Source organism: Collinsella sp. AM17-1, from assembly GCF_003470665.1.
GTDB lineage: Bacteria > Actinomycetota > Coriobacteriia > Coriobacteriales > Coriobacteriaceae > Collinsella.
Genome location: NZ_QRJZ01000004.1, coordinates 1 through 57671 on the forward strand (window position 1 = coordinate 1; position 57671 = coordinate 57671).

Genomic DNA, 57671 nt, shown 5'->3' on the forward strand with positions numbered 1-57671 from the left:
CTTGCAGCGACGGACCTCGGGACGCTCTTACACCACGTCTGCGCGCGCCACCGTCGCGCGCTACCGCAGGGGCGCCATTTTGGGTGGTTTTGCCTGCTACTAAAATGGTAACAGTACTCATATTTGCCCCTTTTTGTCCACGACCTCTTGGAGCCGGCTCGAAAAGAGTGATTTTGGGTTGTTTGCTTCGGGTGTGGGCTTGGAAACAACGTTCGGGGTGGCGAGGCGCCCAGAATTCGGTCGCAAGGAGGGCGTTCCTCGGCTGTGCCAGGAGTGTCCCTAGGTGCCGGCACATAAGGAACGTCCCTAACCGCCGGAGGGGGTGCCTGCCGTGGCAGGCACCCCCTCCGGATGTGGGAAGTTTGCGCTGCAGGTTACTTGTCGGTGCCCAGCTTGTGCGGCTTGAGAGCGAGCGCATTGACGAGCGCGTCGGTGGCAGACTTGACGGCCGCCGGCTGCGGATCGTTGACGTGATCCTCGGGATGCACGGGCAGGTCCTTCTTGACTGCATCGCGGATCAAGTTGAGGTACTCAGTCACGCCAGTGGTCGACAGGTGCGTGCCATCGCCATCGAACAGGTCGTTGCGATTGGCACTGTATCCGTACCAGTCGATAACGCGCACGTTCTTGTAGCGCGTAGCGGCGTTGGCGATGGCCTGGTTGGTAGAGCCAACCCACGGCTGCGGGCTGCGCGTGTTCACAAACACCACAATACGCTTATCTCCTGCATCGGCCATGATGGCGTCAATCTGGTCGTCGGTTACCAAGCCATTGGTTCCCAGCGCAAAGACCACGATCTTGCCGGCAAGGTTCTGTTGGAGATAGCCCTCAAATGTCGCGCGGCCCGCATCAAACTGGCGGCCCTTTTCGGCATCGATGTGACTGTGGGGGAACACGCCGTCAAAGGAATCAACGGCGCGCAGCGACACGGAGTCACCGATCATCAGCAGGTCGTAGGATCCGTCGGGGAAGCCGTCGTTGTCCTTGTCGGTGTCGTCGGCTGCCTGTTGGTCCGTTGGCGCGGTGTTTTTGGCTTCCTTGTTGAGGACTTCGGCGCCCTCACCGCTCAGTGCGGAAGTTTCCGGCACAAAGATCAGGCCGCCCAGCGCGATAACAAGCACGATGCCGCAAGTGGCGCACGCGGGAATATGCGCGCGCACCCAGTTGGTGGGCGTGGTGGTGCCGTTGCGGAACTCGGATACGGTGCGCCCAAAGGCGCCCTTTCTAAACGGCGTCTCGATAAAGCGATATGAGCATTCGGCTACGGCGACCACCAACAACACCTGCAAAATGTACTGCCACCACGGCGTATCGTTGATGTTGGCGACCGGGTTCATGAGCAACAGTAGCGGATAGTGCCACAGGTAGATGCTGTACGAGCGCTTGCCAACCCACACGAGCGGCTCGGCGGACAGCGCGCGGGCAACCATTCCCTGGGGCTGCACGCAGGCCGCGATGACCATGAGCGTGAGGATGGAGCATGACAGCGTGCCGCCGCGATACTGGAACGCGGTGTAGCCGTTGGTGAGCGCGACCATGGCGGCAAGGCCAACCAGACCCACGACGCCCAACATATCGATGGATGCGGGCGAGGACCAAAAACGCACGAGGGCGCTCGGCTGTGCCGGGACGGTCTCGGCTGCGCCGTCGGTCGTAGCGTCATGCTTGCCCTCGGCGTTCTTGCCGTGCTTGGCGGCGCCAGCCAGGCGATTGAGCCCCAAACGACGAGCGAGACGCACCGGCGCCAGGTCGCGATCGGGGATAAAGGCCATCCAAGCGCCCAGCAGCAGCGAGAACACGCGGGTGTCGGTGCCGTAGTACACGCGGCTGGGGTCGGCGGCGGGGTTATAGAGCACCATCATGGCGATGGCGGAGACAGCAGCCAGGCCCAGAACCACGCGGCGTGTGTTGGGCTTGCTCATGTGCATGGATACCATAGCGAGCAGCAGCGGGGGCCAAACCAGGTAGAACTGTTCCTCGATGGCGAGCGACCAAAAGTGCGTAAGCGGCGAGGGGTCGCCCAGGGCGTTGAAGTACGAGACGTTTTGGGCAATTTGCCACCAGTTGTTGAAGAACAGCAGCGACGGCAGGATGTCGGGGCGCATCTTGGTGAGCATCACGTGGTTAAAGATGGTGCACAGCGCGCAGGTCACGAACACTACCGTTACCACGGCGGGGACCAGGCGACGGATGCGGCGAATCCAGAAGCTCTTAAGGTCGATGCGGCCGGTCTTAGCGACTTCGTTGAGCAGCAAGCGCGTGATCAGATAGCCCGAAAGCACAAAGAAGATCGTGACGCCAAGCAGGCCGCCCTGAGCCCACGTGAGGTTGAGGTGATAGAGCACCACCGCGACGACGGCAAGCGTGCGCAGACCGTCGAGCGCAGGGATGTAGCGGGACTTGGGGCGAGCAGGCGTCTGCTCCGCGGCGGGAGTGTTGGCGCGGCCCGCGTTGTTGGCAGAAGCGCGATGGGGGCTCGCGGTGCGTCGCGGCTCGTTGGCACGGCGCTCGCCCTTCACGCGTTCGTGCGGCGCCGGCTCGTTGCCCGTGCGGCGTCGACCGCGCGAGCCCGATTGCGAGAGTTGTTCCATAAAACATCATCCAATGACGAGAATAATCAGCACGTATTCATTGTAGCTGCCTGCCCCTGTGAATGCTTGCTGCTGGCGCAAGCTCAAGCGCGCGTCCACATCAAAGTGGACTAAAGTTATAGGGGGTGCGAGAGTGCACAATCGTTGGTCGACGGTGGGCGCAAAGCCTGAAGACGAGGAGGTTTCCATGGCGGATCACAGCATCGTTGCGGTGTTCGGCAGCATGAACATGGACCTTTCGGTGGCGTGCGAGCGCATGCCGCGCGCGGGCGAGACGGTCGATGGCAGCGGTTTTATCACCAACGCCGGCGGTAAGGGAGCCAATCAGGCCGTTGCCGCTGCGCGCATGGGTGCGCGCACGTGCATGATCGGCGCTGTTGGGCGCGATACCTTTGGCGATGCGCTCGTGGCAGGGCTCCAGGATGCCGGCGTGGGCGTTGAGTTTGTGGCGCGTCGCGATGACGTGGAGACCGGTACCGCGACTATCATTCGCTGCGAGAGCGACAACCGCATCGTGCTGTCGCCGGGCGCCAACCATGCGCTTGCGGGCGAGGACGTTGCCCGCGCACTGAGGCGCTTGGTGGCCGACGAGCTCGACGGCGATGCCAGCGAGATTGCCCCGGCTGCCGGAAGCGTCTTTATTGCCCAGGGCGAATGCGATCTGATGGCAACGGCCGCCGCGCTCTCTTGCGTTCACGAGCTGGGGTTCTATACGATCTTTAACCCGGCGCCCGCCTGCGACCTGCCGGCAGGAGCGTGGCCAGCGGTCGACCTGGTCTGCCCCAACGAGACCGAGTGCCAGGTGCTGACGGGCATTCTGCCTACGGATGATGCGAGTTGCGTCGCCGCGCTCAATGCGCTGCTCGACAAGGGCGCCGGGGCTGCGGTCATCACGTTGGGCGGCGCCGGCTCGGTTACGCTCGGCGATGGCGGTGAGCCGCTGCGCATGCCGGCGCTTTCGAGCGCGGTGGTCGATACGACGGCCGCGGGCGATACGTTTATCGGCGCGTTGGCGGCGGCTCGTCTGGAGGGCCTGCCGCTCTTTGAGTGCATGGCGGCGGGCGCTCGCGCCTCGGCGGTGACGGTGTCGCGCCTGGGCGCTCAGCAATCAATTCCCACGCGTGCGGAAGTCGAGCACAAGTTTGGTTTAGACGGTTTGGATGTAGACGGAGAAGCGGAGTAGAACAATGGCAACCAAGAAGCTGATCCTTGATCTGGATATGGGTGTGGATGATGCGATGGCGCTTGCCTATGCCATCGCGAGCCCCGAGGTGGAGCTCGTCGGCATCACCACGTGCTTTGGCAACGTGCGCGTCGAGCAGTCGGCGCACAACTGCTTGGCGGTGCTCGACCTGTTGGGTCGTCCCGAGGTGCCGGTGTACCTGGGCGCCGATTGTCCCATGAAGGCAACCGAACCCTACACGCCGCCGGCGTCCACCACGCTTATCCACGGCAAGAACGGCATCGGCGGCGCAAGCGTGCCAGCCTCGCCGTACGAGCCGGTGGGCGCGACGTCGGCCGATGGCAATGCGGCGGTCGATTACCTGATTGATGCCGCGCGTACCTATGGTCCCGATCTGGTCTACGTTGCGACCGGCCCGCTCACCAATCTGGCGCTTGCCCTGGAGCGCGATGCGGCGGCGATGATGTCCATCGGCCGCGTGGTCGTGATGGGCGGTGCGCTTACCGTGCCCGGCAACGTGAGCGCGGGCGCCGAGGCCAATATGGCAAGTGATCCCGAGGCGGCCGATGCCGTGCTGCGTTCGGGTCGCAAGCTCACTATGGTGGGGCTGGATGTGACGCATCGCGTGGTGCTCACGCGTCGCGACATTGCCGGCTGGACGGGCTCGGGCACTATGGCTGGCTGCGCGTTTGCGAGCATGGTCGAGCACTATATCGGTTCGTACGAAATGAACGCGCCCTACCTGGGCGGCTGCGCGCTGCACGATCCGCTGGCGGTTGCCGTGGCGATTGATCCCACGCTCGTGGGTGCGCTCGGCTGTAACCTGCGCGTTGACTTGCTGGGCGAGTATCGCGGCCGCACCATCTGCGACGAGCACCGTCTGTCCGATCCAGATAAGAGCGCGCTCGTGGCGCTCACCGTGGACGCCTCACGTTTTCTCGTGGAATTTAAGGCACGCATGGCTCGCATCCTTGGCTAAACGGCTTCTGTGCCCCGTTCCAGATTAGCTACCGAGTAAATACGCCCGTTGGGGGAATAGTCGCGTCGCTTCGCTTGACAACAGGCTAAACTAGCTATTAAACATTTACTATTCTGTTTAGATTGAATTTGCGGTCGTTTAGTTGTCGAGTCACGGGGCGGTCAGGCCACGATGCTCCGCCACGACCGTTGCTAGGGGGAACAATGGCCAAAGCAAGTGTTCGCGAGATCAGCCGCATCACCGGTTTTTCGCCTGCGACCGTGTCCAACGCGCTCAACCGCAAGCGCAGCGTGAGCGAGGAGACCGCCAAGGTCATCTTGGAGTGTGCGCAGTCGCTCGGCTATCAGCAGTCGACGCAGCTCGAGAGCATCCAGTTTGTGCTCGCGCGCAAGACGGGCGCCATCCTGGATGAGAGCACCTTCCACCCCGCGGTCATCGAGGGCGTGGAGCGCCAGGCGCGTCGCCACGGCATGAGCACGAGCTTTGTCTCGCTCGACTTTAGCGACCTGGACGCCGTGCGTCCGCAGGTCGAGGGCCTGATCACCGACCCGTCTGCCGCCATCGTGCTGATGGGCACCGAGCTGGGTGAGGAGGACTACGCCCTGTTCGCCAACGCTGCCGCCCACCTGATTGTGCTCGATGGCTGGAGCGATCGTCAGTACTTCGATGCCGTAGTTATTGCCAACACCGATTCGGTGCTGCGTGCCGTGGACTACCTTATCGAGAAAGGCCACAAGCAAATCGGCTATCTGGCAGGCGACCTTCGCATCCGCAACTTTAAGGATCGCGAGCGCGGCTATCGCCAGGCGCTTGAGGATGCGGACCTCGAGGCAAACCCGGCATGGCGCGTCACGCTGGGCACCACGCTCGAAGGTGCCTATCGCGATATGGGCGCGTGGCTCGACAATGCCTCGCACGACGACCTGCCGACGGCTTTCTTTGCCGAGAACGACGTGCTCGCCGTGGGTGCCATGCGCGCGTTCAACGAGCACGGCATTCGCGTGCCCGAGGATGTCTCGATCATCGGCTTTGACGACCTATCTCTGGGCGCTTTTTCCAACCCGCCGCTCACCACGGTGCATGTTCCCAAGCACGAGGTGGGTGAGATCGCGGTGCGCCGCCTGGTGGGCAACATCCGCAACCCCAAGAGCTACACCTGCAAGACCGCCGTGTCGACCTATTTTGTCGAGCGCCAAAGCGTGCGCGAGATCTAGGCGGAACGGCGTTTGATAAGCGATGCCCCCAGCTCGATTTTGAGCGGGTGGTGCTCGGCCTCGTCGATGACCTCGACGAGGCGTCGTGCGGCGATGATGCCCATATACTGCGAAGGAACGTTGAGCGTGGTCAGCTGCGGCTGAACGTAGGTGCCGCCGATGTTGTTGTCGAAGCCGACGATGCGTACGTCTTCGGGCACGCGATAGCCGCGCTCGATGAAGGCTTTCATGGCTCCAATAGCCATATCGTCAAAGACGGCGACGTAGCTTTGGGCAAGGGGCTCGCCCGAATCAATAATGTCGAGCATGCCCGAGTAGGCCTCGTCTAGATCGACGGCGAGCTCGTGGATGATGCCGCATTTTTCCGACCCGGCTAGCTGACCGATGGCGTGCTCGTAGGCGAAACGTCGTTCGGCGAAGTTGCCCAAGGTAATGGGCGTCGTTAACAGGCCGGGGACCGATCCATACTTCGAATACAGGTACTGTACGGCAAGTGTCATACTGGCAGCGTTGTCGATCTTGACCGTGTCGACCCCAACGCTCATGCATGAGTCCAGCAGCAGCAGAGGGCAGTCCAGCGATGCAAACGGCAAAAAATCCGACTCGTACATCTCGGTTGCGAGGATGATGACGCCGTCATATCGTGCCTCGGCGATGTCGGCGATGTCGGCGATGTCGGCGATGTCGGCGATGTCGGCGATGTCGGCGATCTGTTGGTGAATGTTTTCGAATGGCGAGTAGTTCACCAGCGAAAACGAGAATCCCGCATGCCTAAGGGCGCCCTCGACTCCGGCGAGCATGTCGGCGAAAAAGGGGCTCGCAAAGATGCGGCGCCGGTTAAAGGCAACCAAGGCAACGGTTCCGCTTCTTTGTCGCTCGAACTTAATCTTGCTAAAGTCGTAACCTAGGGCTTCAGCGGTGCTGAGCACCAGCTGCCGTGTTTTTTCGCTTACGCCGCGTCGATTGTTAAGTGCAAGGGAGACGGCCGCTGCCGAGATTCCCAGCTGATCAGCAATTTGTTTTGCAGTAACGGCCATGGTGGTTCCTAACGGTTGTTAACTTAAAACGAGCTTAACACTCGGCTGTTCATTAAGCTAAATATTTAGTAAGTCAACTTAAGAATCGATAGAAGTTAAGTTGCGTCCCCAGTAGAGTTTGTCTCAACAAACGCAACAACAAGGGGGGACGAGATGATCAGCGTTATTTCCGAAATGCCCGTTACGGATGAGAGCTATCCGTTTTCGAGTGCCGAGCGCTACTGTCATCTGAGCGCGAATGGCTACGTCGAACGCGAATATCGCGTTGACGGCACCGCCAACGTGTATCGCACTGCCGACGAAGATGGCGGCGTAGAGGTCATGACCGCCGATGCCCCCTATTCCAATCGCATTGTTGTCCGCGCGCCCAAAGATCCGGCGCAGGCGAGTGGCAACGTGGTGGTCGAGATTATCAACCCCACATCGTTCATGGAAATCGAGCGCATGTGGATTCTGGGCTACGGCGAGTTTGTGCGCTCTGGTGACATCTATGTGGGCATCACCAGCAAGCCCAATACCATCGCCAAGCTCAAGGAATTCAATCCCGATCGCTATGCCTTTATGAATTGGGCGAACCCGACTCCCGAGCGACCCTTCGACTATGATCCGGCCGAGCTCGAGCGCGGCGGCGCACTTCCCGACATGGACATCTCCTACGAGACGGGTCTGTTTTGGGATATGCTGACCGATCTTGCGTGGCTCCTGCGCGAGGACTCCGACCTCAACCCGATCCGCGATTATCCGCACCAGGCGATCTGCCTTACGGGATGGTCCCAGTCAGGCGCCTATCTGTTCCGCTACCTCAACAGCTTTGCCTATCGCGAGGAGGTGCGCCGCGACGGCCGCGTGTTTGACGGCTATCTGTCCGGCGGCGGCATCCATTCGCTGTGCACTCCCGTCAACCAGTATGAGTGCTGCCGGGGCTATGCGCATCACCTGATGCGCGTGGAGCACGTCGAGGAGCCGTTCATCGCCCTTCAGACCGAAAGCGAGAACGGTCGCTTTGAGAGTTGGCGCACGCTTATGCCCGATAGCGATGCCCCCGATTTTAAGTACCGACTGTACGAGGTGACGGGCGCCTCCCACGATACGCAGTGGAGCTATGTCGACTATTACCAGGACGACGAGGATCTTAAGCGTATCGACCACCTGCCGGTGTATGTCGGCAAGCATGCCGAGGCAAACGCCTATCCGTCGCAGTATCTCTTCCACGCTGCCTTCCGCAACCTGTTCCGTTGGGTCCGCACCGGCGCCGCGCCGGCAACGTGCCCGCGCATTGAGCTGGATGCAAACGGCGAGAACGTAAAGGATGCCCTGGGCAACACCAAGGGCGGTCTTCGCACCTGCCTGCTCGAGCATCCGTTTGCCCGTTACTCCAACACGAGCCTGGTCGAGCCGGGTCAGGGCACGGTCGATAAGACGAGCGACAAGGATGGGCTGTTTGGCCACATGGAGTCGTTCTCGGCATCGATGCTCAAGGAGCTGTACGGATCGCTCGAAAACTACCGCGCCCTGTGCGAGCGCGATACGGCGATTGAGGTGTCGCAAGGCTTTGTCTGTGCCGAAGACGCCCGGGCGATCGTTGACTTTGCCGTGAGGTCCGCGAGCGAGCGAGGACTGAACTAGTAGGTATTAAGACCGGAGAGGGGTCTGTAATGGATACGACGTTGAACCAAGACGCTGTCGCCGAGATCTGGCGTCCGGTCGTTCTGACGTTTGAGAGCGCCTGTTCGTTCGACAACCCGTTTTTGGATGTTGAGATTTGGGCGGAGTTTGTCGGTCCGAGCGGCAGGGTGATCCGCCGCGAGGCCTACTGGGACGGCGACCGCACCTACCGCGTCTCGTTTGCCCCGACCGAGCTCGGCGCTTGGAACTATGGTATCGAGGCTCCCGAGCAGACCGGTCTTAATGGCCGTGTGGGCAGCGTCGAGGCTGTACCGTACAAGGGCGACCTCGACCTGTATCGCCACGGCTTTATCCGCGTCGCGGACAACCCGCACTTATTTGCCTATTCGGATGGCACGCCGTTTTTTTGGCTCGGCGACACCCACTGGGAGTTTGCCTACCGCGAGAGCTGGGACAAGTCGAACCACCCTGGCATGACGAGTCAGTTCCGCGGCATGGTCGACCTGCGTGCCAAGCAGGGATTTACCGTCTACCAGACCAACTTGCGCTCTGACATGGGCGCAGATGGTCGCTACTGGATTGACGGCGGTATGCCCAAGGGCGCAGAGGATCTGCCCAATGTTGCTTTCTACCGGCAGGAGCTTGATCGCCGCATGGCCTATGTCGCCGATGCCGGTTTGGTCAACGCGCTTGGCCAGGCATGGGCGTTTTCTATTCGCGGCGATCATGGCGTGGAGCATCAAAAGCACCTTGCCCGCTATCTGGTGGCGCGCTATGGCGCATATCCGATGGTTTGGACGCTTGCCGGCGAGGTTGCCGGGTATGGCAAAGAAGATCGAGCCGCTTTGATCGACGGATGGCGTGAGGTCGCCTTGGAGATCGAGGCCCGCGACGGCTATGGCCACCTGGCTACGGCGCACTATACCAACGAGCGCCCCTTTGCCGATTACTACCAGGACGAGGCTTGGATGGACTTTACGCTCAACCAGGCCGGTCATGGCGATTACCTGATCAAGGCGAGCGACTACTTTGACTATCTGGCAGCTCATGACGACAAGCCCTTCGTCGAGGGCGAGGCGCTCTACGAGTTTTGCTCGACGCTCGAGGAAATGGGTACGCGCCTGTGCACCGCAGACATGTTGCGTCGCGTGGCGTATATCTGCATGCAGGCGGGCGGCGCTGGCTATACCTACGGAGCCCAGGGCATCTGGGACAACGTGTGGGAAAGTCCCGAGGAGCTCGATCCCTTTATGGCGATCTTCAACCGCTTTGGCATTACGTGGGCCCAGGCGGTAGACGGAGAGGGTGCAGTCCAGATGGGCTATATGCGCTCCTTCTACGAAGAAAATCACTTCTGGGAGCTCGCTCCCTACGAAACGACCGATGCGGGCAACCTGTTTGCCAACAAGGCTCCGCTGGCAACCGCCAACCGAGACCTTTCGCGCATCGTCGCGTACTTTGGCGATACCGTGCGCCGAAAGCTTGCTATCGAGGGCGTGCCGACGGGCGCTGCCTATGCAAGCCGATGGTTTAACCCCCGCACGGGCGCATACCGTGACGGCGAGAACGTCTCTGTCGTCACGGACAGCATCACACTGCCTGACAAACCCGAGGTTGGGGATTGGCTCCTCGTCCTCGAGCTCAAGGCATAACCATATTTCCCTTGGTCATAGGCGGGAAAGAGTCGGCCGCAATTTCCCGCTTGACAGCTAGATGAATCGTTTAGAGAGGATCAGTGAACACGAAATGAGCGTTCTCGATTCGATGCAGGGCTTCCTCGAGAAGCACGTGGGCCCCATTGCCCACAAAGTGAGCAGCTTTAAGGTCGTAAAGGGCCTTATGTCCGGCATGATGGCGACCATGCCCGTTACGCTGGGCGTGGCGCTGCTCTCCATCATCAACGGACTGCCGATCCCGCCGCTGCAGGCGTTCCTTACCGGCACTGGCATGTCGGCGACGATTGCCGATGTGTTGGTCGTCACCATGAACCTCGGTGCCATCTACATGTGCGCTTCGGTTTCGTACTCCTACGGCAAGGTGCTTGAGAACAAGGGCCTTACGACGACGGTTGCGTCCATTGGCGTTCTGCTCCTGCTGATCCCGCTGGGCCATGCCGAGGACGGCTCGACCTTCATCACCACCCGTTACCTGGGTAGCTCGGGTCTGTTCGTGGCCCTGCTCGTGGCGCTGATCGTGCCGAAGGCGCTCAACTTCCTTATGAAGCATATCGCCATTCCCATGCCCGATTCCGTTCCGCAGTTCGTCAACGACTCGCTGTCCCCGATGTTCTGCGCCATCGTCATCTTTACCTCGGCCGCGCTGCTTAAGTGGGGCATGGGCCTGACGAGCTACGGCGATGTCTTTAACCTCATCAACTCCACCATTGCGGTGCCCGTTATGTTCCTGGGCTCCAGCCCGTGGGCCGTCGTCGTCTACTTTATCCTGTGCAACCTGCTGTTCTTCTTTGGTGTACATCCCAGCGTCCTGATGAGCGTGTACATGCCGGTCGTTTCGACGTGCGCTCTGGCCAACGTCGAGGCATACCTTGCCGGCCAGCCGCTTCCGTATCTGCCGTTCATCGTTATGTTCTCCGTGGGTTCTGTTGACGCCCTGGGCATGGAGCTTGCACTGCTCACGGCCAAGTCCGAGCGCTACAAGACGCTTTCCAAGGTCGCTCTGGTGCCTGCCATCTTCAACATCTCCGAGCCCATCATCTTTGGTACGCCCGTCGCCATGAACCCCTATATGTTCATCCCCTACATCCTGCTCAAGCCGGTCGCATGCGCCGTTGCCGCCATTGGCCTGCTGCTGGGTCTTGGCAACGCGTATAACCCGACGGTCAACATGCCGTTCGTCGTGCCGCTGCCCATCACCGACTTCTTCATCGGCGGTCCTGGTCTGGTTGTCATTGTCTGCGCTGCGATTCTCGCCGTTGCCCTGCTGTTCATCCCGTTTGTCAAGATGGCCGACAAGGAGGCCCTCGAGGAGGAGGCCGCCGCAAAGGCTTCTGCCGAGTAGGTCATTGTCCGTAAGTTCGTAGGTTCGGCCGATCGCGTTGATTGCCGAAACATATAAGTCCCTGTGAGGGGTTACAGGAAAGGAACTGCAATGAAAAACATCGTTCTTATGTGCGCCGGTGGCATGTCCACGAGCATCATCATGAAGAACATCAAGAAGGCTGCCGACGCCGAGGGTCTGGAGTGCAAGGTCTCCGCCCACGCCGTCAGCGAGGCTGCCACCATCGGACGCAATGCCGACTGCATCCTGCTTGGGCCGCAGGTTGGCTATGCCAAGGACGAGGTTTCTGCCGCATGCCCCGAGGTACCGGTCGGCGTGATCCCCATGGCCATCTACGGCATGATGGACGGCGCCAAGGCTCTGGCCCAGGCCAAGGAACTGATGGGACTGTAGGTATGACGGCAGAAGAGATTCAGCTTCAGAGCTTTCAGATCATTGCAGGCGTCGGTTGCGCGCGCAGCTGCTACATCGATGCGATTCACCTAGCTCGTGATGGCAAGTTCGAAGAGGCCGAGGCGAAGATCGCCGAGGGCCAGCAGCACTATGCCGAGGGTCACGCGGCTCACGGTGGCCTTGTCCAGCAGACTGCAGCTGGCGAGAACCTGAGCATCGATCTTTTGCTTGTCCATGCCGAGGATCAGCTTATGAGTGCCGAGGGCTTTGGCATCCTTGCCAAGGAGTTCGTGGACGTCTATCGCAAGATGGGCGCGTAACCACGGGCCTTGCAGCCAGATTACCCCCGCGGGCGGTGTGCTCGCGGGAATAGGGCGGTATTGATTTCGCGTACATACATATGCGGATAGAGAGGGTCCTTCGGGGCCCTCTTTTTGTTGCCCTTGTATGTTCAGATTGTTTACATACCGTTTAGGCTGATTTCTCTACCGTTTACGGGACTTTCGCGCTAAACTACTAAACAAAAGAGTAAAACATTTAGTAAACAGAACAAAACGAAACATGCGTCTGTTTACTGAACATGTGATTAGGGGAGGACGTACATGGATAAGATCAAGCTCGGCTTTGTGCCCACGCGCCGCAGTATCTTTAGCGCGCCGGACGCGATCAAGTATCGCGGCCTGACGGCTGATCGCCTGCGCGAGATCGGCGTCGACATCGTGGATATCGACGACATCAACGACGAGGGCCTGCTATTCGACGACAGCCATATCGCGCCTATCGTCGAGAAGTTCCGCGCCGAGGGCGTCGACGGCATCATGCTGTGCCACGCCAACTTTGGTACCGAGTATGTCTGCGCCCGCCTTGCCCGCGAGCTCGGCCTGCCCGTGCTGCTGTGGGGTCCGCGCGACGAGCGCCCCGAGCCCGACGGCACCCGTCTGCGCGACAGCCAGTGCGGCCTGTTTGCGACCGGCAAGGTCCTGCGCCGCTTCCAGGTGCCCTTTACCTACATGACCAACTGCCGCCTGACCGACCCCGAGTTCGAGCGCGGCGTCTGGGACTTCCTGGCAGTGTGCAACGTGGTCAAGACCTTCAAGCACACCCGCATCCTGCAGATGGCCACCCGTCCGTTCGACTTCTGGTCGACCATGTGCAACGAGGGCGAGCTGCTCGAGAAGTTCAACATCCAGCTTTCGCCCATTCCCATGACTGAGCTTGTCCAGGCCGTGCGCGACGCCCAGACCGACGAGCAGGCCATGGCCGCCATGCTCGCCCACATTAGCGACAGCTTTGAGATCTGCATCCCCGAGGATAAGGTTCCCGCGGTCGCCGGTCTTGCCATCGCCATGAAGCGCTTGGTCGAGAAGTACGGCTGCAACGCCGGCGCCATCCAGTGCTGGAACGCCCTGCAGGACGAGCTGGGCATTATGCCCTGCGCCGCCAATGCCATCCTCAACGAGATGGGTATCCCCATCGTATGCGAGACCGATATTCACGGCGCCATCACCGCGCTGATGGTCGAGGCCGCCGACCTGGGCCGTCACCGCGGCATGTTCGCCGACTGGACCGTGCGTCATCCCGACAACGAGAACGGCGAGCTGCTGCAGCACTGCGGCCCCTGGCCCTGCAGCTGCGCGGCTGTCAAGCCCAAGCTCACTTACCCGCTGGCTTTCGATCACCCCGGCGCGCTGACGGCCGAGGCCAAGCACGGCGACCTCACCCTTGCCCGCTTTGACGGCGACAACGGCGAGTACTCGCTGCTGCTGGGCAACGCCCGCGGCATCGACGGCCCGGCCGGCATGGGCACCTACCTGTGGGTCGAGGTCGAAAACCTCAAGCGCCTCGAGGCCAAGATCGTCGAGGGTCCCTACATCCACCACTGTGTCGCCGTCCACGCCAACGTGGTGCCGGTGCTCTACGAGGCGTGCAAGTACATCGGCATTGTCCCCGACCTGTACGATCCCATCGAAGAAGACGTCAAAGCTTACCTGCGAGGAGAGTAGAAATGGCAACTATCGAAGAGCTTGAATCCCTGCGTTGGGACCTTCGCCGCGATTGCGTCGATATCATCATGGCTGGCGCCGGCGGGCACATCGGCGGCGACATGTCGGTCATCGATGCGCTGATGACCCTCTACGCCAACCACCTCAACATTTCTCCCGAGACCGTCGACGATCCCAACCGCGATCGCTTCGTGCTCTCCAAGGGCCACGCCATGGAGGCCTACTACGCGGTGCTCTGCCACGAGGGCTATCTTGACCTCGATGACGTCAAGGCCCGCTTCTCCAAGTTCGGCAGCCCCTACATCGGCCACCCCAACAACAAGCTCAAGGGCATCGAGATGAACTCGGGCTCGCTGGGTCACGGCCTGCCCGTGGCCGTCGGGATGGCGCTTGCCGGCAAGATGGATGGCCGCGACTACCGCGTCTACACCATCATGGGCGACGGCGAGCTTGCCGAGGGCTCGGTCTGGGAGGGCGCCATGAGCGGCGGCAACTACCAGCTCGATAACCTGTGCGCGCTCGTGGACCGCAACCGCCTGCAGATCAGCGGCAGCACCGAGGACGTCATGAAGCAGGACTCACAGGAGGAGCGCTGGGCCGCCTTCGGTTGGAACGTGCTCTCCATTCCGGGCAACGACATTCAGGCCATCGACGCCGCGCTGACGCTGGCCGCCGAGACCAAGGGTAAGCCCACGGTTATCATCCTCAACACGGTGAAGGGCTACGGCTCGCCGGTTATGGAGGACAAGGCCGCCTGGCATCATCACCTGCCCAACGATGAGGAATATGCCCAGATCATCGCCGATTTCGCTGCCCATAAGGAGGCTATCAATGGCTAACAAGATCGCCAACCGCAAGGTTATCTGCGACACGCTGCTCGAGGCCGCCGCAACCGATAAAGACATCGTCGTCCTGTGCTCCGACTCCCGCGGCTCCGCGTCGCTCACGCCGTTCTTCGATCAGTATCCCCAGCAGTCCATTGAGGTCGGCATTGCCGAGCAGGACCTGGTGAGCATCGCTGCCGGCATGGCCTCGTGCGGTAAGAAGGCCTGGGCCGCCTCGCCGGCGTCCTTTGTGACCACGCGTTCGTATGAGCAGTGCAAGGTCGACGTTTCGTACTCCAACACCAACGTCAAGCTCATCGGCATCTCGGGCGGCGTGTCCTATGGCGCCCTGGGTATGAGCCACCATTCTGCGCAGGATATCGCCGCTATGAGCGCGATTCCCAACATGCGCGTGTATCTGCCGAGCGACCGCTTCCAGACCGCCGAGCTTGTGCGCGCCCTGGTAGCCGACAACAAGCCGGCCTACATCCGCGTGGGGCGCAACCCGGTCGAGGACGTGTACACCGAGGACGAGTGTCCGTTCCAGATGGATCGCGCCACCTGGGTGCGTCGCGGCACCGATGTGACGCTCGTCGCCACCGGCGAGATGGTCCGCCACGCCGTGGACGCCGCCGATCTGCTGGCCGAGCAGGGAATCTCGGCAACGGTGCTCGACATGTACTGCGTCAAGCCGCTCGACGCCGAGGCCGTGATCGAGGCCGCCGGCGCCACGCGCGCCGTCGTGACCGTCGAGGAGCACAGCCCCTTCGGCGGCCTGGGTTCCATGGTCGCGCAGGTCGTGGGCGAGCATTGCCCGCGTCCGGTCAAGTGCCTCTCCCTGCCCGACGCGCCGGTCATCACCGGTACGAGCCCCGAGGTCTTTGCGCACTACGGCCTGACGGGTGCCGGAATCGCGCAGACCGTCGCCGAGTTCTTGCCCGCAGAGTAACTGGAATGTGACAAAGGGACCGCCCCTTTGTCACATTCGTTTTGAAAGGGGTGGCCATGGGCCGCTACATCATCGGAATCGATCAATCCACGCAGGGCACCAAGGCGCTGCTGGTGGACGAGGGCGGCCATTTGATTCATCGTGCCGATCGCTCGCATCGCCAGATTGTCAACGAGGCCGGCTGGGTGAGCCATGATCCAGCCGAGATCGCCGCCAACGTGCTGGCCGTGGCGCGCGCCGTGGTGGAGGAGACCGGGGTCGATCCGGCCGACGTCGCCGGCATCGGCATCTCCAACCAGCGCGAGACTACCGTTGCCTGGAACCGCACGACGGGCGAGCCGCTGTGCGACGCCGTGGTGTGGCAGTGCGCCCGCGCCCGCGAGCTGTGCGACGAGCTGGCCGCGCGCGAGGGCGTGGCCGAGCTGGTGCGCGACACGACGGGTCTAGTGCTCTCGCCCTACTACCCGGCGGGCAAGATGGCCTGGATCCTCGCGAACGTTCCCACGGCTGCCGAGGCCGCTGCAGCGGGCGAGCTGTGCCTGGGCACCATCGATGCCTGGGTGGTCTGGACGCTCACGGGCGGCGCGGAGTTCCGCTGCGACTGGTCCAACGCCAGCCGCACGCAACTCTTTGACCTGCGCCGTGGCTGCTGGAGCGAGCCGGTGTGCGAGGCCTTTGGCGTTGACGTGGCCTGCCTGCCGCAGGTGACCGATTCCGATGGCCTGTTCGGCATGACGGACCTGGGCGGCTTTTTGCCGGCACCCGTGCCCATTCACGGCGTGCTCGGCGACAGCCATGCCGCCTTGTTTGCGCAGGGCTGCCATAGCCGCGGCATGGCCAAGGCGACCTATGGCACCGGCAGCTCGGTCATGATGAACGTCGGCGACGAGTTCGTCGCCAGCTCGCACGGGCTTTCGAGCTCGCTCGCATGGCGCATGGACGGCGTGACCGAGTACGTGCTCGAGGGCAACGTGAGCTACGCCGGCGCCGTCAAGACGTGGCTGCGCGACGATCTGGAGCTCATCAATAACCCCGAGGAAGTTACCGACCTGTGCTACGCCGCCAATCCGGCGAGCCGCGTCTACTTTGTGCCGGCGTTTACCGGTCTGGGCGCGCCGCACTGGGCGAGTGACGCCGAGGGCTGCGTCTTTGGCATGACGCGCACCACGGGTCGCGCGGAGTTCGTGAAGGCCGCCGACGAGTCGATCGCCTATCAGATCTTTGACGTGATTGATGCGATGGTCGAGGATTCGGGCGCGGCGCTGGCCGAACTTCGTGTTGACGGCGGTCCCACGCGCGATGCGTACCTGATGCAGTTTGAGAGCGACCTGGTTGGCTCGCCCATCCGCATCGCGAGCAACGACGAGATGAGCGGCCTGGGTGCGGCCTGGGCCTGTGGCATTGCGCTGGACATGTACACGCGCGATGTCGTCGACGTCTACGGCGCCCGCGGCATCGTGGAGCCGTCGATGCCCGCCGACGAGCGAGCCAAAAAGATCGCCGGCTGGCGCCACGCCGTGAAATCAACGATTGCCTACACTGCCTAGCATGATTTTTCTGGGACGGGGATTAAAAACTCATTGACCCCCGTCCCGGGTAGCTCATTTGGGACGGGGCTTTTTTGACTGGTATGATTGGTGCGACCATTCCAACCAGCTAAAAGAGCCCCGTCCTAAATTGACTATCGAGAGGATCTGCCATGGAGCGTATCGCGAGTTTTTCCGTTGACCATCTGCTGCTTGAGCCCGGCGTGTACGTGAGCCGCATCGACCGCGATCCGGCGACCGGCGCCGCCGTCACCACGTTTGACCTGCGCCTGACCACGCCCAACAAGGAGCCGGTCATGAACACGGCCGAGTGCCACACCATCGAGCACCTGGGCGCGACGTTCCTTCGCAACCATGCCGAGTGGTCGAGCCGCATTGTCTACTTTGGCCCCATGGGCTGCCGCACGGGCTTTTACCTCGTCGTATTTGGCGAAGTGACGAGCGAGGAGATCCTGCCGCTCGTGCGCGAGCTGTTTGAGTTTGTCGCCGGCTTTGAGGGCGATGTCCCCGGTGCCGCTCCCGAGGAGTGCGGTAACTATCTGGACCAGAACCTTCCCATGGCTAACTGGCTCGCGCGTCGCTACCTCGACCGCGACCTGGCCGATATCGACGAGAAGCACCTGCACTATCAGCAGGCGTAAGGGCTTTATCGTTCAAAACGCGCGCATTGGGCGCCTTCGCTTATGCGGGGGCGCCTTTTTGTTGAGTGGTCGGGATGAGCGTTCAAAATCGCTTATGTTTGTTCTAGAATGTTCGTACTGTCACATAAACGAACAGGAGTGAACATGCATATCTACTCTGTCAACGATCCCGAGTTCAAATCCTATGGCAACGTTTGGGATAACGTTCCGTCCGAGCTCACGTCGCCCGTGCTCGAGGCGCTCTCTGCCACGCCCATCCCCGAGGGCAGCAAGTACGTAGCAAGCGCGCCGGAGCTCGAGGGCGTCAAGGATGCCGATAAACTGGGCTTTCTCATGTTTGGCGGCCGCCCCTTCCAGCTCGGCTGGTGCAACGGCCACAACACGCAGCTCAACTGCCTGGAGTATCACCGCGCCAGCGAGTTTAACCTGGGAGCCCGCGACTTTATCCTGCTCGTGGCACATCGCTGGGAGATCGAGGACGGCAAGCTCGACACCGCGTGCGTCAAGGCGTTCCGCGTGCCGGCGGGTACGGTCGTCGAAGTCTTCAACACCACGCTCCACTACACGCCCTGCATGGTCGACGACGGCGGCTTCCAGGTGATGGTGGCGCTGCCGGCGGGCACCAATGGCCTGCGCCCCGAGGCCGCAGCCGACATGACCGCGGCCGGTGACAGCTACTGCTACTGGAAGGCCGACAAGTGGGTTCTCTGCCACGCCGACAGCCCCAAGGCAGCCGAAGGTGGCTACGTAGGCCTCGTCGGCAAGAACCTCGACATCACCTGTGACTAGCATCTTCCGTCTCGATTTGTAACATCTAGCGGGCTAAATCGTCTCTACCTGTTACAGATTTAGACAAACTGCGGGGGGCTGCCCGAAAATCTCGATCTGTAACACCAAGCCCGGTTTTGGCTGCTTACCTGTTACAGATTGAGACAAACCTGCCCAAACCACCACAAAGGTGCCTGTCCCCTTTGTGGTGGTTGTCTAGAGCTGGCTGCGCAGATAATCGGCCATATATGGGACGGCGAAGCGCACGTAACCACGGCGCGCCTGCTCGATAACGCCGGCGTCAATGAGGCGCCGGCGATATTTCTGTGCATAGTCGGGCGTGACCGACATGCGCTCCGCCACATCAGAAATACGCGACACAGCGCCTTCGTCGTCAGTCATTGCGGTGAGAAACGCGACGTCTTGGTCCGATAGCGCGGCGAGCGTCGTTTCGCAAACATCGTTTTCGAAGTCGACCTTCGAAGCTTCGATGGCTCCGTCGATTTGCCCTTGCGCTGCGCGTTCTCCAGCCTTGCAGCGATTGGCGATGTTATAGCCGATCAGCTGCAGCATATAAGGGGAGCCTTGGGTTGCGCGAGCGGCACGGAGGCGAAGATCGCTTGGAATGTCAATGCTGAGCTCTTCGAAAGCCCGCTGGTAATAGGCGTCGACATCTCCGACCGAAAGCGGTTCGAGCGTGACCTTGCGAGCGCGGTTGAGAAATGTCAGCACGCGGTCATTGAGTGTTGCGCAGACGGCTCCCGGAAGGCCTGCCATGACGAGCGCGACGTTGAGTCGTTCGCCGACCAGTTCTTGATAGGCGGTGACGAGCTGTCTGATCTCGGGTGAATTCGCTTGGAGCTCGTCGATGAGGATGAGGATACCGTGTCCCTGCTTGGTCAGTTTGCGCGCGAGCTGTGTGAGTTTGAACTGAAAGCTTTTGGTCTCCTGCACGTCTCGTGTGAACTCGAGGCCTGCCGAGAACCCAAAAACACTTAGACTGCCGCTCGTGAGTTTGGGAAGGCGGCGTTTATTGACGTAAGGCTCGCCTGCTTCCTGGATCTTCTCAACAATGCGCTCGAGCATATCCTCGGAGGCTACGGTGGGCGTAGCGACAACAAAGCCGAGCTTGCGTGCGCGGTCGGCAAGTTCCCACAGAAGAACCGTCTTGCCGCTGCCTCGCTGTCCAAGCATGAGCATGGCTCGGTCGCGATTGCCCGCCTCTTGCTCAATGCCAGATACGAATGTCGAAATTACCGCTTCGCGCCCGACTAGATAAGAGGGGCGATTTCCAAATGAGGGGGAGAAGATGGTCTCAGTCATAAGTCTCCTTTCCTTTTTTTCCTATTTTTTCCTTTTTTTCCTATTCGGTCAAATGACCTGCTGCCGAGGGCGGCTACGTAGGCCTCACCGGCAAGAACCTCGACATCACTGTGGACTAGGGTCCTTGTCTCAAACCACCACAAAGGTGCCTGTCCCCTTTGTGGTGCGCCTTTGGTTGCCTTTGCCTTGGGGGGGGGTCAAGGGATGAACGGTGGAAAAACAGGGGCGAACGGTAACTTCTATAAAATCACTTTAATAACTCAGCAAAACCTCTATACTGGCAACTGCACCGCGTTACTCCTCGGGAGGCGCCACGAGCACATGTCATAGCAACCGCCGACTCGAGAGCCGGTGTGGTGAGATGTCCAAGTGGAGCCCAGGGGAGTTTTTTCATGCTGATAACCAAGGCAATAAACAACAACGTTGTCCTTGCGGAGGACGATGCCGGGCGCGAGCTCGTGTTGTTTGGCAAGGGCCTTGGCTTTCGCGGCGCCCCTTCCTATATTGAGGACGAAAGCTCCATCCAGCGGAGCTTCCGCGATATCAGCCCTGAGATGTACGATGCTGTCGCATCGCTTTCGGACGATGTCATCATTATCGCGTCGGGTATCGTGGATATCGCACGCAACGAGCCCAACTGCACGCTCAATCCCAATCTAGTCTTTACGCTCGCCGACCACCTTCAGTTTGCCATCGACCGCGCCCGCAAGGGAGCTTCGATCAAGAACCCGCTCTACGAGGAAGTCCGCCTCGTCTATCCGCGCGAGGCCGAGGTCGGTCGCCGCGGCGTCAAGCTCGTTATGGCTGTGGCCGAGGACGTTGATTTTCCTGAGACCGAGGCCGCTTCGATTGCGCTGCATATCGTCAACGCCGAGATGGTCGATGACGAGAACGCGGGCGCAAAGGGCAACATGGACTTGGTCGTAAAGAGTACCGAGGTCATCGATGCGGTTACCGGGATTATCGAGCGTACGCTTGGCGAGACCATCGACCGCTGCTCATATAGCTATGCGCGCTTTGTGACCCATATGCGCTTTCTTATCAGCCGCCTTATCAAGGGTGAGGACGAGGAGACGCGCAATAGCGATCTTTTCAAACGAGCGACCAGCGAGTTTTCAGACGCGTACGCCTGTGCACGCGCAATCGACGAATACATGAGGGCAACCTGCGGCTGGCACTGCACGGACGAAGAGCTGCTCTATCTGATGATGCATATCAACCGGCTCTGCCCGGGACATTGATACGGAGGCCGGGCACCCGTCTAACTGCCCAACTGGCCGGCTTTGCGTCGGCAGACATCGCGGCATCGCCGCGCAACCTGCTGTTAAGCTCCAAGGCGCCGGGGCTGCAGATATCTTTGTAACGAGTGAAACAAGGAGGTTTCACATGGCACGCGATTACGAGGCTCTCGCCCGTACCATCGTTGAACTCGTCGGTGGCGAGGACAACGTCAAGTCCGTCACCCACTGCATTACCCGTTTGCGCTTTACCCTCAACGACGAGAAGAAGGCCCAGACCGAGAAGCTCAACCAGACCGAGGGCGTTATCTCCGTTCTAGTGGCCGCCGGTCAGTACCAGATTGTTATCGGCAATCACGTTACCGACGTGTATGACGCCCTGCCCAAGGTTTCCAACATCCAGCTTGGCGGCGAGGTCGAGGACGAGGCCGGTGGCAGCATCGTCAACCGCGCCATCCAGCTCATCAGCGGCATCTTTATGCCGATGCTTCCCGCCATGTCCGCCGCCGGCCTTCTCAAGGCCTTTGTGATCATGGCCAACTCCTTTGGTTGGCTCGCGGCCGAGTCCACCACCTACCAGCTGCTTTACGCCATCGGCGACGGCGTGTTCTACTTCATGCCGGTCTTCCTTGCCCGCACTGCGGCCAAGAAGTTCAAGTGCAACGACTGGACGGCCATGGCCATCGCCGTTGCGCTGTGCTACCCCACGCTCTCCACGCTCTTTAGCGCCGGCGACCCGGTTGACCTCTTTGGCATCCCGGTAACGCTCATCAGCTACACGAGCTCGGTTATCCCCATCATCTTTGCCGTGTACGCGCAGTCCTGGATCGAGAAGGGCCTCAATAAGGTCGTCCCCGATATCCTCAAGGGCTTGATCGTTCCCGTCGTGACCCTCGTCGTGGCCACTGCGCTCACCCTCTACATCATCGGCCCCGTCACCGACTTCATCGGTGGTCTCATCGCTAACGGCCTGGTTTCCCTGCTTGAGGTTGCCCCGCTGCCCGCAGGCTTCCTCATCGGTCTGCTTTGGCCCTGCCTCATCATCTTTGGTATGCACTGGGCCTTTATCCCCATCATCCAGATGAACATCGGTATGCTCGGCTATGACGTCATCCTGCCCATTACCGTCGGCACCAACTTTGCCATGGGTTTCGCGGTCCTTGCCATCTTCCTCAAGACCAAGAACACCGAGCTCAAGGAGCTCGCCGGCGCTGCCGCCATCTCTGCGCTCCTCGCCGGCATCACCGAGCCCGCCATCTACGGCGCCGTCCTCAAGTACAAGCGCCCGTTTGTGATCGCAATCGTCTCTTGCGGCATCTGCGGTGCCATTGCTGCCACTTTTGGCCTGCACCAGCCCGCGCTCATGACCACCTCGCTCATCACCATCCCGGCCATCATCGGCTCGGTGGGTATGGAGGACGTCATCGCGCTCGCCGTCGCCTCCGTCCTCACCTTTGTGGGCACGCTGACCTTCGGCTTCAACGACGACATGATCCTCGAGAACAACTAGTTCTGGGAAACCGGCGTCTTTGGACGCCAGCACACGGGGCGCGGCGCCAGATGCGCCCCGTGTGCCCTTATGGGAGGGCGCTGACCCCTACACGAATCCGGCGTCCTCCCATAAGGGCACACAACAGAAACGAGGTAGCCATGAAGCAATCCGAGCTCGTTGACCTTTTGGGGCGTATGACCCTGCGCGAGAAGATCGGGCAGTTGGTGCAGCTTGACGGTGGGTGCTTTGGCACCGATGCCGTAGCGGTTGGTCCGCGTGCCAAGCTGGGCGTGACGCAAGAAGATGTTGACGTATGCGGCAGCGTGCTCAACGTGTTGGGCGCCGAGGAAGTGCATCGTATCCAAGATGCATATCTTGAGCGCAGCCGTCTTAAGATCCCGCTCGTCTTTATGGCCGATGTGATCTATGGCTATCAAACCTGCTATCCAATCCCCCTGGGCCTGGGAGCCACGTGGGACCCAGAGCTTATCCGCGAGGATTACAACCTTATTGCCGAAGAGGCCGTGGCCGATGGCTGCATGGTGACCTTTAGCCCGCCGGTGGACGTGGTGCGCGATGCCCGTTGGGGTCGCTGCCTGGAGATGCCGGGCGAGGATCCGTACCTAAGCAGCCGCTTCGCTCGCGCGATGGTCGAGGGCTTTAAGGGTGACGGTACGCCGCAGAAGAGCTTGGCCAGCTGCGTCAAACACTTTGCGGGCTATGGTGCGCCCGAGGCGGGTCGCGAGTACAACACAGTGGATATGAGCGAGTGGCGCCTGCGCAACGAGTACCTGCCTCCGTACCGTGCGGCGGTCGAGGCTGGTTGCGATTTGGTGATGACGAGCTTCAACACCATCGATGGCATCCCCGCCACGGCAAACCGCTGGCTCATGCACGACGTGTTGCGCGACGAGTGGGGCTTTGACGGTCCCATCATCACCGATTACGCGGCGATCGACGAGCTCAGGGCACACGGTGTGGCGGCAAACCGTCGCGAGGCGGCCAAGCTCGCCATGAATGCCACCGTGGACATCGACATGAAGACGCCCTGCTACGCACATGAGCTTGAGGCCCTCATCGAAACGGGTGAGGTTTCGCTCGAGCAGATCGATACCGCCTGCATGCGCGTGCTCGAGCTCAAGAACAGACTCGGTCTGTTTGAGGACCCGTATCGTACGTGCTCGCCCGAGCGCCGTACGGAGGTCACGTGCACGCCGGAGCGTCTTGAGAGCGCGCGTAAAACGTGCGACGAGGCCCTCGTGCTCCTTAAAAACGAAGGTGGGCTGCTACCGCTTACGACCGGGGGCAACGCTCCGTGCGTGGCGCTCATCGGCCCCTATGCCAACAGCCGAGACATCATCGGCATGTGGGCGATTCATGCCGATAAAACTCATTCCGTAACGCTTGCCGAGGCATTTGCCGAGGTATTGGGCGACGACGGCTTTGCGTGGGCCCAAGGCTGTCCCACGCTCGACGACTACAGCGAGCTTGGGGAGTTTGGCAAGATTCCCGCGTTCGGTGCGCCGACGGGCGAGGGCGCGGATCTAGAGACGATGGCTGCCGAGGCGCTCGAGCTGGCCGCATCGAGCGACGTGGTGGTCATGGCGCTCGGAGAACACATGCTGCAGAGCGGTGAGGGCGGAGCGCGTACGGACATTACCATACCGGCTCCGCAGAAGCGCCTGCTCAAGCGCGTGCGCGCGCTCGGCAAGCCTGTGGTGCTTGTGCTCTTTAACGGGCGTCCTCTTTCCCTCACTGACGTGATCGATGATTGCGATGCAATCGTAGAGGCGTGGTTCCCCGGTACGGCTGGTGGGCGTTCGGTAGCCGACGTGCTCTTTGGAACGGTCAATCCGAGCGGCAGGCTCACGGTGAGCTTCCCACATAACGTGGGCCAGGAGCCGCTCTACTATGCGCAGTTCTCCACCGGACGTCCCGCTAAGACATCAACGCATAGCGGTCGCTTTGTGAGCCGCTATATGGACTGCCCTAACGATGCGATGTTCCCCTTTGGCTACGGACTCTCGTATCATACGGCGCGCTACGATAACCTGCGCCTGAGTGCGGACGAGCTTACGGCGGACGGTGTCCTCGAGGTCTCAATCGACGTGACCAATGAGGGCGATATTGCTGGTACTGAGGTCGTGCAGCTCTATATCCACGACAAGGTGGCAACGCGCGTGCGCCCCATGCTCGAACTGCGTGACTTTGCGCGTGTTGAGCTTGCGCCGCGTGAGCGCCGCACGGTGACGTTTATCCTGCGCGAGGAGGCTCTGCGTTTTTGGACGCCCGAGCACGGCTGGGCAAGCGAGCCCGGCGCGTTTGAGGTCATGGCGGGGCCTAACAGCCGCGACCTGTTGGTGGGGGAGTTCGAGCTCGTCTAGCTGCATTTGCTTAACGAATGGTGCACGCGGTGCGCGGCAGGCGTTCGGTCTTGTCGCCGGCGTCCGTCCGGTACCGCGCCCGATATCGATAGGAGGGGTCTGACATGGCTCATATCGCAACCAATCCGTATCTGCCGGGATGGGAGTATATCCCCGATGGCGAACCGCATGTCTTTGGTGACCGAGTCTACGTGTATGGAAGCCATGACGCACCCGAGGGCACCGCATACTGCCCGGGTGACTACGTGTGCTGGTCAGCTCCGGTGGACGATCTGGGCTCCTGGACGTTTGAGGGGACCATCTGGCGCAAAGAGGATGACCCGGCCAATGTCGATCGAACCGGGTACGGCGCGCCCGATGTGTGCCGGGGTGCCGACGGGCGGTTCTATCTGTATTACTTCACGCTAAGCATGACGAGCGGTTGCATCATGTCGGTCGCCGTGTGCGATGAGCCGGCGGGACGCTACCGCTATCTGGGCCCTATTGCCAAGCCCGACGGCTCGCCGTTTGCGGGCGAGGAGGGCTGGGGTATGCCCTTTGACCCGGCAGTCCTTCCCTGCGGGGACGGGGGTTGCTGGCTCTACTATGGGTTTGGCGCCAAGAAGCCGAGCTCGCGCATGCCCGCATGTTCCATGGAGGGCGGCTACGTGGTGCGGCTCGGCGCCGATATGCGCACGATGGCTGCGGCACCCAAGCATCTGGCTCCGGCAGTGACGCAGGCGGCGGACACGGGTTTTGAAGGGCATGCCTTCTTTGAGGCCTCGAGCATCCGCGTGCTCGACGGGCGCTACTACTTTGTCTACTCGAGCGAAAACGGACATGAGCTCTGCTGGGCCACGATGCCAACGCCGGAAGGTCCGGTAACCTACGGCGGCGTGCTCGTTTCCAACGGCGATGTGGGCCTGCCCGGGCACGAGGCCGAGGGCGCCGCTGTGATGGACCTGGGCAACAACCATGGCGGCATGGCGCGCATTGCCGGGCGCGACTACATCTTCTATCACCGTCATACGCACGGTGCGCAGCACGCGCGCCAGGGGTGCGCTGAGCCCATCGAGATTGCTTCCGATGGACATATCGAACAAGTAGAGATAACGAGCTGTGGGCTCAATGGCGGAGCGCTTCCTTGCGGGCGCGCGTACCCGGCGAGTATTTGCTGCTACTTGGTGGGGCCGGCCGGCGCGGTTCACTATTCCGGCAATCTGGAAATCGCCGATAACCATCCGGTGATTACCCAGGAAGTCGATGCGGGCTGTGTGACTTCGGCACGTACCCATGTGGCCAACCTCTGCGATGGAGCGGGCGTGGGCTACAAATACCTGGCGTTTTCCGGTGCGGAGCGCACGGTGGAGCTCGAGGTGCGCGGGGATCTTGCCGGTGTGGTGAGTGTACGCTTGGACGCGCCGGATGGCGCTGAGTTGACGCGCGTCGAGCTCGTGCCAGGCGAGGGCTGGTGCACGGTGGTCGCATCCCTGACGAAGACCGTTGCCGGTGACCATGCACTCTACCTGGCTATCGAGGGCGTCGGTTCGGTCGATCTCGCCTCGTTTGCCGTCCTTTAACCCATCTCCCATCGGAGGGGCGGGCTCGCACGGACGACAGGTAGGCCCTGGTCGCGCGTCCGGTGCTCTCAACACGGCTCGGCCCTCAGGGGGTTGAAACAAAACGGAAGAATGGAGTTGCCATGGCGGAGATTCCGCAGTTGTACACCTGTGCTGGCGGCGGGCAACGCCTGATGGTGGACGGCCGGCCCTATACGCTGTTTGCGGGCGAGTGCCATAACTCCGCCTCGGGTGGGCGCCGCGCTTTTGCGGATGCTCTCGATCGCGCGCGGGCGCTCGGTATGAATACCGTGCTCGCCCCGGTTACCTGGGAGCTTTTGGAGCCCGCAGAGGGCGAGTTTGACTTTGGCCAAGTGGACATGATGCTCGAGCTTGCCCGCGAGCGCGGGCTGCACCTGGGCGTGCTGTGGTTTGGCGCGTACAAAAATGCGCAGTGCTACTATGCGCCCGCGTGGGTCAAACGCGATATCGAGCGTTTTCGCCGTGCGCAGATGGTGCCTGGGCAGAACAAGGTTCGCTATGCCGAGTTCCATAACTTTGAGATCACGGCGCTTTCGCTCTATTGCGAGGAGACGCGCGCGGCGGATGCCGGCGCCTACGCGGCTTTGATGGCGCACCTGCGCGAGGTGGATGCGCAAGATCATACGGTGATACTCGTGCAGGTAGAAAACGAGTGCGGCCAGATGGTCGCGGCACGTGAGCACTCGCCTTGGGCGGATGCCGCCTTTGCGGAGAGCGTGCCTACGGAGCTGATCGAGGCGCTTGCGGCCGATCCTACCTCCCTGGCGTCTGAGCTTGCGGAAGCCCTTGAAGCGGGCGCCGGCTCTGGTTCGTGGGAACAGGTTTTTGGCGAGCATGCCGAGGAGATGTTTACCACCTACCACATGGCTCGCTACGTGGAGACGGTCGCCGCAGCGGGCCGCGCCGAGCATCCGCTGCCCACGGCCTGCAATTGCTGGCTCGACAAGGGTCACAAGCCTGGGCGCTTTCCCACGGGCGGTCCCAACCTGCGCGTGATGGGCGTGTGGAAGCATGCCGCCCCGAGCATCGACATGCTGGGCCCCGATATCTACATCCCGGCGTTTTGCAAGGTCTGCGACGGATATGCGTGCGAGGACAACCCGCTCTTTATCCCCGAGACCGCGACGCACGCCTACGCCGCCGCGCGCCAGGTCTGGGCGGTGGCCCATCACCATGCCCTGTGCTTCGCTCCTTTTGGCTACGAGGAGATGGGCGAGCCCTTTGGCGATTCGGCGGGTATTCTCTTTGGCATGGATACGAGCGACCCCGCTTTGCTCACGCCTCAGGACCGGGAGGAATATGCGGAGGTCACGCGTGGGCTGGCTCAGTTATTTGAACTTGCCGAGGACGATGCCGCGTACGCGACGCTCGATGCCGTGACGAGTGAGGTGGCAGCCGAGGGCCTGCTCGATATGGGTTCCATAGCAATTAAGGTGAGCTTTGATGAGGGTGCCCTGCCCGGTGCGTGTGCGGCCCTTCGCGCCGCCGACGGCGCCGTGTACCTGCTTGCGCTTCGTTGCGGCTTGGCGCTCGAGTCGCACGCGGCGGGTGAGCCGCATGTGGATGTGGCGTCGCTCGAGACGGGGACCGTTGAGAACGGCGCGTGGGTGCGCGACTGCCGTCTCAACGGCGACGAGGTCGCCATTATGCGCTATAGCTCTCCCGTGCTTCTTCGTTTGGAGGCCATCACGTACGCTTAGCCGCAGTCATTGCCGCCCGGCCCCTCACTTCCTTTCCTTCCCGGGGACGGGTTCCTGTGGAGGAAAAACTTCGAGAGGCGAACCTGTTGCCAGGGGAGGAAGCGAGGTATCAGGAAGTGTCAGTCGCTGCGGGCGGATGAGGCCGTTGGGGCGAAAAGAAGTGTCGGCCTGCGTCGTTGCCGTTGAGTAGCGCGCTGCTTACGGGGATACTGAAACCACGACAAACAGCGTGTGAAAGGATTGATGCATGGCTTTCCGTAAAGACTTCCTGTGGGGCGGCGCGACGGCTGCCAACCAGTGCGAGGGCGCTTACGACGTGGATGGCCGCGGCCTGGCCAACGTGGACGTGGCGCCGCACGGCCCCGAGCGCTATGCGGTGGTCTCCGGCCAGCGCAAGATGCTCGACTTCGAGGACGGCTATTACTACCCCGCGCAGACCGGCATCGATTTCTATCACCACTACAAGGAGGACATCGCCCTCTTTGCCGAGATGGGCTTTAAGACCTTCCGCATGAGCCTGGCCTGGACCCGCATCTTCCCCAACGGCGACGAGACTGAGCCCAACGAGGCCGGCCTGGCCTTCTACGAGGACGTGTTCCGCGAGTGTCAGGCGCACGGCATTGAGCCGCTCGTGACCATCACGCACTTCGACTGCCCGATCCACCTTATCAAGGAGTACGGCGGCTGGCGCAACCGCAAGCTCATCGACTTCTACAAGAACCTCGCGACCACGATCTTCACCCGCTACAAGGGTCTGGTGAAGTACTGGCTTACCTTCAACGAGATCAATATGATCCTGCACCTGCCGTTTATGGGTGCCGGTCTGGTCTTTGAGGAGGGCGAGAACAAGGAGGCCGTCGAGTACCTGGCCGCCCACAACGAGCTCGTCGCCAGCGCTTGGGCAACCAAGATCGCTCACGAGATCGACCCTGAGGTCAAGATCGGTTGCATGCTTGCCGCAGGTAGCTACTACCCCTACAGCTGCCGTCCGGACGATGTGCGCCAGGCGCAGATTGACAACCAGAGCAACTATTTCTTCGTCGACGTTCAGAGCCGCGGCTACTACCCGGCCTATGCCGTCAAGAAGCTCGAGCGTTTGGGCATCGATGTGGGCATGACGGATGAGGACCGCGAGATCCTGGCCGCCAACACCGTCGACTTCATCAGCTTTAGCTATTACAGCGCCCGTTGCTCCGCCGGTGCCGATAACCCCGATGTCGAGCGCACCCAGGGCAACGCCTTCGCCGGCGCCAAGAACCCCTACCTGCAGGAGAGCCAGTGGGGCTGGGCCATCGATCCGCTGGGCTTCCGCATCACCCTCAACGACCTGTACGACCGTTATCAGAAGCCGCTGTTTGTGGTCGAGAACGGTCTGGGCGCCAAGGACGTTGTCGAGGAGGATGGCTCCATCAACGACGACTACCGTATCGACTACCTGCGCCAGCATATCGCCGCGATGCGCGATGCGGTGACCGAGGACGGCGTTGACCTGCTGGGCTACACCACCTGGGGCCCGATCGACCTGGTGTCTGCCGGCACGGGCGAGATGTCCAAGCGCTACGGCTTTATCTATGTCGACCGCGATGATGCGGGCAACGGAACCCTCAAGCGTTCCAAAAAGAAGAGCTTCGACTGGTACAAACACGTCATCGAGACGAACGGCGAGGACCTGGCCTAAGGCTTCTCAACAACCATAGCCTCCTAACCAAAACGCCCGGCGAGCAGTTAATGCCCGCCGGGCGTTTTGTTAAGAAGTGAAAGCACTCATTGGGGACGTACTTAAATGAGTACCCGTAGAATGAGAGTGGATAATCTCCCGTTTTTGGCCTGTTTGTGGGCTCAAAGTGGGAGATTATCCACTCTCGTCATTTGGGTGTCCAAAAATCCCCGCTCGTTTGGCGCCTGGGGACACTCTTTGTCGAATGTGGGCGTTGCCCTTGCTACGCCACGGTTACGGCGACCTGGGCGTAGCGGCTGCAGGGGCGCTCGGCGCGCGTCTGGACGGTGAGGGTGAGCACGAAGCGGTCGCCGGGTCGTGCGTCGGCGGGCACGATGAAAGCGGCGTCCATCGCGCATTCTTGCCACAGCGACAGATCCTGGGCACCTGCATAGCTCGACGGGTCTACGGCGACATCCCAATGCGCATCGAAACCCTTGTCGTCGGGGTCGATGACGGTCGCCGTGAGGGCAATGCGCTCGCCGGCTGCGGCGCTGCAGTCGGCCGTGACATCGACAACATGCGCCGGATGCGAGCAGATGGTCGGATCATGGGCGCACCATTGCGCACGGACGGCAAAGTCTTCCTGATAGGCACGCAGATAGGGATTGAGATTGTCGTCTGAGGGCGTGCTGATGGAGGCAAAACCGTCAGGTGCACTCGCGTCGGGGTGCCCATCAAGAAACATGCGGCCGAGCAGCGTATCGAAGTCGCGGTCGTCGATACCGCGCAGGCCAAACGGCAGCAGCGGAATATAGGTCATGCTGTCGCCTTCGGCCATAAAATCGCCGCGCTCAAACTGAACTGCGGGCACGCCTTCCAGGCCCCAATCCAGGCGGGCATGCTTACCAAATTGGAAGCGCTCGGGCTCGTTTTCGTAGATCTTGCCGTCGCCATAGAGCATATAGCGTGCCATGAGGGGTCCGTTGCCCTGCGTGAGATTCCGCTCAGGCCAAGGAGCCTTAAACAGCGGCAGCGTATCGGGCTGAGCTGTTTTGGCGTCGAAATAGTTGCCATACATATAGGGCGTACGCCAAAAGATGAGCTTGGGAAAGAGCTCACGTCCATGGTCGAGCCACGAGTTGTCCTGCCCCACGCCATCGGCAACGCCCATCACGCGCACCTTCTGATAGACCCGCTGCTGCACGGCGGGCCACTCGGGCGTGGCACGATAACGTTCGGCAATGCTCATGAGGGCACGAACGATAGTATTCATGCCACCCCAGCTGAGCAACCACAGCGTGCGCGGGTCATCGTCCATGATGGCATCGGCGATGACGTGAGACCCTTCAGTCTCCTCGCGCACATCACCCTCAAAGGCAACATTTCCCACAAAGGTGCGCTCGATCATCTGGGCGGGCGTGGGAAACGGCGGCTCACCGGCAGCGGCCGCATTTGCCTGCAACTGCGGCCAAGCCTGGGCATATTCATTGCTCCAGAGGCTCTCAATCCAATGCTCGGGAAACGGACGATACTCACGAAGCTCGCCGGCTAGCGGATCGGGCTCATGAGGCACAACAGCCCACTCATAAGAGCGCCGCCCTTTGGTCCGCCAATGCGAATTCACCTCGCCGAGCGTATGAACCCCATCCCCAAGAAAGTGATACTGCGAAGCCGTATACACCACAGCCTGAACATCAAGCAAGTTGAGATACAGAGCCAAATGAACAAGCGAGTTCATATCATCGACTTCCATATCAGTGGTAACAATCACTCGAGTCAACTTCTGGGACATAGGAACAGCTCCAATCAAAATCAATTCAGCCAGTTACGCGCAAGGCAAGACGGGACCCACGCCCCCATCGCCCGCGACCCGGCGGCCCGCCGGAAGCGGCCGACCAGCGTTTCGAACAACGTTAACTTAGGGGGCTCTGACCTTTAGTTGTGTAAACATTCCGCAGCGCGAGCCCCGCTTATCCGATGCTCCGAAGGAGCAGGATAAGCGGGGCTCATGCGCGAGGACGTTTACAAAACTAAAGGTCAGAGCCCCCGATGGGATGGTTACCTCGAAACCCTGGCCGACCACTCCCAGCAGCCCACTGGCTCGCCGTCGATGAGTACGTTGCCTCCGTCGAAGTCTTGATAACACAGGTCGTTGAATTGGTGGATCCACACGCCGTGGTTGAACGTCTTTTTGGCCGAGCCGTCGGCTTCGCGATACACGCCGGTCAGGTCTTCGACATGGCTAAAGTAGGTGAGATGCACGTTGGCGCCGGCACCGCGCAGGCGCGCGAACAGCGGCAGCACGGTCTGTTGCGGGTGCACGAGCTCGTCGCCCTTGGAGTGCGTAAACCACAGCGGCGTCTTGGCGAGCGCGGCCACGTCCTCGTCCGTGGCGTTGTACCACGGGGCGCAGCAGGGAAGGCCCGCGGCGAAGAAATCGGGGTAGTCGGCGCACAGGCGCAGGGTCATAAAGCCGCCGTTGGAAAGACCGGCGACCACGATGCGGTCGGTGTCGATGCGGTCGGCATGCTCGGCGACAAACTCGTCGATAAGCGCCTTGAGCACGGAGGAGTAGATGCTCTGGTTGGAGCGACCGAGTTGCTCGACGCCGTTGTCCATCCAAAACGTGGGCGACTGCGGCACGAGCACCCAGGCAAAGCCGCCAAAGTAGCGCTGGATCTGCGCCTGGCTAATGGCCGTCACGCGGTTGCCGATATAGGCGCGCGTAGCGCCTTCGCCTTGCGTGGCGCCCTTGCCCTCGCCGGCGCCGTGCAGATACACCACGAGCGGTGCCTTTTGGGGCACGACCGTCGCCTCGGGCGCAAAGGGGTTGAAGCATGCCGAGTCTTCGGCCTTAAAGCTGGGCTCAAAGAAGCCGTATTCGAGCGCGATGCCGTCGACGGCGGTCTTTTGCGTGGCGTTGCTCCAACCTTTGAGCGCGGGGCAGATATCGCCACGGCAGGTGTCGAAGACCAGGCCGCAGGTGGGATCGTCGCCGTCGTTGCCGGGAAGAGCTGTGAGCTGCGTGATGCGCAGCTGGTCATCGAGCATGCGCGAGCCCATGACGCCGCCTTCGATGGTCTTGGTCAGGCGCTGCTCGGCGACCTCGAGCGCCACATGGGTGCCCACGGCGAGCTTACGTCCGTTCTCGTCGCACGGATATGCGGCGAGAATGTCGATGTAACCCACGGAGGGCGCGGCATGGTCGGCGCCGCGCTCCTTGCGCATCAGAACCTCGCCCGAGCGCTCGTGACGCTCTACATATATATGGAAGGTGTTCGCGTCGATGTCGTTGGCGCGCACGGTGCAGGGCAGGTCGAGTACGACCTTGCTGATCCAGGGGCCAAAGTCGCCCAAGGTGGTGACGGTTGCGTAGGTACACAATTTGAGCTCCATGAGCTGCCTCCCTTACGCCGCGAATGCCTGGCATCTGCGGCAATACAAACTAAACATGTTTAGTGTAATCTAGAATTGAAGAATAACCAGATGAACTCGGTAAACGGCAAAATTGAACACGTCGTGAACTACTAAACATATGTTTACTAGCTTCTAGCAGGGATTCTGTTGATGAGTTAACAGATCAGTGAGGTGTTCATCAAAATAAAATCCCACGTAAATGGCTATATATCAATAGATGGTCAAAGAGACCATTTCCCGCCATTCAAATACGTTCACCCCCGATTTCCTACCGTTCACCGGACTGTAGACGGCAAAATTGCCATAAATTCGGCGCTCCGTGTAAACTAAAGCCCGTAAACGTTCAGTAAACACCTTGTTTACAAAAGCGTATCCAAGGGTCCGGCAACCGTAAGGGGTTATAGTCGCCGGGCCAAAGGCGTGCCTAAGCCCAAGGGGGCTGGCACACGAAGATATGGGGAGGGGTCCCATGGCAGTAGATAACAAGCAGATTGCCACCGATGTCCTCGAGCTCGTGGGCGGTGCGGAGAATGTTTCCGTCGCCACCAACTGCATGACGCGCCTGCGTCTGACGCTCAAGGACAACAACAAGGCCGACGTGGAGAAGATCAAGAAGGTCAAGGGTGTTCTGGGATGCCAGTTCGCCGGCAGCCAGCTCCAGGTCATCATCGGCCAGAACGTGCCCAAGGTGCTCGCCGAGTTCGTCGCCATCTCCGGCGTCAAGCAGGGTGCCGCCGTCGACGAGAACCTCGATGCTTCCAAGCAGAAGTTCGAGCTCAAGAACCTGCCGAACATCATCCTTGACTATCTGTCGGGCTCCATGACCCAGCTCATCCCGCTGCTCATGGCCGGCGGTCTGTTCCGTACCATCGCGGCCGTCCTCGGCCCCACCATGCTCGGTGTGCTCTCGGCCGACGACCCGACCTATACGTTCCTCTACACCACGCTGTACGAGGCCACGTTCACCTTTATCCCCATCTACCTGGGTTATGCCGCGGCTAAGAAGCTCGGCGCCAGCCCCGTGCTCGGCATGCTGCTCGGTGGCGCCCTCATGGCTCCTTCCGTGGTGAGCGTCGCCACTCAGGAGGGCGGCGGAATCATCTCCGTCTACGGCATCCAGATCGCCGCTGCCAACTATCAGCAGTCCGTCCTGCCGATCATCCTTTCGGTGCCCGTCCTCTACTTCATCGAGAAGTTCTTTAAGAAGGTCATGCCCGACGTGCTCTCCACGGTCTTCACGCCGTTCTGCACCATGATCGTCACCATCCCCATCGCCTTCATCGTCCTCGCCCCGATCGGCAACGAGATCGGTACGCTGATCGCTAACGCCCTCTTCGGCCTTGCTGACCTTGGCGGCATCGGTATCCTGATCGTCATGGCCGTCCTCGGTGCCTTCTGGCAGCTCTTCGTGGTCTGCGGCATGCACATGCCCGTCATCCTGCTCGCTCAGGTTCAGATCATCGCCGCCGGCTACGATCCCTTCGTCTTCGTTTCCACCAACTGCGCTATGGCCGCTGTCTGGGGCTGCGCCTTCGGTGCCTTCCTCAAGATGAAGAACCCCGACGAGAAGTCCCTTGCCATCGGTTACGTCATCTCCGCCATCGCCGGCGGCGTTACCGAGCCTGCGCTCTTCGGTATCCTCATGCGCTTCCGTCGCACCATGCTCGGCATGTTCATCGGCGGTGCCATCGGCGCTGTGTTCTCCGGCCTCATGGGTGTTACCTACTACCTCGCAGGCGGTGCGTCCAACTTCCTGGTCTTCACCAACTACCTGCAGGGTGGCCAGATGAACACCGTCTGGGCTATCGTTGGTATGGCAATCTCCTTTGTCATCGCCGCTGCCGTCGTCTTTGCCTGCGGCTTCTCCAAGGAGGAACTCGCCGAGATGGAGGCCTAAGGCCACACCGTTCGGTCACATATGACCTCACCTACACGACAGGGCCCCGTCAGGCGTAAGCCCGGCGGGGCCCTTCTTGCAAGGTAGACTGATGGGGCGGGCGGGATTCGCCCGCGAGGGGTTGCCAAGCGGCAGGGGCTTTCGCACGGGGTTACCGCGAAAGCCCCCGACGGTTCGCAAATCCTTTATCAAACGAAAGGACATGCAGATGAGTTTGGGAAAGCTGACCGTCAACGGTCGCCAGGACGGCTTTTTGTGCGAGGGCAAACCGTTCTTCTGGTTTGCCGATACGTGCTGGAGCGCATTTACGAGCATTGCCGAGGATGACTGGGACTACTACCTGACCCGCCGTGCCGAGCAGGGCATGAATGTGCTGCAGATCAACACGCTGCCGCAGTGGGATCGCTGCTGCCCCGACCTGGGCATTTGGCCCTATGCCAGCGAGGACGGCGTGCACTTTGATTGGTCCCGTCCCAACCAGGCATATTGGGACCGCGCCGCCGCCATGTGCCGTGCTGCCGTCGAGCACGGCATCCGCCCGGCGCTCGTGCTTATGTGGTGCAACTACGTGCCCGGTACCTGGGGTGCCAAGATCGCCGAGCGTTGCGGCGCCGAGGTTATGCCGCGTGAGGAGGTCCGTGCCCACGTTGCCCGCGTCGTCGAGAACCTGGGCGAGTTCGACCCCGTCTACGTGGTGACGGGCGATACCGACTTTGCCGGCGACGAGGCGATCGCCTATTACGAGGACGCGCTCGACGAGGTCGTCAAGCGCGCGCCCGAGGCGCTGCGCACCATGCATATCAACCGCGCCAATCGCACCATTCCGGCGCAGTATCTGGACCGTCTGGACTTTTATATGTTCCAGCCCGGCCACAACTACGAGGGCCAGCCCGAGGCATGGCGTCTGCCGCAGGACTTTATCGCCAACTACCCTAAAAAGCCGATGGTCAACTCTGAGCCTTGTTACGAGCAGATGGGTGCGTCGCGCAATGTGTACTGGCGCTTCACCGCGCAGGATTGCCGCGCGAGCGTATGGTCGTCGATTCTTGCCGGCGCCAGTGCCGGCGTAACTTACGGCGCACACGGCGTTTGGAACTGGCAGACATCGCGCAGCCAAGGCTCGGTGCTGGGCGAGGGCTTCGACATGCCGTTCCGCTGGCAAGAGTGCCTGCAGTTTGCGGGCGTGTGGGACTTTGGCGCGATTGAGCATGTGCTTGCCGGCTTGGGTGCCACGGCTGCCGACGACGCGCTTGCCGTGGTTCCGGCGCAGGAGCTCCTCGATGACGCGCGCGAGGCCATTCGTGTGGCGCGCGTTGGCGATCGCGTCGTCACGTACCTGCCGCGCACCACGGCGCTCAAGTTTAAGCTCGACGGCGCGCGCGGCTGGACGGCGACGGTCCTCGACATGGAGGACAAGCGCATCGCCAAGCTGCCCGTCCGCGATAACGGTGACGGCACCGTGCGCGTGGCTCAGCATCCCTTTGAGCACGACGCTCTGGTGATCCTGGCCCCCGGGCGCTAACGGCTCTTCTCCAACATTTACAACCCAGTCCCTTTCATTAGGCTGCGACGGAATGGTTCCTGCATGACGGCTTTAAGCTGCCAAGGGGAGCCATTCCGCCACGCTCATTGGGGACGTACTTAAATGAGTGGTCTCGTGAGTTTGAGGGCGAGTCGGGCGCTCGATACAAGGTGAGTGTCGTGGACACATGGGGCATGACGGAGGAGGAGCTTCCCGGAACCTTTGAGGGCAAGTTCCGCATCGATCTCCCAAGTAAGCAGTATATGATGCTTCGCCTGACCAAATTAGAGGTGTAAAACAGAGATAATCGGCTCCGGGCGTGACTTGCTGCACGACCATCGCAGGGGGGGGGTAGCCCCTGTGATGGTCGCGGCGATGCGCGTCCGGGGCTACGCTTGTAAGGAGTGAACATGCAGGAGTTTTTTGGAATCGATGTGGGCGGTACGGCCGTTAAATGGGCTGTGCTGGGCGAGGATTTTTCCATCCGCGAGCGCGGAAGCCTGCCGACGGGCTTTACCACGGCTGAGGAGACGGTCGCGGCGCTGATCTCGCTCGTCGAGCCGTATCGCGAGCGCGTGAGCGCCGTGGGCGTGAGTGCGCCCGGCGGCATCTACGAGGGAGATGTCACAGGAACGATCCATCGCGGTGGTGCGCTCACGTTTATGGATGGCTGTCCGCTCGGAAAGCTCATGCGCGAGGCACTGGGGGTGCCGATTGCCGTCAATAACGACGGTAAGTGCTGTGCACTCGGTGAGTATGCGGCTGGCGCTCTGCGCGGGACGCGTTTTGGCGTGGTGCTCGCTATCGGCACGGGCATCGGCGGCGGTATCGTCATCGACGGCAAGGTCCTGCGCGGCGCGCACTGCTTTGCAGGCGAGTTCAGCTTCTTGCGCAACGATGTCACGACTGCCGCGAACATGGGAAACTCCTTTGCCGATTCGGGCGGTTGGCGTGCGCTCCGCGATGCTGCCGTTGCTGAGAAGGGCCCGCCTGTGGGTTCTCCGGTGGACGGCCGCCGCGTCTTTGAGTGGATCGCGAGTGGTGACATGGCGGCGCAGCGCGCACTCGACCGCTACGCTCGCGCCTTTGACGGACAGCTCATCAACCTGCAGGCCGTGCTCGACCCCGAGGTCTTTGTGATCGCAGGCGGCATCTCGTGCCATCCCGAGCTCGTTGATGCCCTGCGTGCGCAGATGCCGCTGGCCCTCGCGAGTTACGAAGGGACCCTTTCCGGCATCCCTGTGCCGCAGATAAAGGCGGCCGAGCTCGGCAACGACGCCAACCTTTACGGTGCCGTCCAGGAGGCCATACGCCTGGTGTAGCGCATTGGACATAATCATTGGGGACGTTCTTGTTTGACTAGTCGTTTAAGAACGTCCCCAATGACTACCCAACATTTACAACCCAGTCCCTTTCATTAGGCTGCGACGGAATGGTTCCTGCATGACGGCTTTAAGCTGCCAAGGGGAGCCATTCCGTCGCACCCTTTGTTTACTCATTGGGGACGTACTTAAATGAGTGCTTAAATGAGTGGCAGTTGGGGACACTCCTTGCCGAGCTAGAGACCGCGCGCCCCTTCTGGGTCATGCGGCTCAAAATCGCGGCGTCATGCGGACGGCTGGGGTCGAATTTGCAACATTTCGAACTTGGCTTCGATATTGAGATTGGTTCTTTATTAAAATGGTGTTCCGGACAACAAAGCGGGTGGGGGTTACCATGAGGGACCTGGGAGACACAACCGCATATTTGCGCCGGGGCATGCGGGAGATTCTGTGCCTAGCGCTGTTCTTCTTCACGTTTTTGGCGTGCGAGTATTTCTTTGATGCGCGCATGGCCGAGTTCGTGCCATCGAGTGAGGTCGTCATCTACGAGAGCATCGTTGTCGGCGCGAGCGTGATTGGCTTTTTCGTGCGCCCATTTCTGTACTATCGCCGTCCCCAGACGATCGATGCGACGAGCGATATTACGGGCGTGCTGTTGGTATCGGCGTTGCTGCTGATGATTATGGCAGTGCGGTTTGAGGTAGTAATTGCCGGCGGCCTGGTGGCGTGCTGCGCCCTGGGCTATTGCGGATCGACCGCCCATGCCAATCTTGCGCGGCGTTTTGCGCAGACGCCCTGCCTGGCGCGCACCGTGGCGGTTTCCTATGCTGTGGGCATTTTGGTGCAGGTGCTCAACCATATGGTGATGCCTGCGGGCATTCCCCAGCAGTCTGTTCTCATTGCCTGTGCGATTGCGCTGGTGGGGCTGCTTCACGGTGTCCGCCGCGCTAAATTGCGTGATGAGCCTGCGCCCGAGTTCGAGGTCGAGATTGCCGAGCTATCGGTCGATGCGTCGGAGCGTGGCGCCAGGTGGCACGATGACCCCGAGGCAAAGGCGGCCTTTCAGGGTGCCGTGGTGCGTCTGACGGTGGCGACCGCTTGCCTCACCGGCGTGTTCGCGGCCCTCAATGCCGGCCTTACGACCTCGCATGCCGCTGGCGCTATCGATCTGGGCGACTGGCCGCGCTTGCTGCTGGTTGTGAGCGCCCTTGCCGCCGGCGTCCTGTATGACCTGCGTGGGCGTTCGTATATGAATATCATCATGACGTGCGCCGCCATGCTGTCCACGCTCTCGTTCTTTGTACTTATCACCGATGGCAACGGTGGCAACACGCTTGCCGCCACGATTATCTTTTACCTTGGCACGGGCTTTTTCGTGGTGTTCTTCACCGCGAAGTTCGCCGCGATTTCGATGTATGCCCGCTGGGCGTATCTGTGGCCGTGCATGGGCCGTGTTATCAACAACGTTTGCTCGATGCTCGTGACGGCTCCGGCGGTGGCGATTATCTCGAGTCAAAACGTGCTGGCGGCAGTGAGCGTCGTGCTCGTGCTGTTTGTCGGCATCGCGATTTCGCTGTTGGGACAGTTTGGACAAGACGGTGAGGGCGAGGCGACGCGCGGCAGGCTGGCGCTTGCCACCGACGATCTTGGCGTGAGCTGTGAGCCCGGCCAGGCCGACACGGTGCCCCTGGAGGCGCCGGAGCTTTCGTTTGACAATCGGCTCGATGGCTTCGTTGCCGCCTTTGGGCTCACCAAGCGCGAGCGCGATGTTCTGGAGGCACTGGTCGTTTCGGACGATAGCGTGCAGGACGTGGCGGCGGCACTCTTCCTTTCGCGTTCCACGCTCTATCGCCACATCGCTTCGATCAACAAAAAGACCGGTGCCTCTTCGCGCGTAGCCCTCATCAACTTCTTCTGGTCCTGGACACCCCAAGACTAGCTAACCACCACAAAGGGGACAGGCACCTTTGTGGTGGTTTTTTACCTGCAAAAATATGAATATGAGACATTTGTCACCTGCCGTTTTGGTGCCCAAAGGCATATGAATGTGATGCTGAGCAGAGCAGAACGGAGGGGGTGCACCTATGGCGTCTCGGGGTTGCGCGTCTAATAAAATTGCGGGCGCGCTTATCGCCGTGGTGGTCTTTGCCGCGGCGGTGACACTCATGCGAGTTTACGTTGCCGGCGACCATGGCGCTCAGGGGAAGACTGCCGCGCAAGTGTCGCTCAACGACTGCGCTGCCGTTCCGGTGGCGGTCAAGCTTATCGAGGACGGGGAGGCGCGGACGGTCTATGAGACCGACGATGCCGAACTGGTCGCATCGACTTTTGCCGCGCTCGATGGCTGCACCGTGGGGGATGCGGTGGATGAGCGGATGAGCGATGCCGGCCGAACGCTCGTCTTTGTCTATACGGATGGCTCGGAGCAATCGGTAGAACTTGAGGGCAAAAACATCGTGCTCGATAAGACGGCGTATCGACTTAACGGTGCCGATGAGTTATGGCGGCAGCTTGCCGCGATCAAAAACAGCTAACGAAATTAGGGATGTACGGGATGAGTGACTTGAGATTCTGCCCGGCGTGTGGGGCGCAGCTGCCTCGGGTCGCCGGCGTGCCGGTGCGATTTTGCCCGGGGTGCGGCGTCCGACTTGAGGGCGTTGTGGGCTACTCGGGCGCCGTGGGGGCTACAGATGGGGCGACTGCCGATGGCGATGCGGACGAAGGCGGCGACCCGAGCGTGGACGCGCCGGCCGATGCGCCGGTGGAGACTGCCGGCGTCGCGTCGTCTCGTGACGCGGCCACGACGGATACGCCTCACATCGGTGACCTTGAGCTTCATGCCGCATGCGATACCTCTGGCGGGCAGGCGCTCGCGCAGGTAGCGCTGCCGCGGGGCTGGCATATCGAAGAAGCGCATCTTGAGCGCAGCGGCAGTTTCGACTGCCCGATTTCGGTTGGCGTGACGGCGGCGGGTCCGATGGGTGAGCGGATTATGTACCGCTCCGAGCTCTGCTACGTGGATGCGGGCGCCGTTGCCAAGCGTATCCCCACGCAAACCGAGCACAAGGCGTTTATGCACGTGGAGGCAGCTTGCGACGAGCTGGCTCAGGCCTGCGCGGCACAGCTGGGCGCACGGGCGGAGGTTGTGGCCGAGCAACCGTACCCATCGAGCGCGGCGGTCGATATCGAGCGCGAACGTGCCCGCGTAAAGCGCGAGGCGGCAAACGAATTTGCGATTCAGGGCTTTTCGATGGAGCCGAGCAATGTGATCTATGAGTGCCGCATGCGTCGATATCGGCTCGCGGGCGCCCCAGTGTCCACCGAACTCGCGGTGGCGGCCAAAGTCGAGGGCTATGTGGCCTCGATCGGCGGCGTCGCGGGCTCTATGGGTAAAGGCATTGCCGCTGGGGCCGAGACGCTGCTGGGCGCGGGCCTTTCGAGTGGGCTGATCGGCGGTGTTTTGGGCAAGCGCCTGCGCGAGCGCCAGGCGGCGGCAGCGGCGGGACAGGGCGTCGCGCAAGAACAGCCCACGGGTCGAGACGGTTGCCCGGACGGAGCGTCGTTCGAGCTGGGCGCGGCCGACCTGCTGCAGTGGCGTATCAGGGACAGCTTCTGTTTGGTTGCGCCAGAAGGTCGCCTGGACGAGGCAGCCACCACGGCGCTTGCATCAATGGCGTCGACTCTGCGGCTCAATCCGGCGATTGCACGCGAAGCGTCAGCTCAAAAGCAACAGATGGTGCTTGAGCAGCGCCAACGCACGCAGATGAACATTGCCCAGCAGCAACAGCAGTTTGCAGCCTGGCAACAGATGCATGCCTCGCAACAGGCGGCGTTCGACAGCTACCAGCAGGCGTGGTTCGATCGCAGCGACCGTCAGCACGCCGCGAATATGGCTGCCAGCACCGCCAATTTTTCCAGCGCGGGCGTAGGCACGGGTGCGGCCTCGTATTCCGATGCCATTCGCGGGGTCAACCATTACGCCAGACCCGACGGCACCGATGTCGAGGTCTCGGTGATGGCCGACCAGGCCTGGGTCAACGGTTCGGGCGATGTGATCGGTACACGCGATGGCTTTGAACCCGGTTTTGGCTGGACGGAGCTGCCTCGTCAATAGCGTGAGGCGGCTTATGTGTGAATCGATGCCAGGTGTGTTTCTCGGCATTGTGATAAAGAACGGGAAAGGAACAATGATGAGGGAGACGGTACTTTCGCGCACGGCATTTGTCGCGGCGGCGGGAACGGCGCTGCTGACGCTTGTGGGGTGCGGCGGACAGCGGACGCAGGATGCGACGGGTTTTAACGACGACCGCCCGGTAAAGGACAAGATGGACGCGGGTGCGACGTCGGGCGATTCCGGCGACGCGGACCGCGGCCCGGGCGCGGACAGCGGCTCGGCGGATGCGTTCGATACGTGGTCGGATGATTGCTGGGATGCGCACCGCAACATCAGCATCGCGGCGCTCCTCGAGCTTAAGGGCTGGCAGTTGCAGGAGTTTGCCTCGCAGCAGGGCTATACCTGGCAAGACGCGCTCGAGATGTACGAGGACGAGGCGGGACACGTGCTCAGCGTCTGCAATATCAGCAAGGACGGTGCGACCGAATGGCTCGGCGAGGACGAAATCGGAAAGCTCGACAAGGGCGGCACCGGAAGCACCGTGATGTTCACGCTGCAACTTTCGGGCTATTCGAGCTGCGAGGATGTTATCGCGGGCTTTTCCGTGCCGGTCGAGGACCGGGCGCAGATTACTTCGGGCTCATGGATCGCGTGCGTATACGGTTCCAGCATGGCGCGGCACGTTGCCATGGCGAGTCCGATGGAAAACGGTGACTACCGCTTGGATCTCATTACCGAGGAGGCTATCAAGACCGGTAGGTTTACCCAGGGCGGCGGTGCTCCGACGATAGACGAGTTTTGGCAGGAAAAGACTGGACGCGCGCTCGGCTAGGTGCGACGTGGCCAATACCATAGCGAGGAACGAACATGATGAATGAAGTGACGATGAACCGTGCGGCCTTTGTGGCAGGCGCGGGTGCGCTGGCTTGTGCGCTGGCTGGCTGCTCGGGCGGATTGGGCGGCGCGGGCGGTGCCAAGAAGGCGACCACGGCGGACGCCGCCTGTGTAGACGACAACGCCAACGTGACGGTCTATGCTGCGATCAACTTGGACGGCGCCGACCTGGTGCGCCTGCTCAAGCATCAAAACTATGAGTGGCAAGGCGAGAGCGTGGGCTACGGTGCCGCCGATGACGCGGGACTTTTCGCTTTTACCTTTTCTAAGATTTCGGATGACGTGGACGAACTTGCGAACAGCGCGATACCGCTTTCGGAGTCCGAGTACGAGGAACTTGAGCCGGGCGGCGGAGACGATAGCGTGGCGATTTTGCTCTCGGTGGGCGGCTATACGACGGGCAATCGTGCGCTCACCGGCGCAATCGGCGATGCGGCGATAGTGCAGGAGAAGTGCACAATCGACGATTCCGTGTATTGGCTGGTCAAGGCGCTCGACGGCAGCCGTTACGTGATTTCGGCCTACGACACCGAAGATGATGGCGACAGCGCGCATGACATCTATATCTATAGTGAATCTTTTATTCACACCGGTTATCTGAGCGGCGGCGACCAAATCGATATTGACGAACTCTGGAGCCGCCTGACCAATGCCTCGTAGCGCACCAAAACCACCACAAAGGGGACAGTGAGGCGGGACTTTTTGACCGCCTGATGGGTCGAGCGTCACAACTCGTGCGTTACAGCAGCTCGCCGTGGCGGGCGATGTAGCGGCGCTTGGCCAGTTGGGTGAGCGCGATGTAGGCGGCGACAATGCCGATGAGCAGCGCGAAGAAGCTCGGCGGCAGCGGCATGAGGCCCAGCGCATCGGCGATGGGGCTTGTCGGCAGCCAGGTGACGAGCGCCAGGCCCAGCACGGTGAGGACGCACAGCGCGGGCGCGGCGTGGTCGCGCGGGCTCGGCAGGCGCGGGGAGCGCAGCATGTGGACCACGAGCGTCTGCGACCACATGGACTCGACAAACCAACCGCTCTGGAAGAGCGCCGTAAAGGCCGCCATGCCTGCGACGTCGCCTATAGCGGCAAGCTCTGCCCAGCTTGCGCCCACGGCGGCGGGGCACACCACAAAGAAGAGCGCGGCGAAAGTCACGATATCAAACAGTGAGCTCACGGGACCCAACTCGAGCATAAAGCCCTTAATGGACGCGGCATCCCAGGCGCGCGGACGGGCAGTCCAGGCGTCATCGACGGTGTCCCACGGCAGCGCGATGCACACGATCTCGTAGACCAGCGACAGCAGCACCAACTGCAGAGCGCTCATGGGCAAGAATGGCAAGAACAGGCTCGCGACGGTCACGGATAGCACGTTGCCAAAGTTGGAGCTCACCGTGGTCTTGAGGTACTTGAGCAGGTTGCCGTAGGTGCGGCGGCCTTCGATGATGCCGCGCTCGAGCACGCCCAGGTCTTTCTGGAGCAAGATGATGTCGGCGGATTCCTTGGCGATGTCGACGGCCGAATCGACCGAGATGCCGCAGTCGCTCGCACGCATGGCGGCGGCGTCGTTGATGCCATCGCCCATAAAGCCCACGGTGTGGCCGAGCAGCTCGCGCATGACGCGCACCAGACGCGCCTTCTGCAGCGGCGAGAGCTTGGCGAAGAGGTGGGTGTGCTCGGCGCGCTCGGCAAGTTCGGCGTCATCGAGCGCATCGATCTCGGAGCCGAGCAAGACGTTGCTCGCGTCGATACCGATCTGTTCGCAGACGGTGGCGGCAACGCGGTCGTTGTCGCCGGTCAGGACCTTGACCGCCACACCCTTGGCCTCGAGCGTGGCGACGGCGCCCGCGGCACTCGCCTTGGGCGGATCGAGGAAGGCCAAAAAGCCCATCAACACCATGTCGCATTCGTCGGCGATGCCAAACTCGCCCACGCAGCGCGGATTGGTTTTCTGCGCCACGGCAATCACGCGCAGGCCCTCGGCATTGAGCCCGGCGACCTGCTGGCGAATCTGGGCGAGCTTATCTTCGGTGAGCGGCTGGGCGGCACCATCGACTTCGACAAAGGAGCAGATCTCGAGCATTTCCTCGGCAGCTCCTTTGGTAACCATCTGGGTTTTACCCTGGGCGTCGGCGACAACTACGCTCAGGCGACGGCGCGAGAAATCGAAGGGCACCTCGTCGACCTTGGTATAGCGGTCGCGCAGGCTCTGGCCCAGCATAGAATCGGGCACGACGGTCGAGGGCGTCACATCGGCACGGTCGATGACGGCCAGGTCGATAAGGTTTTTGAGGCCGGTCTGGAAGAAGCTGTTCAAAAACGCATGGCGCAGCACGCGCGCATCCTCGTTGCCGTCGGTGTTGAGGTAGCGCTCGAGCACGATGCGGTCTTCGGTGAGGGTGCCGGTCTTGTCGCAGCACAGGACGTCCATCGCGCCGAGGTTTTGGATCGCCGGCAGCTCCTTGACGATAACCTGGCGGCGGGCGAGGTCCTTGGCGCCCTGCGACAGGCTCGTGGTCACGATGACGGGAAGCATCTGCGGCGTGATGCCCACGGCCACGCTCGTGGCGAACAACAGCGCATCGATGACGTTGCCCTTGGTGGCGGCGTTGATGGCAAAGACCGCCGGCGCCATAACGAGCATGAGGCGCACGAGCAGCATGGAGACGCTCGAGACGCCGCGGTCAAACGCGCTCTTCTCGCCGCGCCCGTTGAGCATCTTGGCGATGCCGCCCAGGTAGGTGTCCGAGCCGGTGGCAACGACAAGCGCCATGGCGGTGCCGTTTTGCACGGAGGTGCCGGTAAAGACGATGTTCTTGCAGGCAGAGAGTGGTAGCGCGGAGCCGTCGGCACCCTCGACGACGGTGATGGCAGCGGTCTTCTCGACGGCCTCGCTCTCGCCGGTGAGTGCGGACTCGATCACAAACAGGTCGCGCGCGGTGATGATGCGGGCATCTGCCGGCACCATGTCGCCGGCAGAGAGGCGGATTACATCGCCGGGGACGAGCTCGTCGAAGGGGATCTCGACGCGCTCGCCGTCGCGCAGGGCACAGCAGGTGTTGGAGACCAGGTCCTTAAGGGCCTCGGCTGCATTGCCGCTGCGGGCTTCCTGGATAAACTTCATGCCGCCCGATACCAGCAGCATGATGCCGATGACGATGACCGTGGAGGGGTCACGCTGCAGCTCGGGCACGGCGAGCACGTCGATGTAGAGCGAGACCAGTGCGAGGGCGGCGAGGATGCCAGCGAAGGGATCGACGAACGCGTCGGCGATGCGGCGGGCGAGCGTCTTGGTCGGCGCTTCGATGGTGTTGGGGCCGACGGCGCTCAGGCGCTCGGCGGCGTGCTCGGCGGTGAGGCCGTCGGCTGTGGCGTCGAGCGGCACGAGGGCATCCTCGGCGCTATGGGTGGCGGCGAATATGGTGTTCTTGGACATGCCGGTATGAACGGCGGGGCGCGCCGTGCGGCGGCGCTTGGAGATGGCTTCGAGTACCGTGGCGGTTTTGAGCATCAGCATAGGGTCCTCCTTGTTGAAGGGAGTTAGCGTACGTGTCGTATGTGCTTCAAAAAACCTAGATGTCGCTCACGTCATGCTTTCGAACCACCACAAAGGGACAGGCACCTTTGTGGTGGTTTTGACGATCGGCTGTTGGCGCTTATGCGCGTGCGGAATCCTCGCGGCGTGCCGAGGGCGACATGCAGGTTTTTCGACTATGACTGCCTTCCATGGCACACCTCCTTAAGGCCGGGCGCGGCGCGCTTTGGGTATCTCGTACCCGTTACAATCCGCCCGTATTCTTGATGAGGGGGTTTGCCGTGTCAACCCCAATGTTTGGAAAACCATTGCCCCTGACAAAGCCTTTACAGAATGCCGAGGCCCCAAAGCGCGCCCGCAACGCGCCCTGCCTGCGCTAAACTGGAAGGCACGTACGCGATTACGAGAGGAGCCCGCATGGAGGCTTACAAGCAAGAGTTCATCAAGTTCATGGTTGAGTCCGACGTTCTTAAATTCGGCAGCTTTACGCTCAAGAGCGGCCGTCAGTCCCCGTTCTTTATGAACGCCGGCGCCTATGTGACGGGCTATCAGCTCAAGAAGCTGGGCGAGTATTACGCCCAGGCCATCCACGATAACTTTGGCGACGACTTTGACGTGCTGTTTGGACCGGCCTACAAGGGTATTCCGCTGGCCGTCGTGACCGCAATTGCCTACCACGAGCTGTACGGCAAGGAGGTCAAGTACTGCTGCGATCGCAAGGAGGCCAAGGACCACGGCGCCGACAAGGGCAACCTGCTGGGCTACGAGCCCCAGGACGGCGACCGCGTGGTCATGGTCGAGGACGTCACCACCAGCGGTAAGTCCATCGACGAGACCTATCCCAAGGTCAAGGCTGCTGCCGATGTCGAGATCAAGGGCCTCATCGTGTCCCTCAACCGCATGGAGGTCGGCAAGGGTGGCGTGACCACCGCGCAGAAGGAGATCGAGGCCAAGTACGGTTTCCCCGTCGCGAGCATCGTCTCCATGGCCGAGGTCGTCGAGACCCTCTACAACCACGAGATCGACGGCAAAGTCGTCATCGACGACGAGCTCAAGACCGCTATCGACGCCTACTACGAGCAGTACGGAGCTCGTTAGTTACGGCGTTTTACCAAACGCCGTAACTGCTCGACGCTGCGCGGGCCGCATTTGGACAATCTGACGTTCAACTTCAAGGGCGCGACCAGAAGGTCAGCGCCCTTTCGTTTCACGTCACCTTGTCTCAAATGCGACCCGCTCGCTGTCGTTGCCAAGACATCGGCACTCCCGTTGCTGGCAAGGGGCGGCACTTGGGGACGTTCCTTTTCTGCCGGCACCTGGGGACACTCCTGATGTGGTCGTTGGGGACGTTCTTAAATGACTACTCAGGATGAGCGTCCAAAAATCCGCGCTCGTTCGATTGGCGCATGTCTACGCAGCGTAGGTTGTCGAGCCTGGCCTTCAAATGGATACTGACTGTCGAACCGGTTCACTCCATTTCTTCAATTTGATTGGACAGCCCATGAACCAGACACGGCAAACCAATGCTTCCCATACTTTTTTGGCAGCGCATGCCATCAAGCAGCTGCGCGAAGAGCGCGGCCTCACCCAGCGCGCCCTGGCGGAAAGCCTTGGCGTGACCGATAAAGCCGTCAGCAAATGGGAATCCGGCCGCGGCCTTCCCGACATTTCCCTCGTTGAGCCTTTGGCCCAGAGACTCGGCATAAGCGTGGCTGAGCTTTTGGCTGGTGACATTCGGGCCAACGCCAACCGTGCAGGCAATATGCTCAAAGGCGTCTTTTACGTTTGCCCTATCTGCGGAAACGTTGTGCACGCGCTCGGAGAAGGCAGCTTTAGCTGCTGTGGCTCCACGATGTTTCCCCAGGAGGCCGAAGAGCCGGACGCGGACCACGCCTTTTCCATCGAGCGCATCGAGGACGATTGGTACGTCACGCTCGATCATCCCATGACCAAGGATCACTACATTAGCTTTGTGGCATATGCGACTATGGATGGCATCTGCTTTAAGAAGCTCTATCCAGAGCAATCGGTGCAGCCGCGCTTCCATATTACCGGGCGCGGCAGGATATATCTTTACTGCAACCAACACGGACTCTTTACGTCGCTGACGCCTCGCAAATAACGGCTTTCTATCCGCCCTCCTCATGCGTTCCCAGGGGACCCAAAATGAGCGTGGATAATCTCCCGGTTTTGGCCTGTGCGCGGGCTCAAAGTGGGAGATTATCCACGCTCGTTAGGTTAGTGTCCGATGATCCACGCTCGTCGCTACTTGAGCCCGGGCAGGCGGGTGTAGGGAAACGACCGCTCTAAGAACTCAGAGCAGCGGGCGTAATCTTTGGCAAAGTAGCTGCTGTAGAGTGAATCGAGCACGTATTGCACGGCGATGTGGCTGGCGAACTGTGTGATGCGATGCGTCATGCTCTCGTGATCGCTCACCGTGAGATAGGCGGCAAAGCCGGGGTGAATGCGGGCGCAGTGCGGTGTGCCGATGACGATGACCGGGACATGTCGACTGCTGAGGATTGGCAAGATCTCCCTGAGGTTGGGGGCAAGGCCGCTGTAGGAGATAACGATTGCCACATGGTCGGGGCCCGAGGCGAGCGCCGTACGCACCTGCGCCTCGACACTGTCGTGGCACGTTGCGCTTTTGCCGGCGGAAAGCAGGCGATCGCGGAACATTCCCGCTGGATACAGATTATGCGAGCCCGTGTAGATGTCCACGGTGCCGGCGCGCACGATAAGCTTGGCGGCCTGGTCGAGCTGTGTGGGGTCGAGCAGCTCCTGCGTTTCGGCCAAAGTGGTCTGATAGAGCCCCTCCATACGCTCCATCACCTGCGCAGGAGTGGAGGTGGCATCGAAGGGAAAGTTGATGTCCACGTCGCGCCGGTTACCCGTCTCGGCTGCCTGACGGATGAGCTCGACCTTGAGGTCTTTGAATCCCTCGAGGCCGAGCTTTTTGCAAAAACGGTGCACGCTCGCAACGGAAACGTTGGTGCGCGCGGCAAATTCCTTAATAGAGAGCCCGCGGACGTCTTCGCCCATGGCAAGGGCCGTTCGCCCAAGTTGTTGCTCGGTGGGGGTGAGGCTTTTGCCCTGCGTGATCTTTCGCCTGATATCCATATGGCTCCTATGCGTTTGCGTCGCGATAAACCAATCATAGCGATAAATAAAACGTTCGGCTTGGCTGGGAGTTTTGGTCCGCCGGTCTATGAACGACGGACCGCTCGACGCTGTGCGGGCTCAACATAGGGGCGCTGTCCTTGTTGGGCCGTTTGCGCCCGGGGCGTTACCCGAGCACGCGTACGGGCCCCAAGAGACCGCTGGGCTCGGAGGGCTCGGTCATGCCGAACACGTCGGGGACGGCATGGTCGAGGGTGTTGATGATATCGATCGCAAGCGCGTGCTCACCGGCTAAAAGTGCGGCGGCCTCAAAGCGGTAAGGCGGACAGATGCGGGTGCCGAGGGATTTGCCGTCGAGGGTGACGGTTGCGGTCTCAAAGACCTCCCCAAGGTCGATGACAGCGCGGCTGGCCGCTTCGCCCAGGACAAAGGAGGCCTGGTAGCGGAACGTGCCGGCCTTGCCGGGGAACTCGGCCGAGGAAAGGTCGTGCAGGTCTGCAAGCTCAACAGACTCGCCAAAGGCATCGGTACCAGGGGCAGAGAAGGCAACCGCCCAGGGCCCGTCGACGCATGTGGCTTCGTCTCCAGCAGTTGCCGCGCCGGCGGAACCTGTAGCCCCAAGGACCACGATGCAGCTCTCGTAGGGAGCCAGCTCGAGCGTGCCGTCAAAGGCGGCGGGATCGGTGCCGTTGAGCAGGTCGAGGCGCGCGCCTGCAACGGGTATGCCGTCGGCAAGCGCAATCTGAGTGGAGATACCCTGCTTGGGATGCTCGTTGACGAGCATCAGATAGGTCTCGCCCGCCCGCTCGTAGCGCAGTGCGCGCAGCCAGGGCTGGGACTCGGCACAAACCACGGTCTGCATACCGGCGTCGGCAAGCGTGCCTGCGAGCTCGGCGGTTGCCAGGAGCTTGATGCCGGCGACCGCGGCTGCATCCACGGAGGCAAAGCCCTCGCGGGCTGCAATATCACCGTCGTAGCGCTTGCTCGGCAACTCATCCAGCGCGTACACGGCAACACCTGCGGCTGCGGCGCGCGCGGCAAAGTCGAGCACGGCTCCGCCGACAAACTCGGCTCCGGGCATCACCAGGCAGCGGTATGCCTGGCCGTTCACGCCAAAGCCGCTACCGTCTGCGGCAATTTCAACGGCATAGCGCCCTGCGTCCTCAAATGCCTCTGCCGGCACGATGTCAAAGTCGACCTGCGCGCGCATAAGCTCGGAGGCGGCATGCTGCATAAAGTTCGCCTCGCCTGTCCACTCGGCGTCCGCATGGTAGAGAAGCGCCACCGGGGTCGTTGCGCGCCCGCCGCTCAGCAGGCTCGCCGTACGGTTCATGTAGCTCATGAGCTGCCCAAAGTGTGCAAACTGGGGGTTTTGGCCATGCGCATAGAAATGCGGCGGGCAGTCCCAGTCGGGGAAGGCGGCCATGCTAAAGGCATGCGGCACAAACCAATTGACGCCGCGCACCAAAAAATGATCGGCGATCCACTTCATCTCGCGTAGGCCTTCGTGCCATCCAAATGCGCCAAAGACCTCGGCCATGCAGCGCCCCTGCTTTTTGGGATCGAGGTGTGCTGCCGAGGAGCCCAGCTTGGGCAGCACGTAGTTATAGAACTCGAGGTCCCACACGCCGCGTCCGTAGCTGTGAAGGCCGCGGTCCATGCCGGGTACCAGCTGGTTGATCACGATGTCGACGCCCGCCATGTCCTGACCGCCCACGGCGCGGAAGTAGTGCCCGGCGCCCACGCCCAGGCGCGCGTGGCAGTCCTTGTCCTCGATAACGTGGCCGATGTACTGCACGCCGCGCGCGCGGCACCAGTCTCCGAGCTGGTCGCAGAAGCACTCCTTATAGAGGGTGCTCGCGATGTCCATATAGACGTGGCGTACGTGCGCGCCGGCCGGCTCGCGGTCCCACAGGTGCGGGAGCTCGGCCAGGTAGCGCTCGCCCAGTGCCGCGCGTAGGCGACGCTCAAGCTCGGCCGACCAGGGTAGGGGCGCGGTGGCCTTGCCGATGAGTGTGTCCGAGATGCCATCGGGGCCCGTGGTGCCCTTCTCGTTGGCAAATCCGGGCTCATCGGAGAAAAAGCCCAGGATCGTCTTGCCAAACTCATCGCCCAGATGCTCAAAATGCGGCTCGTAGACAGCATCGATGAGCTGCGCCACCGAGGCGCGGTCGACCATATTGATGTAGTCCTCGTTGTAGGAGGTCTTGCCGCTCGTGAACATCACGCATGCCTGCGTGAGGCCCGCAGGTGCATCGAAGACCAGGCGGCTGGGGTTGCCGTCTGCATCGTCGATTACTCGGTAAGCGACGTCGACGGGGCTGCCGTCCTGCATAAATGTCACGCCGTGGAAGCGCTCCGTTTTGTCGAGCATGTTGGCGAGCGCGATGCTCGCGGCGGACGTGGGGCCCACGATGTCGAACGTGCGGTGCGTGAGCACGATCTTGCGGAGCTCGGGCACGGCCTCCTTGACGGCGCCGTTGGCAAAGCCCGTGGGGAAGTGCGCGTCGTCCAAGATCCAGAGCTTAAGGCCTAGCTGCCTGCACTCGTCAATGACAAAGCGCAAGTCGCGCCACCAGCCCTCGCCGCAAAAATCGGGGTGTGGGCGGCTTTCGAGACAGACCTCGTGGATGTCGGCGCCGGCGATCTTTTCCGGATACTCGGCAATGGTCTTATGGCTCTCGCCCTTCATCCACAAAAACGGAAGCACATGGTTGTCGTATGTACCCTCGAGCACCTGCTGATAGTGCGCGGTCATGTATCCTCCTTGGCTCGATCGATCTGCTGCATAGCACAGATTATGGACGCGTCGGCGCGTTCTGCTAATATCTGAATCACGACGAACTATGACCAAATCAACGATTGGCAAGCCATGGAGATCGACGAGCTCGAGCGTAGGCTCAGCGAACTGAGCGCCAGTGAGATCACTTATAAAGACGGCATGGCATTTGATTGGTCGATTATGACCGAGCATGTCGAAATCGACGGATGCCCAGTGCGCAAGATTGGGCAGCCAGGGTTTGCCTATGCCCAGCCCGGCATGCCGCGTGGCCTGACGATAAGGAAAAACTCGCGCTTTAATGCAGTTCCCGAGCACGTGCATGATTACGTGGAGATGAGCTATGTGTATCGCGGGCGCTGCCCGCAGACGGTGGCGGGGGAGAGGCTCGAGTTGCGCCGCAACGAGGTGCTTTTGCTCGACGCCCTTTGCCCTCATGCCGTGGCGGCGCTCGGCGAGGACGACATCATGCTGAGCATGACCGTTTCACGCTCTTTTTTGCGCCGGAGTCTCGAGTCGAGCCTCTCGCGCGAGAGCGCGGTCTCGCGGTTTTTGTTCAACGCGCTCAACAGCGAGACGGACCATCGGGGCCATGTCCGTTTTTACTGCGGCGAGAGCCGTCGGATTCGGCGCTACATGCAGGAGATGCTCTGCGAGCTGTACGACCCGAGCCCCAACGGTCCCGAGATCGTCTTGCGTCTGTTTCAGCTGTTTTTGGCCGAGCTCATGGATTGCTACGAGCGCGAGCTGGTGCGCGGCGCGGCGGACGGCACGGCGGGGCCCACTGCCCTGGTGACGGGAATGCTTGGCTATATCGATTGTGAATTCGCTGCATGCTCCCTCGAGGGGATGGCGGCGGAGTTTGGCTTGAGCCCTAATTATGCGACGGCGCTTCTCAAGCGCCATGTGGGCAAGACCTTTAGGCAGCTTGTGCAGGAGCGACGCCTGGTACGTGCGGCCGAGCTTCTGCGCGGCGGCGCCACGGCCGGGGCGGCTGCGCATGCGGTGGGCTATGAAAACATGAGCTTCTTCTACCGTAAGTTTCACGACAAGTATGGCTGCACCCCCGCGGCATACCGCCGGTAAGCGCGGGGCGGATCGTCTTCGCTCCTTCGGTGTCAAAAAGTTTCAGCTGCAGCGCTGTTGCAGCGCGCGTCTGCGAAAAGAAGTGTCCAAATCGGCGCCTTCGCCCTGGCCTGGAGCGACTCGGCGGCATACTCGTTTCATCAGCAACACGCATGAGCGAGGAGGCACTTATGGGATTCCCCGAGGGTTTCTATTGGGGTGGCGCTACCGCCGCCAATCAGTTTGAGGGCGCTTGGAACGTGGACGGCCGCGGTCCGTCGGTCGACGACCACTTCTTGGGTGGCAGCTACAAGGAGCCGCGCCAGATTACGATCGACATCGACCCTAACCGCTTCTACCCCAACCATGACGGTATCGACTTTTACCATCACTACGAGGAGGACATCGCGCTGTTCGCCGAGATGGGCTTTACCATGTTCCGCATGTCCATCTCTTGGAGCCGCATCTTCCCCAACGGTGACGACGCCGAGCCCAACGAGGCCGGCCTCGCCTTCTACGACCGCGTCTTCGACTGCCTGCGCGCTCACAATATCGAGCCGCTCGTGACCCTGTCGCACTACGAGATGCCCTATCACCTGGTCGAGAAATACAACGGCTGGGCGAGCCGCGAGCTCATCGGCTTCTTTGAGAAGTACTGCCAGACCGTCTTCGACCGCTATCAGGACAAGGTCAAGTTCTGGCTCACCTTCAACGAGATCAACTGCGGCACCCAGGACATGGGCAACCTCTTTGGGACCAGCATGATCCAGGGCTTTGAGGGCCCGGCTTCGGCGGTCCACACCACGCCGCAGGCCCGTATGCAGGCCCTGCATCACCAGTTTGTCGCCAGCGGCCGCGTCGTGCGCTATGCCCACGAGCACTATCCGCAGTTTAAGATGGGCAACATGGACTGCTTCATCCTCTCCTATGCCGCCACGTGCGATCCGGCCGACGTGTTCGCCACGCAGCAGGAGATGAATACCATGAACTGGTACTGCTCCGACGTGCAGGTGCGCGGCAAGTACCCGTTCTATGCCAAGCGCTTCTGGGCCGAAAACGATGTCGAGCTCGTGATGGAGGACGGCGACCTGCAGGATATCGCCGACGGCAAGGTCGATTTCTACACCTTTAGCTACTACATGTCCGGCACCGTGGGCACCCACAAGGACCACGAGATGACCGAGGGCAACATGACCTTTGGCGGCAAGAACCCCTATCTGGAGTCCACCGATTGGGGCTGGCAGATCGATCCGCTGGGCCTGCGCATCGCCCTCAACGAGATTTACGCCCGCTACGAGATTCCGCTGATGGTGGTCGAGAACGGCATGGGCGCCTACGATGAGGTCGAGGAGGACGGTTCCATCCACGATCCGTACCGCATCGCCTACTTGCAGAGCCACATCAAGGCCATGGGCGAGGCCATTGCCGACGGCGTCGACCTGATCGCCTACACCTGGTGGGGCCCCATCGACTTGGTTTCCGCCGGCACCGGCGAGATGCGCAAGCGCTATGGCTTTATCCACGTCGATAAGTACGACGACGGCACCGGTACCTACGAGCGCCGCCGCAAGGACAGCTTCTACGCCTACCAGAAGATCATCAAGTCCAACGGTGCCGAGGGCCTGGATTAATCGACAATATGAGTGCCACCGGGGAAAAGCGTTGGGATGGGCTCGCGATTCGAGTCCCCACCTTAGCATTTGAACCATTTGGCACTATAATCACCATAGGCATGCGCACAACGTTGCGCTTAATCAAGAGGAGAAAACGTATGGGTCTGTTTGACATGTTCAAGAAGAAGGCTGAGCCCGCGACTGCCGCTGCTCCGTCCTCCATCTCTGCTTCTGCCGGCGCCGACGTGCTGTGCTCGCCCGTCAAGGGCAAGGTCATCAAGATGGCCGACGTGCCCGATCCCGTCTTTGGTGGCGAGGTTCTGGGCAAGGGCTGCGCCGTGTGGCCCGAGGACGACCTGGTCTACGCTCCCTGCGACGGCAAGGTGACCGTCACCATGGGTCACGCCGTGGGCCTGCAGTCCGATAGCGGCATCGAGGTTCTGGTGCACGTTGGCGTCGATACCGTCAACATGAACGGCGATGGCTTCGAGGGCTTCGTCAAGGCCGATGACGTCGTAAAGGCTGGCCAGCCCATGCTCAAGATCGACCGCGCCAAGATCGCCGCTGCCGGCTACAAGGACTGCGTCGTCGTGGCCGTGTCCAACACCGCCGAGTTTGCCGATGTCGAACTCGCCGTTGAGGCCGACTCCGCTGTCGCCGCCGGCGATGTCATCGTTAAGGTCGTCCGCAAGTAAACTGCGACATCCAAAGGATGTGCAAAGGTGGTCGGGTTTTCCGGCCACCTTTTTTATTGCACCGCGGGGAAGCGTTTTATTGCACGTTGGGCGGGCTTGCAAACCGTTCGGACGCTAAAACGAACCGACCGCGCCTTCGCGTTGCCGAGGATGTTCATAAGTGGATAGTATGGGCTTACTTATTACAACGTGCGCCGCGTCCGGGAAGCGCGGTGCCGCTCATTGGGAGGAACAACATGAAAAAGAAGCTGCTGCTTGCGCCCCTCATGGCCGTCTTGGTTGCATGCGTGGTCGTGCTTTCCGGCTGTGGAGGTCCTTCGGTTGAGGAGCTCATCACCGAGGATCTTACGACGCAGTTTGACGAGGTCAAAAACGGTGGCGACGACTTCCTCTCTGGTCTGGAGGAGGCTTCGGGCGACGAGTTCGAGCAGCTGGGTATCGATCCCAAGGAGTATGCCAAGACCTATCTCGAGGGCTTTGACTACAAGATCGGCGACGTGACGGTCGACGAGGACAAGGGTGTCGCGACCGCCGAGGTTTCTATCACATGCAAGTCTATGAACAAGATCGTCGAGGACTTCTCCACCCAGTATCAGGAGAAGGTCGCCGCGCTTGATACGGTTCCCTCCGATGACGAGCTGTACAAGATGGCCGGTCAGGTTATGGTCGATGTGACCAAGGCCACCGAGCCCAGGAAGACCACGGTTATCTTCAAGTACACCTGCAACGACGACGGCGAGTGGTCTGCCGACGACTCCGTCAACTCCGAGATGATGGATGCAATGCTGAGCTAGGGGAGTTACGCGGTAGTTTGTTACGGCGTTTTACCAAACGCCGTAACTGCTCGACGCTGCGCGGGCACCAGAGCGACAACTTGTCATTCAAAGAGGACGGCATGACCAGAAGGTCAATGCCGTCCTCTTTTCATGCCAATTTGTTCGCTCTGGTGCCCGCTCGCTGTCCGTCCTCTACCTGCGGCGTTGCCATGGTAGTCATTGGGGCGGCACTTGGGGACGTTCCTTTTCTGCCGGCAGTTGGGGACACTCCTTGCGCCAGCGTTGCATCGAATGCTCGGGAAAATACGAGCCGGTATTTGGCCGAATAGCGGGTCACGGTTTCCGGATGGCGTGGGTTGCGGAAAGTGCGACCCGGAATATTGCTCTGAAACGGGATGCCGTTTCCCCGACAAGGCTCAACCGGAAAGCGCGTCCCATTCTGAGGCGGCAAAACGGGATGCGCTTTCCGCGCGACAGAATCTATGCAGCCGTGTTGAGCGACAGCCCCGCTACTCGCCCAGAATCAGCGACGCGAGCTCTTCCTGGGTGTCCACCACGTAGTCGGCGCCGGCAGCTTCCAGCTCTGCGCGGCCGCGGAAGCCCCAGCTGACGCCCGCACTCTTAAGGCCAGCGTTGTGGCCGGTCAAAACATCGACATTGGAATCGCCCACATAGAGTGTGGTTGCCGGGTCGGCGCCTAGCTCTTTCATCACATGCAGCGTAACAGGCGCCTCGGGCTTGGGGGGAAACGCATCGACGCGGCCCTGTACCAGCGCAAAGC

The 57671-nt window shown here is 61.2% G+C and carries 44 protein-coding genes (1 of these 44 running past the window's edge); 35 read left to right on the top strand and 9 right to left on the bottom strand.

Translation table 11 applies throughout. From position 1 onward, the window contains the following. Nucleotides 1-374: 374 nt before the first annotated feature. On the bottom strand, nucleotides 375-2591 hold the full coding sequence (locus tag DW195_RS03120; protein WP_118205828.1) for an acyltransferase family protein: 2217 nt from the start codon (nucleotides 2589-2591) through the stop codon (nucleotides 375-377). A 187-nt stretch (nucleotides 2592-2778) separates the two neighbouring features. Between DW195_RS03120 and DW195_RS03125 the strand changes: the two genes are divergently transcribed. The 3 genes from DW195_RS03125 (at nucleotide 2779) to DW195_RS03135 (ending at nucleotide 5967) form a co-directional block, all read left to right on the top strand. Further along, on the top strand, nucleotides 2779-3774 hold the full coding sequence (locus tag DW195_RS03125) for a ribokinase (protein ID WP_118205829.1): 996 nt from the start codon (nucleotides 2779-2781) through the stop codon (nucleotides 3772-3774). 4 nt (nucleotides 3775-3778) lie between these two features. After that, nucleotides 3779-4753 (top strand): nucleoside hydrolase, encoded by a 975-nt coding sequence (locus tag DW195_RS03130; RefSeq protein ID WP_118205830.1) that lies wholly within the window; start codon nucleotides 3779-3781, stop codon nucleotides 4751-4753. A 203-nt stretch (nucleotides 4754-4956) separates the two neighbouring features. Further along, nucleotides 4957-5967, top strand: coding sequence for a LacI family DNA-binding transcriptional regulator (locus DW195_RS03135; RefSeq protein WP_118205831.1), 1011 nt, complete (start codon nucleotides 4957-4959; stop codon nucleotides 5965-5967). Here the strand turns inward: DW195_RS03135 and DW195_RS03140 are convergent. After that, entirely contained in the window at nucleotides 5964-7004 is a 1041-nt protein-coding gene (locus tag DW195_RS03140) for a LacI family DNA-binding transcriptional regulator (protein WP_118205832.1), read from the bottom strand. The genes DW195_RS03135 and DW195_RS03140 overlap by 4 nt on opposite strands. 153 nt (nucleotides 7005-7157) lie before the next feature. Here DW195_RS03140 and DW195_RS03145 point away from each other — a divergent pair, with 153 nt between their 5' ends. From DW195_RS03145 to DW195_RS03195, 11 genes are all read left to right on the top strand, one after another. Continuing rightward, nucleotides 7158-8630 (top strand): alpha/beta hydrolase domain-containing protein, encoded by a 1473-nt coding sequence (locus tag DW195_RS03145; protein ID WP_118205833.1) that lies wholly within the window; start codon nucleotides 7158-7160, stop codon nucleotides 8628-8630. Nucleotides 8631-8659: 29 nt separating this feature from the next. Then, on the top strand, nucleotides 8660-10282 hold the full coding sequence (locus tag DW195_RS03150) for a DUF4038 domain-containing protein (protein ID WP_118205834.1): 1623 nt from the start codon (nucleotides 8660-8662) through the stop codon (nucleotides 10280-10282). 94 nt (nucleotides 10283-10376) lie between these two features. Then, entirely contained in the window at nucleotides 10377-11648 is a 1272-nt protein-coding gene (locus tag DW195_RS03155) for a PTS sugar transporter subunit IIC (protein WP_158558708.1), read from the top strand. A gap of 90 nt (nucleotides 11649-11738) precedes the next feature. Continuing rightward, nucleotides 11739-12041 (top strand): PTS sugar transporter subunit IIB, encoded by a 303-nt coding sequence (locus tag DW195_RS03160; RefSeq protein WP_118205835.1) that lies wholly within the window; start codon nucleotides 11739-11741, stop codon nucleotides 12039-12041. A gap of 2 nt (nucleotides 12042-12043) precedes the next feature. After that, complete coding sequence (locus DW195_RS03165) at nucleotides 12044-12361, top strand: PTS lactose/cellobiose transporter subunit IIA (RefSeq protein ID WP_118205836.1); 318 nt, start codon at nucleotides 12044-12046, stop codon at nucleotides 12359-12361. Nucleotides 12362-12643: 282 nt separating this feature from the next. Then, a complete protein-coding gene (locus DW195_RS03170) occupies nucleotides 12644-14044 on the top strand; it encodes an L-fucose/L-arabinose isomerase family protein (RefSeq protein WP_118205837.1) in 1401 nt (466 codons plus the stop codon). 2 nt (nucleotides 14045-14046) lie between these two features. Then, a complete protein-coding gene (locus DW195_RS03175) occupies nucleotides 14047-14883 on the top strand; it encodes a transketolase (protein WP_192934535.1) in 837 nt (278 codons plus the stop codon). Next, nucleotides 14876-15817: a transketolase family protein gene (locus DW195_RS03180; protein ID WP_099432483.1), complete on the top strand. Its 942-nt coding sequence runs from the start codon at nucleotides 14876-14878 to the stop codon at nucleotides 15815-15817. The genes DW195_RS03175 and DW195_RS03180 overlap by 8 nt, the downstream gene beginning before the upstream one ends. A gap of 56 nt (nucleotides 15818-15873) precedes the next feature. Further along, entirely contained in the window at nucleotides 15874-17364 is a 1491-nt protein-coding gene (locus tag DW195_RS03185; RefSeq protein ID WP_199576299.1) for a glycerol kinase GlpK, read from the top strand. Nucleotides 17365-17516: 152 nt separating this feature from the next. After that, on the top strand, nucleotides 17517-18005 hold the full coding sequence (locus DW195_RS03190; RefSeq protein WP_117770240.1) for an S-ribosylhomocysteine lyase: 489 nt from the start codon (nucleotides 17517-17519) through the stop codon (nucleotides 18003-18005). Between the two features lie 144 nt (nucleotides 18006-18149). Continuing rightward, entirely contained in the window at nucleotides 18150-18794 is a 645-nt protein-coding gene (locus DW195_RS03195; protein ID WP_118205839.1) for a DUF4867 family protein, read from the top strand. A gap of 195 nt (nucleotides 18795-18989) precedes the next feature. Here DW195_RS03195 and DW195_RS03200 read toward each other — a convergent pair whose 3' ends face one another. Next, nucleotides 18990-20096, bottom strand: a complete 1107-nt coding sequence (locus DW195_RS03200; RefSeq protein WP_118205840.1) for an ATP-binding protein — start codon at nucleotides 20094-20096, stop codon at nucleotides 18990-18992. 392 nt (nucleotides 20097-20488) lie between these two features. On the opposite strand from DW195_RS03200, the gene DW195_RS03205 reads away from it, so the two are divergent. The 6 genes from DW195_RS03205 to DW195_RS03230 all read left to right on the top strand — a co-directional run bounded on the left by DW195_RS03205 (nucleotide 20489) and on the right by DW195_RS03230 (nucleotide 30168). After that, nucleotides 20489-21337 (top strand): PRD domain-containing protein, encoded by an 849-nt coding sequence (locus tag DW195_RS03205; protein ID WP_118205841.1) that lies wholly within the window; start codon nucleotides 20489-20491, stop codon nucleotides 21335-21337. A gap of 145 nt (nucleotides 21338-21482) precedes the next feature. Beyond that, complete coding sequence (locus DW195_RS03210) at nucleotides 21483-22844, top strand: PTS transporter subunit EIIC (RefSeq protein ID WP_117806567.1); 1362 nt, start codon at nucleotides 21483-21485, stop codon at nucleotides 22842-22844. Nucleotides 22845-22984: 140 nt separating this feature from the next. Then, nucleotides 22985-25210 (top strand): beta-glucosidase BglX, encoded by a 2226-nt coding sequence (bglX, locus tag DW195_RS03215; protein ID WP_118205842.1) that lies wholly within the window; start codon nucleotides 22985-22987, stop codon nucleotides 25208-25210. 104 nt (nucleotides 25211-25314) lie between these two features. Then, nucleotides 25315-26769, top strand: coding sequence for a family 43 glycosylhydrolase (locus tag DW195_RS03220; RefSeq protein WP_118205843.1), 1455 nt, complete (start codon nucleotides 25315-25317; stop codon nucleotides 26767-26769). Between the two features lie 122 nt (nucleotides 26770-26891). Beyond that, nucleotides 26892-28490: a beta-galactosidase gene (locus DW195_RS03225; RefSeq protein ID WP_118205844.1), complete on the top strand. Its 1599-nt coding sequence runs from the start codon at nucleotides 26892-26894 to the stop codon at nucleotides 28488-28490. A 247-nt stretch (nucleotides 28491-28737) separates the two neighbouring features. Then, on the top strand, nucleotides 28738-30168 hold the full coding sequence (locus DW195_RS03230) for a 6-phospho-beta-glucosidase (protein WP_118205845.1): 1431 nt from the start codon (nucleotides 28738-28740) through the stop codon (nucleotides 30166-30168). Between the two features lie 262 nt (nucleotides 30169-30430). Here the strand turns inward: DW195_RS03230 and DW195_RS03235 are convergent, their stop codons facing one another. Both DW195_RS03235 and DW195_RS03240 read right to left on the bottom strand, forming a co-directional pair. Then, on the bottom strand, nucleotides 30431-31942 hold the full coding sequence (locus DW195_RS03235) for a nucleoside hydrolase-like domain-containing protein (protein WP_118205846.1): 1512 nt from the start codon (nucleotides 31940-31942) through the stop codon (nucleotides 30431-30433). Between the two features lie 266 nt (nucleotides 31943-32208). Further along, on the bottom strand, nucleotides 32209-33546 hold the full coding sequence (locus tag DW195_RS03240) for a prolyl oligopeptidase family serine peptidase (RefSeq protein WP_099432500.1): 1338 nt from the start codon (nucleotides 33544-33546) through the stop codon (nucleotides 32209-32211). Between the two features lie 490 nt (nucleotides 33547-34036). Here DW195_RS03240 and DW195_RS03245 point away from each other — a divergent pair, with 490 nt between their 5' ends. The 9 genes from DW195_RS03245 (at nucleotide 34037) to DW195_RS03285 (ending at nucleotide 43976) form a co-directional block, all read left to right on the top strand. Beyond that, complete coding sequence (locus DW195_RS03245; RefSeq protein ID WP_117634539.1) at nucleotides 34037-35464, top strand: PTS transporter subunit EIIC; 1428 nt, start codon at nucleotides 34037-34039, stop codon at nucleotides 35462-35464. Between the two features lie 208 nt (nucleotides 35465-35672). Beyond that, nucleotides 35673-36986: a DUF4038 domain-containing protein gene (locus tag DW195_RS03250; protein WP_118205847.1), complete on the top strand. Its 1314-nt coding sequence runs from the start codon at nucleotides 35673-35675 to the stop codon at nucleotides 36984-36986. Nucleotides 36987-37093: 107 nt separating this feature from the next. Continuing rightward, entirely contained in the window at nucleotides 37094-37282 is a 189-nt protein-coding gene (locus tag DW195_RS10655) for a DUF5605 domain-containing protein (RefSeq protein ID WP_118205848.1), read from the top strand. Between the two features lie 114 nt (nucleotides 37283-37396). Further along, nucleotides 37397-38308 carry an ROK family protein gene (locus DW195_RS03260; protein ID WP_118205849.1) on the top strand — a complete coding sequence of 304 codons (912 nt, stop codon included), beginning with the start codon at nucleotides 37397-37399 and terminating at the stop codon, nucleotides 38306-38308. Nucleotides 38309-38702: 394 nt separating this feature from the next. Continuing rightward, nucleotides 38703-40247 carry a helix-turn-helix transcriptional regulator gene (locus tag DW195_RS03265; protein ID WP_158567889.1) on the top strand — a complete coding sequence of 515 codons (1545 nt, stop codon included), beginning with the start codon at nucleotides 38703-38705 and terminating at the stop codon, nucleotides 40245-40247. Nucleotides 40248-40392: 145 nt separating this feature from the next. Then, on the top strand, nucleotides 40393-40842 hold the full coding sequence (locus DW195_RS03270) for a hypothetical protein (RefSeq protein ID WP_118205851.1): 450 nt from the start codon (nucleotides 40393-40395) through the stop codon (nucleotides 40840-40842). Nucleotides 40843-40862: 20 nt separating this feature from the next. Then, the gene (locus DW195_RS03275) at nucleotides 40863-42422 is read left to right on the top strand and encodes a zinc ribbon domain-containing protein (RefSeq protein ID WP_158567890.1); all 1560 of its coding nucleotides are present in this window, start codon (nucleotides 40863-40865) and stop codon (nucleotides 42420-42422) included. Between the two features lie 76 nt (nucleotides 42423-42498). Beyond that, nucleotides 42499-43254, top strand: a complete 756-nt coding sequence (locus DW195_RS03280; RefSeq protein WP_118205853.1) for a hypothetical protein — start codon at nucleotides 42499-42501, stop codon at nucleotides 43252-43254. A gap of 35 nt (nucleotides 43255-43289) precedes the next feature. After that, a complete protein-coding gene (locus tag DW195_RS03285; RefSeq protein ID WP_117634529.1) occupies nucleotides 43290-43976 on the top strand; it encodes a hypothetical protein in 687 nt (228 codons plus the stop codon). A gap of 79 nt (nucleotides 43977-44055) precedes the next feature. Here the strand turns inward: DW195_RS03285 and mgtA are convergent, their stop codons facing one another. Continuing rightward, complete coding sequence (mgtA, locus tag DW195_RS03290; RefSeq protein WP_118205854.1) at nucleotides 44056-46824, bottom strand: magnesium-translocating P-type ATPase; 2769 nt, start codon at nucleotides 46822-46824, stop codon at nucleotides 44056-44058. A gap of 435 nt (nucleotides 46825-47259) precedes the next feature. On the opposite strand from mgtA, the gene pyrE reads away from it, so the two are divergent. Both pyrE and DW195_RS03300 read left to right on the top strand, forming a co-directional pair. Then, nucleotides 47260-47940 (top strand): orotate phosphoribosyltransferase, encoded by a 681-nt coding sequence (pyrE, locus tag DW195_RS03295; RefSeq protein ID WP_117655467.1) that lies wholly within the window; start codon nucleotides 47260-47262, stop codon nucleotides 47938-47940. Between the two features lie 403 nt (nucleotides 47941-48343). Beyond that, on the top strand, nucleotides 48344-48964 hold the full coding sequence (locus tag DW195_RS03300; protein ID WP_055250846.1) for a helix-turn-helix domain-containing protein: 621 nt from the start codon (nucleotides 48344-48346) through the stop codon (nucleotides 48962-48964). Between the two features lie 143 nt (nucleotides 48965-49107). On the opposite strand, the gene DW195_RS03305 is transcribed toward DW195_RS03300, so the two are convergent. Both DW195_RS03305 and DW195_RS03310 read right to left on the bottom strand, forming a co-directional pair. After that, a complete protein-coding gene (locus DW195_RS03305) occupies nucleotides 49108-49962 on the bottom strand; it encodes a MurR/RpiR family transcriptional regulator (RefSeq protein ID WP_118205855.1) in 855 nt (284 codons plus the stop codon). A 166-nt stretch (nucleotides 49963-50128) separates the two neighbouring features. Then, nucleotides 50129-52720, bottom strand: coding sequence for a glycosyl hydrolase (locus DW195_RS03310; RefSeq protein WP_118205856.1), 2592 nt, complete (start codon nucleotides 52718-52720; stop codon nucleotides 50129-50131). Between the two features lie 114 nt (nucleotides 52721-52834). On the opposite strand from DW195_RS03310, the gene DW195_RS03315 reads away from it, so the two are divergent. The 4 genes from DW195_RS03315 to DW195_RS03330 all read left to right on the top strand — a co-directional run bounded on the left by DW195_RS03315 (nucleotide 52835) and on the right by DW195_RS03330 (nucleotide 56908). Beyond that, complete coding sequence (locus DW195_RS03315) at nucleotides 52835-53827, top strand: helix-turn-helix domain-containing protein (protein WP_118205857.1); 993 nt, start codon at nucleotides 52835-52837, stop codon at nucleotides 53825-53827. Between the two features lie 170 nt (nucleotides 53828-53997). Continuing rightward, nucleotides 53998-55437, top strand: coding sequence for a glycoside hydrolase family 1 protein (locus DW195_RS03320; protein ID WP_118205858.1), 1440 nt, complete (start codon nucleotides 53998-54000; stop codon nucleotides 55435-55437). A gap of 140 nt (nucleotides 55438-55577) precedes the next feature. Then, on the top strand, nucleotides 55578-56114 hold the full coding sequence (locus DW195_RS03325) for a PTS glucose transporter subunit IIA (RefSeq protein ID WP_117803545.1): 537 nt from the start codon (nucleotides 55578-55580) through the stop codon (nucleotides 56112-56114). A 236-nt stretch (nucleotides 56115-56350) separates the two neighbouring features. Beyond that, complete coding sequence (locus tag DW195_RS03330) at nucleotides 56351-56908, top strand: hypothetical protein (RefSeq protein ID WP_035136614.1); 558 nt, start codon at nucleotides 56351-56353, stop codon at nucleotides 56906-56908. A gap of 491 nt (nucleotides 56909-57399) precedes the next feature. Here the strand turns inward: DW195_RS03330 and DW195_RS03335 are convergent, their stop codons facing one another. Continuing rightward, on the bottom strand, nucleotides 57400-57671 hold the 3' end of the coding sequence (locus DW195_RS03335) for an HAD family hydrolase (RefSeq protein WP_233540801.1). 397 nt of this gene lie beyond the right edge of the window; the window shows 272 of its 669 coding nt (coding positions 398-669); its start codon lies beyond the right edge, outside the window — the gene reads right to left on this strand; the stop codon is at nucleotides 57400-57402.

Coding starts and splice junctions, on each gene's coding strand:
- DW195_RS03120 (WP_118205828.1), bottom strand. CDS start 2,591: ATGGAACAACTCTCGCAATCGGGCTCGCGCGGTCGACGCCGCACGGGC.
- DW195_RS03125 (WP_118205829.1), top strand. CDS start 2,779: ATGGCGGATCACAGCATCGTTGCGGTGTTCGGCAGCATGAACATGGAC.
- DW195_RS03130 (WP_118205830.1), top strand. CDS start 3,779: ATGGCAACCAAGAAGCTGATCCTTGATCTGGATATGGGTGTGGATGAT.
- DW195_RS03135 (WP_118205831.1), top strand. CDS start 4,957: ATGGCCAAAGCAAGTGTTCGCGAGATCAGCCGCATCACCGGTTTTTCG.
- DW195_RS03140 (WP_118205832.1), bottom strand. CDS start 7,004: ATGGCCGTTACTGCAAAACAAATTGCTGATCAGCTGGGAATCTCGGCA.
- DW195_RS03145 (WP_118205833.1), top strand. CDS start 7,158: ATGATCAGCGTTATTTCCGAAATGCCCGTTACGGATGAGAGCTATCCG.
- DW195_RS03150 (WP_118205834.1), top strand. CDS start 8,660: ATGGATACGACGTTGAACCAAGACGCTGTCGCCGAGATCTGGCGTCCG.
- DW195_RS03155 (WP_158558708.1), top strand. CDS start 10,377: ATGAGCGTTCTCGATTCGATGCAGGGCTTCCTCGAGAAGCACGTGGGC.
- DW195_RS03160 (WP_118205835.1), top strand. CDS start 11,739: ATGAAAAACATCGTTCTTATGTGCGCCGGTGGCATGTCCACGAGCATC.
- DW195_RS03165 (WP_118205836.1), top strand. CDS start 12,044: ATGACGGCAGAAGAGATTCAGCTTCAGAGCTTTCAGATCATTGCAGGC.
- DW195_RS03170 (WP_118205837.1), top strand. CDS start 12,644: ATGGATAAGATCAAGCTCGGCTTTGTGCCCACGCGCCGCAGTATCTTT.
- DW195_RS03175 (WP_192934535.1), top strand. CDS start 14,047: ATGGCAACTATCGAAGAGCTTGAATCCCTGCGTTGGGACCTTCGCCGC.
- DW195_RS03180 (WP_099432483.1), top strand. CDS start 14,876: ATGGCTAACAAGATCGCCAACCGCAAGGTTATCTGCGACACGCTGCTC.
- DW195_RS03185 (WP_199576299.1), top strand. CDS start 15,874: ATGGGCCGCTACATCATCGGAATCGATCAATCCACGCAGGGCACCAAG.
- DW195_RS03190 (WP_117770240.1), top strand. CDS start 17,517: ATGGAGCGTATCGCGAGTTTTTCCGTTGACCATCTGCTGCTTGAGCCC.
- DW195_RS03195 (WP_118205839.1), top strand. CDS start 18,150: ATGCATATCTACTCTGTCAACGATCCCGAGTTCAAATCCTATGGCAAC.
- DW195_RS03200 (WP_118205840.1), bottom strand. CDS start 20,096: ATGACTGAGACCATCTTCTCCCCCTCATTTGGAAATCGCCCCTCTTAT.
- DW195_RS03205 (WP_118205841.1), top strand. CDS start 20,489: ATGCTGATAACCAAGGCAATAAACAACAACGTTGTCCTTGCGGAGGAC.
- DW195_RS03210 (WP_117806567.1), top strand. CDS start 21,483: ATGGCACGCGATTACGAGGCTCTCGCCCGTACCATCGTTGAACTCGTC.
- bglX (WP_118205842.1), top strand. CDS start 22,985: ATGAAGCAATCCGAGCTCGTTGACCTTTTGGGGCGTATGACCCTGCGC.
- DW195_RS03220 (WP_118205843.1), top strand. CDS start 25,315: ATGGCTCATATCGCAACCAATCCGTATCTGCCGGGATGGGAGTATATC.
- DW195_RS03225 (WP_118205844.1), top strand. CDS start 26,892: ATGGCGGAGATTCCGCAGTTGTACACCTGTGCTGGCGGCGGGCAACGC.
- DW195_RS03230 (WP_118205845.1), top strand. CDS start 28,738: ATGGCTTTCCGTAAAGACTTCCTGTGGGGCGGCGCGACGGCTGCCAAC.
- DW195_RS03235 (WP_118205846.1), bottom strand. CDS start 31,942: ATGTCCCAGAAGTTGACTCGAGTGATTGTTACCACTGATATGGAAGTC.
- DW195_RS03240 (WP_099432500.1), bottom strand. CDS start 33,546: ATGGAGCTCAAATTGTGTACCTACGCAACCGTCACCACCTTGGGCGAC.
- DW195_RS03245 (WP_117634539.1), top strand. CDS start 34,037: ATGGCAGTAGATAACAAGCAGATTGCCACCGATGTCCTCGAGCTCGTG.
- DW195_RS03250 (WP_118205847.1), top strand. CDS start 35,673: ATGAGTTTGGGAAAGCTGACCGTCAACGGTCGCCAGGACGGCTTTTTG.
- DW195_RS03260 (WP_118205849.1), top strand. CDS start 37,397: ATGCAGGAGTTTTTTGGAATCGATGTGGGCGGTACGGCCGTTAAATGG.
- DW195_RS03265 (WP_158567889.1), top strand. CDS start 38,703: ATGAGGGACCTGGGAGACACAACCGCATATTTGCGCCGGGGCATGCGG.
- DW195_RS03270 (WP_118205851.1), top strand. CDS start 40,393: ATGGCGTCTCGGGGTTGCGCGTCTAATAAAATTGCGGGCGCGCTTATC.
- DW195_RS03275 (WP_158567890.1), top strand. CDS start 40,863: ATGAGTGACTTGAGATTCTGCCCGGCGTGTGGGGCGCAGCTGCCTCGG.
- DW195_RS03280 (WP_118205853.1), top strand. CDS start 42,499: ATGAGGGAGACGGTACTTTCGCGCACGGCATTTGTCGCGGCGGCGGGA.
- DW195_RS03285 (WP_117634529.1), top strand. CDS start 43,290: ATGATGAATGAAGTGACGATGAACCGTGCGGCCTTTGTGGCAGGCGCG.
- mgtA (WP_118205854.1), bottom strand. CDS start 46,824: ATGCTGATGCTCAAAACCGCCACGGTACTCGAAGCCATCTCCAAGCGC.
- pyrE (WP_117655467.1), top strand. CDS start 47,260: ATGGAGGCTTACAAGCAAGAGTTCATCAAGTTCATGGTTGAGTCCGAC.
- DW195_RS03300 (WP_055250846.1), top strand. CDS start 48,344: ATGAACCAGACACGGCAAACCAATGCTTCCCATACTTTTTTGGCAGCG.
- DW195_RS03305 (WP_118205855.1), bottom strand. CDS start 49,962: ATGGATATCAGGCGAAAGATCACGCAGGGCAAAAGCCTCACCCCCACC.
- DW195_RS03310 (WP_118205856.1), bottom strand. CDS start 52,720: ATGACCGCGCACTATCAGCAGGTGCTCGAGGGTACATACGACAACCAT.
- DW195_RS03315 (WP_118205857.1), top strand. CDS start 52,835: ATGGAGATCGACGAGCTCGAGCGTAGGCTCAGCGAACTGAGCGCCAGT.
- DW195_RS03320 (WP_118205858.1), top strand. CDS start 53,998: ATGGGATTCCCCGAGGGTTTCTATTGGGGTGGCGCTACCGCCGCCAAT.
- DW195_RS03325 (WP_117803545.1), top strand. CDS start 55,578: ATGGGTCTGTTTGACATGTTCAAGAAGAAGGCTGAGCCCGCGACTGCC.
- DW195_RS03330 (WP_035136614.1), top strand. CDS start 56,351: ATGAAAAAGAAGCTGCTGCTTGCGCCCCTCATGGCCGTCTTGGTTGCA.